We start from the raw sequence: 54,314 nt of genomic DNA, 5'->3' as shown, positions 1-54,314 counted from the left end.
CGAGCGGTCCGGCGACCTCGTGCAGGAGCGCGGCGCGCCGGCCGGCCTCCAGCAGCGGCGCCTTGCCGGGATGGACACCGATCGCCAGGACGAGGCGATCGCACAGGCGCAGCGCACCGGCGATGACATCGGCGTGGCCGTAGGTCACCGGATCGAAGGAGCCGGTGTAGAAGGCGGTTCGGGCGGTGGTGCGCGTCATGGCTCAAGGGTTAGTCGCTGCGCCCGCGCCCGACAAGCGGGCCGCGCAACCGACGCAGCCTCTCAGGCGGCCCTGACCTGGACAATGAAGCCCGCGACGCGCGATTTGAGCTGATGGGCGAGATCGGTCAGCTCGGCCGAGGCGCGCGAGACGGCCGCGGCCGCCTCCGATGTCTGTTGCGAGGCAGCCGACACCAGGCTGGTGGCCTCGCCGATGCGGGAGAACTCGTTGGTGGCGAGGCCGACATCCGCGACGATGGCATGGGTGACGCCGTGCTGGTGGCGCATCGTTTCGGCGGCGCGCCGCACCACGTCGCTGAGCCCGCCGATCATGTCCTGGATGGCGCCGATCGATTCGACCGTTGCCGTCGTAGCCTGGTTCATGCTGTCGATCTGCCGGGAGATGTCGTCGATCGCGCGCGTGGTCTGGCCAGACAGGCCCTTCACCTCCGAGGCGACGACCGCAAAGCCGCGCCCGGCCTCGCCGGCGCGGGCCGCCTCGATGGTCGCGTTGAGCGCGAGCAAATTGGTCTGGGACGCGATGTCGGAGATCAGCCCGATGACGTCGGAGACACGCGCCGCACCGGCGGCGAGCTGCTCGACGACGCTGCCCATCGCTTCGGCATGGTCTCTCGCCGTGCGCGCGGAACGGTCGGAGGACTGGATATCGTCGTCGAGCCGGTCGACCGCCTGACGCAGATCCTGCGCCGCACCCTCGATCGAGCGGATGCTGGCCACCGCACGCGAGGCGGCTCCGTGCATGGTGACGGCGTTTTCCTGGGTCCGGTTGGCGCCGCCCGAAAGCTCCTGGGCCGTGACGTTGAGCTGCTCGGCCGCGGCCGACACCGAGGAGGTGACGCCGAGGACCGAACGCTCCAGGTCGCACGCGAGATCGGCCAGCAGGGTCGAGCGCTGCTGGGCTGCCTCGCGCTCCCGCTCCTCGCGCTCCATCAGCCGCCGGCTCTCGTCACGCAGCATGTTCTCACGAATCGTGGCGACGGCGGCCGCGATGGCGCCGATCTCGTCGCGCCGCTTCTCGCCGGGGATGCGCAGATCGGTGCGGCCGGCGGCGATGCCGGCCAGCGCCTCGGCCAGACCCGCGATCGGCCGCGTCACCGAGAGCCCCATCACCAGCGCCAAAAGCAGCAGCGGCCCGATGACGACGAGCGCCCCCTGGACGAGGGCCCGGTCCAGCTGGCTCATCACGGCGAACGCCCTGCCTTCGGGTTTGGTCAGCCACAGCAACCAGGACCCGCCGGCGATGTTGACCTCGTGCCCGACGGCGACCAGCGCCTCGCCGTCGCGGCTGACCAGCCGCAGGACACCATCGCCCGAACGGCGGCTGCGATCGAGCGTCTCGCTCGGCGCGCGTGCCGCCAGGCGCGCTGCGGGATCGGAGCGCAGGAAGCCGTCGGAGCCGACCACATACGTCTGGATATCGTGGGACTCGCCCGCCACCGCCAGCAGCGCGGCATCGACGAAGGCCGGGCCGACCGAGAGCACGACCGTGCCGACCGGCTGATGCGAGGCGGGATTGTGGAAGCGCTGGGCGACGAAAGCCCGGGGCGCGCCGCCGACCACATCATAGGGGGCGAAGTCCATCGACACCGGCTCGTCGATCCGGGCGGCGGCTGCCGCCGCCACGGCCTTCGCAAGCCCGGTCTCCGCCAGATCCGGCTCGCTCAGCAGCCGACCGAATTCCGCACCCTTGGTGACGCTGTAGACGACGCGGCCATTCGGGGCGACCAAATAGATGTCGGCATAGTCGAACTGCCGAACCGCGGCGAGATAGGTGCCGTGGAACTCGAGATGGCGCTTCAGGTAGCCGTGTTTCTGCCCGAGTCCGGCACGGGTCATGCGCTCCTGCGCATCGAACGCCCCGCCCTGCTGAAAATAGTCGATGATGACGGCGCGCTGCTCGGGGATTTCCATCCAGCCCCGGATCTCGTCGAGCGACGAAACCTGATGCGCGCTGTGCGCCTGGACCGAAAGCTCCGAGATGAAGCGGTTCCAGCGGCGCTCGAGCGCCTTCGCCCGCCCTTCCGCCAGCACGGTCAGCCGCTCACGCACGGCCTCCTCGGCCCAGACCGAGACGGCGCGATAGCCCGACAGCCCGACCGCGACGACCGCGAGGCAGGCCAGCAGGAGCATGGCCGCAGGAAGTCTGATTCTCAGGCTCGACAACGTCCGGGGCTCCGGATTCCGCAGCGGAAACGCGCAGCCAGGACAAGAACAGATTTCGGTTAACGGCGACTGAAAATCAGGCGATCAAGACGACGGCACGATCGCGAGCAACGTCATGGCGCTCGCGATCGTGACCGACAGCAACACCAGCAGGGAGGCGGACACCGAACTCCGGCGCCGGCCGAAACCATTCAGATCAAAGTGCATATCCCCTCCCCTGCGAATCGGTCGACTGCCCCTTCCCCTTGGTGATGACCGCGCCGGGCTCGCGAATGGCGAGATCGTGGCTGAAACGTGACGGCCCGTTTCCTGTCGTTTTCGTGATTGCCTTCGCCTGACCTTCGCGCCACAAGCCGGGCCATGCTCACGATCAACGACATCACCTATCGTCTCGGCGAGCGGCTCCTGCTCGACCATGCCAGCGCCTCGCTGCCGGACGGCTCGCGCGTCGGCCTCGTCGGCCGCAACGGCACCGGCAAGACCACCCTGTTCCGGATGATCACGGGCGATCTCTCGCCCGAGGGCGGCAGCATCAGCCTGCCCAAGGGACGGCGCATCGGCGGCGTCGCGCAGGAGGCGCCGGGCGGGCCGGAATCGCTGATCGAGGTCGTTCTCGCCGCCGATACCGAGCGGGCCGCCCTGCTGGCCGAATCCGAGACCGCGACTGATCCCCACCGCATCGCCGAGATCGGCACGCGTCTGGCCGATATCGACGCCCATTCGGCGCCGGCACGGGCCGCGACCGTGCTCTACGGGCTCGGCTTCGACGAGGCGGCCCAGCAGCGACCGTGCTCGGATTTCTCCGGTGGCTGGCGCATGCGGGTGGCGCTCGCCGCCGTGCTGTTTTCCGAGCCCGACCTGCTGCTGCTCGACGAGCCGACCAACTATCTCGACCTCGAGGGCACGCTCTGGCTCTACGACTATCTCGAGCGCTATCCGCACACCGTGCTGGTCGTCAGCCATGACCGCGAGCTGCTCGACACCTGCGTCGACCACATCCTGCATCTCGACCAGGGCAAGCTGACGATCTATCGCGGCGGCTATACCTCCTTCGCCAAGCAGCGCGCCGAGAAGCAGATGCAACTCGCCAAGGCCAAGGAGAAGCAGGACGCGGAGCGCAAGCACCTGCAGTCCTTCGTCGACCGCTTCAAGGCCAAGGCCACCAAGGCGCGCCAGGCGCAGTCCCGCGTCAAGCGGCTGGAGAAGATGGAGACGATCGCGACGATCGTCGACCGCGACGTCCAGCCCTTCAGCCTGCCCGGTCCGGAGCGGCCGCTGGCGCCGCCGATGATCGTGCTCGACGACGCCAGCGCCGGCTATGGCGAGCGCAAGGTGCTGTCGAAGCTGAACCTGACCCTGCTGCCGGACGACCGCATCGCCCTGCTCGGCTCAAACGGCAACGGCAAGTCGACCTTCTGCAAGCTGATCGGCGGACGGCTCGCGCCGCTGTCGGGCACGATGCGCAAGTCGTCGAAGCTGGAGACGGCCTATTTCGCCCAGCACCAGCTCGACGAGCTGCGCCTGGAGGACACGCCGGTCGGCCATCTGCGCGACCTGATGCCGGATGCGCCGGAGGCGAAGGTCCGCTCCAAGGCGGCGCAGATCGGCTTTCCCGCCTCCAAGGCCGACACGCCGGTGAAGAACCTCTCGGGCGGCGAAAAGGCGCGCCTGATGCTGGGGCTCGCGGCCTTCGCGGGGCCGCATCTGCTGATCCTCGACGAGCCGACCAACCATCTCGACATCGACAGCCGCACCGCGCTGGTCAACGCCATCAACGACTATCCCGGCGCCGTGATCCTCGTCAGCCACGACCGCTTCCTGATCGAATCCTGCGCCGACCGGCTCTGGATCGTCGGCGACGGCACGGTGAAGAATTTCGACGGCGACATGGAGGACTACCGCGCGCTCGTGCTCGGTGGCGCCAAGGCGGCGCGGCGCGAGAAGGCGGCCGAGGCGTCAGGCACCAAGCCGAAGACCGAGGAGCGCAAGGAGGCGGCGACCAAGCGCATGGCGCAGGGGCCGCTGCGCCAGAAGCTGAACCTGGCGGAAGCCAAGATCGCCAAGCTCACCGGGCTGATCGAGAAGGTCGACGGCGTGCTCGGCAATGGCGCAGCCTTCGCCCGCGATCCGGAGAAGGCACTGACGCTGTCACGTCAGCGCGCCGACCTCGCCGCGGCGCTGGAGGCGGCGGAGGAGGAATGGCTGGAGCTGAGCGCGGAGCTGGAGAGCGCGTAGGCGGCGCCTTACCGAAGCTTCGCGATCCCGATGCCGTCGAGCTTGGCGCGGTCCTTGATCGATTCCTCGCTGCGGGTCAGCGCCTTGGCGATCGCCTTCAGCGCCATGCCCTTTCTGGCGAGCGTTTTCAGCTTGTCGAGTTCCTCGCCCGTCCAGGGCTGGCGGTGACGTTCAAAGCGCTCGGCCACGATGGGCTCCTGCTGTGCCGGATGAGGGCGGATGGGATGAGCGGCTCAGGAGGTCTTCCTGATGCCGACCTGCCATCTCACCCCTGCCCCGGCCTGACAATGCGGCTCAGGCGGTTGTCGGTGAACATGTAGATCTCGCGGCCGCCGGGCTCGGAATAGAGCACCTGGACCTCGCGCTGGCCCTTGCCGCTGTCGCCGATCAGGACATCGGTGGGCTTCGTGCCCTTGATCTTCACCAGCTCACATTCGGTGATGCCCTCGGCGATCGCCGGCGGCAATGAGCGGGTCGAGGCGCCGGCGCCGCATTCGCCGTCGGGCGTCAGGGTCGCCTCCTGAGTCGCGGCGCTCGCCGTGACGCTGCTCGTCGTCGTCGTGGTCACCCGCCCGGCGGGGCCCTCGCGGGTTTCCGAGGTGAAGGCGAAGCCGCCCATATCGACGGAACACCCGCCCAGCGCGGCGGCACAGAGCAGCAAGACGGACAATTTCACGCTTTTTTCTCCCAGCGGCCGGTCTCGTCCTGCTGCCAGTAGCTGGCGGCATGGCCGGAGGACCTCGCCTTCTTCCAATCCTCGCGCGCCGCGGTCAGCGCATCGGGATCGTCACCATCGAAAACCAATAGCACCCGCTCATAATCGCCCATTGCGTCGGGAATGCGGACCCCCTCGGCGCAGATGCGGACCTGAGCCGCGTTGGGATTGTGGTCGAGGGTCGTCAGCACCACGGGATTGGCGGCGGCATCGGCTTCCATCGCGGTGACATGGGGAAGGAAGCTGTCGTCGGCATAGGTCCAGAGATGGTCGTCGACCGCGCCCAGCCGCTCTTGGCTGGAGAGCTGGACGACGACCTTCTGTCCCCGCGCCAAGGCGCGCTCCAGCACCGTCGGCAGCACCTGCTCGAGCGGCCGCGACTGGAGGTGGAAGAACAGGATCTCGGCCATCAAGAGCCTTTGCGCGACAGCGGGTTGAGCGGCGACGCTGCCAAATCGATTCAGGCTTCGTAATGCTCCGCCACCAGCCGGTCGAGCAGGCGCACGCCCCAGCCCGGGCCCCAGGAGCGGTTGATCTCGCTGTCCTTGGCGCCCATGCCGGTGCCGGCGATGTCGAGATGCGCCCAGGGCGTGTCGTTAACGTGGCGCTGCAGGAATTGCGCGGCCGTGATCGAGCCGCCATGGCGTCCGGCGGCGTTCTTCATGTCGGCGAATTTAGAATCGATCATCTTGTCGTAGGCCTTGCCGAGCGGCATGCGCCAGACTGTCTCGCCGGTGGCCTTGCCGGCGGCCGAAAGCCGGTCGGCCAGCTCGTCGCTGTTGGTGAAGAGACCGGCATGCTCCTGCGCCAGCGCGACCAGGATCGCGCCCGTGAGCGTCGCCAGATCGATCATGAAGCGCGGCTTGAAGCGCTCCTGCGTGTACCAGAGCACGTCCGCCAGAACGAGGCGGCCTTCGGCGTCGGTGTTGATGATCTCGATGGTCTGGCCCGAGAGCGAGGTGACGATGTCGCCGGGGCGCTGGGCGTTGCCGTCGGGCATGTTCTCGACGAGGCCGATGATGCCGATGGCATTGACCTTGGCCTTGCGCGCCGCGAGCGCGTGCATCAGCCCGACGACGCAGGCCGCGCCGGCCATGTCGCCCTTCATGTCCTCCATGCCGGCGCCGGGCTTCAGCGAGATGCCGCCGGTGTCGAAGGTGACGCCCTTGCCGACGAAGGCGACCGGCTGACCACCGGACTTGGCGCCGTTCCAGCGCATGATCGCGACGCGGCTCTCGCGGCGCGAGCCCTGGCCGACGCCGAGCAGCGCGCGCATGCCGATCTTCTTCAGCTGCTTCTCGTCGAGGATCTCGATCTCGACGCCGAGCTTGGCGAGCTTGGCGGCGCGGTCGGCGAACGCCTCCGGATGGAGCACGTTGGGCGGCTCGTTGACGAGGTTGCGCGCGATCTCGACACCGGCGGCGACCGCATCGGCCGCCTTCAGCGCCTTCTTCGCCACCGCCGGATCGGGTAGGCGCAGCGTCACCGCGATCGGCTCGGCCTCCTCGGGCTTGCGGCTCTTGGTCTTGTACTCGTCGAAGACATAGGAGCGCAGGCGCAGGCCGAGCGCGATGTCGGCGACACGGCCCGCCTCCAGCGCCCCTTCCGGCAGCGCCAGGATCACGTCGGCGCTGCGGCCATGGCCGAGCTTGCCGGCGATCGCGCCGCCGAGCTTGACGAAATCGAGATCGCCGCGCGCGGATTCCGGCCCCACGCCGACGGCGATGAGACGCTCATATCCCGCGCCCTCGGGAGCCAGAAGCGTCAGGCCCGAATAGGCCTTGCCCTTGAAGCGCTCGACGGCGGCCGCCCGGGCCAGCCAATCGCCGGCGCCCCGCCCCAGCCATTCCTCGGCGATCCCGGCCGGAGCCAGCGTGTCCGACAGCAGGATCACCAGGTCCTGCCCCCCGATTCCCTGCAGGGCTTTGATCTCGAGCTTGAGGCGTTGCGACATGGGGGGCTCACGATGTTGCGAGACGAGCGAAACGATGCGGCCGCAAACGATTCCCGTTTGCGCCATGATTGCGCCTATACCATAGGGTGTTCTCCGCGAACCACCAGCGACGGGGCCGCGCCCCATGCCGCCCCATCGGAAAAGCCAAGCGTGCTGCTTCAGCGTCTCGACCGCTACATCCTGAAGATGGCGACGATCGCGGCCATCGTGCTGCTGATCGGGCTGACCAGCGTGATCTGGGTGACACAGGCCCTGCGCGAGGTCGATCTCATCACCGGCAAGGGCCAGACGGTCCTGATCTTCTTCACCGTCACGCTGTTGTCGCTGCCCGCGCTGATCGCCGGCATCGCGCCCGTCGCCCTGTTCATGGCGACGCTCTACACGCTGAACCGGCTCAACAGCGATTCCGAGCTGATCGTGATGAACGCGGCCGGCGTCGCGCCGCAACGGATCACCCGGCCCTTCATCGTGCTGACGATCGCCACCTCGCTGCTGGTCGGCTGGATGACGCTCTCGGTGATGCCGAACGGCTTCCGGATTCTGCGCGACCTGATCACGCTGATCCGTGCGGATTTCGTCGCCAACGTCGTCAAGGAAGGACAGTTCGTGGCGCTCGATTCAGGCGTCACCTTCCACTATCGCGAGCGCTCGGGCGACGCGCTGGTCGGCATCTTCATGCAGGATCGGCGCGACCCCAACCAGCCCTCGATCTACATCGCCGAGCGCGGCCGCACGGTCGATGTCGACGGTAACAGCTTCCTGATGCTCGAGAAGGGCACGATCCAGCGCGAGACGAAGAACACGGATACGAGTTCGATCATTTCCTTCGAGCGCTATGCTCTCAATCTCTCGGCCCTTTCGGGCGACCCGACCGGCGGCCCCGGCGAAGGCGATGGCGACAAGGCGATCTACAAGCCGCGCGAACGAACGACCTGGCAGTTGCTGAACCAGGATCCGAACGAGCCTTATTACAAGATCCAGTCCGGTCGCTTCCGAGCCGAGTTGCACAACCGTCTCTCGGCGCCGCTCTATCCGATGGCCTTCATGCTGATCGCCTTCGCCTGCATCGGCGAGGCGCGTACGACGCGACAGGGCCGGGCCTTCGCGATCCAGTCCGCGATCCTGATCGTCGCGGCGACCCGCATCGGCGCCTATATGGCCTGGACGGCGAGCGTGCGTTCCCCTCTGGCGGCTGCGATGCTGTACATCCTGCCCGTGGCGGCGATCGCCCTGTCGGCCGCTGTCATCCTCTACGGCCAGACGATGCGGCCGCTGCTCGCCCGCGCGACGGCGCCGCTGCTGCTGCCGTTCTCGGCGCTATCGGCCCGTTTCAGGCGCGCCTGATGCTGCTCGCCACCACCTTCGGACGCTATCTCACCAAGCAGTTCACGCGCTCCATCCTGGGCGTGTTCGGGACGTTCTTCTTCCTGATCGGCACGCTCGACTTCGTCGAGCTGATGCGGCGCGCCGGCGACTCGCCCGCCGCGACGACACCGCTCATCGTCCAGCTCGCCCTGTTCCGGGTGCCGAGCGTGGCCGAGCAGATCTTTCCCTTCGCCGTGCTGTTCGGCGGCATGTTCGCCCTGCTGACGCTGAGCCGGAAGCTCGAACTCGTCGTCGCCCGCTCGGTCGGCGTCTCGGCCTGGCAGTTCCTGCAGCCGGCGGCGGTCGTCGCCGGCACGATCGGGCTCGTGTCGATCCTGGTCTACAATCCGGTCGCCGCAGAGCTGAAGCGCAAGGCGACTGCGCTGGAGACACGCCTGTTCGTCCGCGGCGCGCAGACCAGCAACGCCCCCGAGATCTGGCTGCGCCAGCGCAGCGTCGATGGACAGGCGATCATCCGGGCGGCCGGCTCGCTGCCGGACGGCAACGGCCTCGCCCATGTCGCGATCTTCAGCTTCGCGCCCGGCGGCGGCTTCAGCGAGCGCATCGACGCGCGCGAGGCTGTCCTGCGCGGCGGCTACTGGGAGCTGTCGGATGCCCGCGTGATCTCCGCCATGGAAGAGCCACAGAGCTACAAGACCTATCTGTTCGCCACGACGCTGGAGCCCGAGCAGGTGCGGCAGAGCTTCACCCCGCCCGAAGCGGTCGGGTTCTGGTCCATGCCCGCGGTCATCGAGCGGACCCAGCGCGCCGGGCTCGACACGACGCGCTATGAACTGCGCTATCAGTCACTGATGGCGCGGCCGCTGTTGCTGGTCGCCATGGTGCTGGTGGCCGCATCCGTTTCCTTAAGATTTTTCAGGTTTGGTGGGGTGACCAAACTGGTGATAGCTGGTGTCGCTGCCGGCTTCATGCTGTATGTTGCGACGCAGCTGTCGGAGGAATTGGGCTCGTCCGGAATCGTCAATCCCGTGGTCGCAGCCTGGCTGCCCGCCGCGATCGGGGCGATGCTGGGCGCGCTCGCGCTCCTTCACCAGGAAGACGGGTAGATCGTACTGTGCCTATGGTTAATTTAGGATTGAGCGTATGGTTCCGGGCGTGAAACGCATGGCTCGATTTGCCGCGGCGACCGCCCTCGCCACGAGCCTCGCCTTCGTCCTGGCCTCGGCCGGGAGCGCCTTTGCGCAGACCCCGCCCGCCGCGAAGCCGCAGGACCGGATGGTCGTCGATGCGCGCGAACTGGTCTACGACAACGACAAGAAGACCGTCTCCGCCGTCGGCGACGTGCAGATTCTCTATCAGGGCCGGACGATCGAGGCCGACAAGGTCACCTATGACCAGGCCGGCAAGCGCGTCATCGCGACCGGCAACGCGCGCATCACCGAAGCCAACGGCACGGTCATCACCGGCGACCGCTTCAACCTGACCGACGATTTCCGCGACGGCTTCATCGATTCGCTGCGGGTCGTGAACCCGGATCGCACGCGCTTCACCGCGCCGCGCGCGGAGCGCACCGACGGCGAGACCTTCATCTTCGAGAAGGGCATCTACACCGCCTGCGAGCCCTGCAAGGACAATCCCGAGCGGCCGCCGCTCTGGCAGGTCCGCTCGGCGCGCATCATCCACAAGAAGGCCGAGCAGACGATCTATTACGAGGAGGCGCGGCTCGAATTCGCCGGCGTCCCGCTCGCCTATATTCCCTACATGTCGGGGCCGGATTCGACGGTGAAGCGGAAATCCGGCTTCCTGTCGCCGAAGTTCCTGAACACCGGGCCGCTGGGCTATGGCATCGGCCTGCCCTATTTCCTCAATCTCGCCCCCAATTACGATCTCACCCTCACCCCGACCTATCTCAGCCGGCAGGGCCTGCTCGGCCAGGTCGAGTGGCGGCACCGCCTGATGAACGGCTCCTACACGATCCGCGCCTCGGGGATTTTCCAGCAGGAGAAGGAAGCCTTCCTCGCTGCGCCGCTGGGCGCGGGCGACGACACCTTCCGCGGATCGGTCCAGACCAACGGCAAGTTCTTCATCAACCCGCGCTGGACCTTCGGCTGGAACGCGTCGATGTCGACGGACCGGTGGTTCTACAAGAACTACCGCATCCTGAACGAGAGCGTGAGTTCGACCACCTATCTGCAGGAAGCGATCTCGACGGCCTATCTCAACGGCCAGACGGCGAGCGGCTGGTTCGACATGCGCGGCTATTATTTCCAGCCGCTGACCTCGACCGACTGGCAGAAGCAGCAGCCCGTCGTGCTGCCGGTGATCGACTACAACAAGCGGGTGCACAAGCCGAGCTTCCTCGGCGGCGAGATCACCTTCAACGCCAATGTCACGCATCTGACGCGCGATGCCGCCGCGTTCTCGCAATTGCCTCGCCAGACGAATTATCTGTTCAGCGGCACGACTAGCACAGGCGTCGGCTATTCGCTTTATGACGGCTGCGCCGTCTACCAGAAGAACACCTGCCTCGTGCGCGGTCTGGCCGGCAACATAGCCCGGGCGACCGCGGAGGTGGCCTGGCGGCGCAACATCATCGATCCGCTGGGCCAGGTCTGGACGCCTTACGCCTCCGTGCGAGCCGACATCTTCTCGGTCAATCCCGACACGACCGGCTACCCGAATTCCAATGTCCGCACGATCGTCGATACCTCCGACGAGGTCTTCGGCCGGGCGATGCCGGCAATCGGCCTGATGTACCGCTACCCGTTCGTCGCCAAGACGAACTGGGGCACGCACATCATCGAGCCGGTGGCGCAGATCGTGGCGCGCCCGAACGAGACCAACAGCCTGCGCGTCGCCAACGAGGACTCGCAGAGCCTGGTCTTCGACGCCAACAACCTGTTCGAGTGGAGCGGCAAGTTCTCCGGCTATGACCGCGTCGAAGGCGGGACACGCGCCAATGTCGGCGCGCTCTATACCGGCCGCTTCGGCAAGGAGGCCTTCGCCAACCTGCTGCTCGGCCAGTCCTACCATCTGGGCGGGCGCAACTCCTTCGCCACCGGCGACCTCGTCAATACGGGCCTCGATTCGGGCCTGCAGACCGACACCTCCGACATCGTCGCGCGCGCCCAGCTCTCGCCCATGGCCGGCCTGTTCTTCACCGGCGCGGCGCGGTTGAACTCGACCACCTTCGAGGCGCAGCGCATCGACGCGGCGGCGACCTATGCGACGAGCGTGATCACGGCCTCCGTCGGCTATGGCCGCTACGAGCCGCAGCCCGAACTCGGCGTCTTCCGGCGTCGCGAGGGCCTCTCGCTCAACGGTTCGCTGCTGGTCACGCCGAACTGGCGCCTGCGGGCGGGGGTGCTGTTCGATCTCGACAAGTACAAATACGACCGCGAGGTCCGTCTGGCGCAATACACATCCTGGATGGCGTCGCCGACGACGATCGCGCAGCCGCGCTATGTCGATTCCCGCCTGATGCAGACCGCGTCGACCTCCTTCGGCATCAACTACACCGACGAGTGCACGGTGTTCGACGTCAGCTATTCGCAGAGCTATGCGGACCGCCAGTCGGGCGCGACCAAGGACACCCGGACGGTGATGTTCCGCCTCGAACTGCGCACGCTGGGCGAAATCAGCTACTCGCAGAACCTCGACGGCTCCTCCGTCGGCGACGGCGTGACCTCCTCCAGCCGCTGATCTCGCGATCGACAGCGGCGCAGCGGCGACAGGGAAGCCCGATGCGCCCGCAGGCCTCCACGCCTCTGCCGCCTCTCGCCCTGACCCAGGGCGATCCGGCGGGAATCGGCCCCGAACTGGCATTGTCGGCCTGGCTGAGGCGCGATGTCGACGCGCTACCGGCCTTCGCCTGCATCGCCGATCTCGACCATCTCGGACGGCTGGCGCGGCGGCTTGCCCTCGACGTCCGCCTCATCGCCAGCAACTGGCAGCGGGCGGCGAGCGATTTCGCGGATGGGCTGCCGGTGATCCCGCTGGATGGGGCACCGGCGATCGAGCCCGGCCGTCCCGACCCCGCCACGGCCTCGGGAACGATCGCCTCGATCACCCGCGCCGTCACGGCGGTCCGTGCGGGCCAGGCCGCGGCCGTGGTCACCAACCCGATCGCGAAGTCGGTCCTCTATGCCGCCGGCTTCGCCCATCCCGGACATACCGAGTTCCTGGCCCATCTCGCGGCGGATGGCGGGCCCGTGCCGCTGCCGGTGATGATGCTGTGGTGCGAGGACCTCGCCGTCGTCCCGGTGACGATCCACATCCCGCTGCGGCGCGTCCCGGACCTGCTGACCACGGAATTGATCGTGCAGACGGCGCGCATCGTGGCGAATGGGCTGCGCCGCAGCTTCGGCATCGAAGCACCGAGGCTGGCGCTCAGCGGCCTCAACCCCCATGCCGGCGAAAGCGGCGCGCTCGGCAGCGAGGATGACGCCGTGGTGCGCCCAGCCATCGAGGCGCTTCGGGCCGAAGGCATCGAGGCCAGCGGCCCTTACCCGGCCGACACGATGTTCCATGCCCGGGCGCGGGCCGGCTATGACTGCGCGCTGGCGATGTATCACGACCAGGCGCTGATCCCGATCAAGACGATCGCCTTCGACGAGGGCGTCAACGTCACGCTCGGCCTGCCCTTCATCCGCACCTCGCCCGACCACGGCACCGCCTTCGACATCGCCGGCCGGGGCATCGCGCGGCCCGACAGCCTGATCGCGGCGCTGCGGCTCGCCGCGCGGATGGCCACGCAGCATCGACGGGTACCGGCATGAGCCAGATCGACACGCTGCCGCCGCTGCGCGAGGTGGTGGAGCGCCACGGGCTGATGGCGCAGAAGTCGCTCGGCCAGAACTTCCTCTACGATCTGAACCTGACCTCGCGGATCGCGCGCTCCGCCGGATCGCTCGAGGGCGAGACCGTGGTCGAGATCGGGCCCGGGCCCGGCGGGCTGACCCGCGCGCTGCTGGCGGCCGGGGCCGGCCGCGTCATCGCGATCGAGCGCGACCGGCGCTGCCTGCCGGCGCTGGAGGAGATCGGCGCGCATTACCCCGGCCGTCTCGAGGTCGTCGACGGCGACGCGCTGGCGGTCGACCTGTCGGAGCGGCTCGGCGGCGGCCCGGCGCGGATCGTCGCCAACCTGCCCTACAACATCGGCACGCCGCTGCTGGTCGGCTGGCTCAGCCCCGAGGCCTGGCCACCCTGGTGGACTTCGCTGACGCTGATGTTCCAGCGCGAGGTGGCCGAGCGCATCGTCGCCACGCCCGAGCAGCGCGCCGACTATGGCCGCCTCGCCGTGCTGTGCAACTGGCGCTGCGAGACCAAGATCCTGTTCGACGTGCCGCGCAGCGCCTTCGTGCCGCCGCCCAAGATCACTTCGGCGATCGTGCAGTTGATCCCTCGTGAGCAGCCCGAGCCCTGCGACAGACGTCTGCTGGAGCGGATCACGCTCGCCGCCTTCGGGCAGCGCCGCAAGATGCTGCGCCAGAGCCTGAAGGCGGTTCTTCCTGAACCCGGAGACTGGATCGAGGAGGCCGGGCTCCTGCCGACGGCCCGCGCCGAGGAGGTGCCGGTCAGCGGGTTCGTGCGTCTGGCGCAGACCCTGGCGACGCGGCTCTGACGGCCGTGTTCAGGGCAGCTTTTCCGACAGCAGGCTGTTGACGAACTCCGACAGGCCGGTCGCGCGCTCACGCTTCAGGCGTTCGGCGGTCAGGATCGCCTTGACCGATTCATAGGCCGCCTGGAGATCGTCGTTGATGATCACGTAGTCGTACTTGTTCCAGCGGGCGATCTCGTCGCGGGCGTTGCCGAGGCGCTTGGCGATGACGTCCGGCGCATCCTCGGCACGCCGCACGAGGCGCGAGCGCAACTCGGCCATGGATGGCGGCAGGATGAAGATGGTCACGACGTCGGCCCGCGCCTTCGCCACGATCTGCTGCGTGCCCTGCCAGTCGATGTCGAAGAGCACGTCGCGGCCGGCTGCCAGCGAGGCCTCGACCTCCTTGCGCGGCGTGCCATAGCCGTTGCCGTGGACCTCGGCCCATTCGAGCAGATCGTTGTGCTGCTTCATCTGGTCGAAACTCGCCCGATCGATGAAGCGGTAGTGGACGCCGTCGATCTCCGAGGGGCGCTTGGCACGGGTCGTCACCGAGACCGAGAGATCGAGATTGTTCTCCGTCTTGAGGTTGCGCGTGAGGGTCGATTTGCCCGCGCCCGATGGCGAGGACAGGATCAGCATAAGCCCGCGACGGGCCGGGCGCGCGATGTCGGCCATCAGCACTCACTCCACATTCTGTACCTGCTCGCGCATCTGGTCGACGACGGTGCGCAGTTCGAGGCCGATGCGCGACAGGGCGGCATCGCCTGCCTTGGCGCAGAGCGTCGAGGCTTCGCGGCCGAACTCCTGCGACAGGAAATCGAGCTTGCGGCCGATCGGGCCGCCCTGCTCGAGCAGCAGACGCAGCGCCGCGACATGGGCGTGCAGGCGATCGATCTCCTCGCGAATGTCGGCCTTGACCGCGATCAGCGCGGCCTCCTGGTGCAGGCGCTGCGGATCGAGCGCCTGGCTCGCCTCCAGCAGCAGCGCGACCTGGGCGGCGATGCGCTCGCGGATCGCGTCGACGCCACGCGCCGGATGGGTCTCGGCCTCCGTCGTCAACCGAGCAATGCTGTCGAGATGGCCGCGCAGGACCGCCTCCAAAGCCCGCCCCTCGCTGGCGCGGGCTTCCTTCAGGCCCGCCACGACCTCGTCGAGCCCGGCGAGGACCGGCTTCTCGACCGCGGCGAGCGTATCCTGCCCCTCCTCCGCGAGCTCGACGACGCCGCGGATGCCGAGCAGCCCGTCATAGGAGGGCGGGGTCACGACGGCCGAGGCCGGCAGGCGCTCGACGGCCTGGAGCAGCGCCGCCAGCGCTGCCTCATTGATACGAGGGCGCGGGGGGCCGGCATCGCTGGTGACCTGCAGATTGACGTGCAGCGTGCCGCGCGAGAAGGCGCCGGTCAGGCGCTTGCGCGCCGCTTCGGCCAGCACCTCGAGGCCCGGGGGCACGCGGACGCGAATGTCCAGGCCGCGTCCATTGACGCTGCGGATTTCCCACGCCCAGGCATGGATGCCCACCGTCCCGGCTGCCCGGGCGAAGCCCGTCATGCTCTCGATCGCCACGCTGTCCTGCCTTCCGCCCCTCGACGCGGCGGGACCGTAGTGGCGGGGGCGCCGGGGGGCAAGCGCGGTCGGAAGCGCTCTCGTCAGGAAGCTGGGGACGGGCCCGGCTTCGCCGACCGCGGGCCTCAGGGCCGGAGCACCGGCACCTGTTTGGGCGAGTTGAGGTCGAAGGTCTTGTTCAGCAGCGGGTCGCGCGCCGTGCCTTCCGAGGCATCGAAGGCGCGCACGCGACCGCCGGCCATCGCCGCGCCCTGGGGAAGCTGGCCGGCTGCCGCGCGGCGGTTGCCCGGCACGGGCCAGGTCTCGATCGCCTCGCCGTCTGCCGGCTGCTGCGCGGGCGCCTCGGAGCGCGTATCGGGCGACGGCGTCGGCTCGACCTTGTCAACCGACGCTTCGGCCGGCGGCTTGCCCGGATCGCGCCGCGCGGCCTCGATCTGGCGCCAGCGCCCGACATTGCGGTTGTGCTGCTCGAGCGTCTCGGCAAAGGCGTGTCCGCCGCTGCCGTCGGCGACGAAATAGAGGTCCTTGGTCCGCGAGTGGCTGACCACCGCCTCCATGGCCGCACGGCCGGGATTGGCGATCGGCCCCGGCGGCAGGCCGTCTATGACATAAGTGTTGTAGGGCGTCGCCTGGGTGATCTCGCTGCGCAGGATCGAGCGGCCGAGCGTGCCCTTGCCGCCGACGATGCCGTAGACGATCGTCGGGTCCGACTGCAGCTTCATGCGGCGGTTCAGCCGGTTGATGAAGACGCCGGCGACGCGCGGCCGCTCATCGGCGCGACCGGTCTCCTTCTCGACGATCGACGCCAGGACGACGAGTTCCTGTGGCGTCTTGATCGGCAGGTCGGCCGGCCGGCGTTCCCAGATCCGGGCCAGGACCGCGCGCTGGTCGCGGGCCATGCGGTCGATGATGGCCTGGCGGCTGAACCCGCGCGGGATGCGGTAGGTGTCTGGCAGGATCGAGCCTTCGCGCGGAACCTGGATGATGTCGCCGGTGAGAAGCTCGTTGTCGCGCAGCCGCGCGACGATCTGCTCGCTCGTCAGCCCCTCGGGGATGGTGACCGAGTGCTCGACGACCTTGCCCTCGGCGATGATGTCGAGGATGTCGGCCTGGCTCGCCCGCGACTTGAACAGATATTCGCCGGCCTTGAGCTTGGTCCAGTTGCCGCTGACGAGCGCGGAGACGCGGAACGCCCAGGGATGCTCGATCAGCCCTTCCCGTTGCAGCAGGTCGGCGATGTCGGCAAGGCCGCTATCCTTGGGGATGATCAGCACGCGGTCGCTGGCGAGCGGGCCTGGTGCGCGGCTCTGGCTGCTGACCATCGCAATGCCGGCACCGACAAGCCCGCCGGCCACCAGCAGGGCCGTGAAGAGCCCGCTCATCATCGCGATGAAAGGACTCCGGCGACGACGACGCGTCTTGGGCGGCGGCGCCGGCGGGGCCACCGGCTTCAACGCCTCGCTGGGACTCTTGGGGGCAACGCGGGGCGAATGATTCACAGCTGTCGTGCTCGCACTTTGAACTTCATCACTGCACGCCACCCCGCCCGTCGCGGCGACCGGTTGGACCGGACGCCTCCCCTGGCCAGCGCACGCCATCAAACCGGATTCACGTCGGCCGCGAAAGCAAATTCACAGTCCCGCCGCTGCGGGGCACTCTACGCAAGAATATGGCGAAAGCGCGCAGGCCGCGCCCGTCACGCGCCGTCGACGTAGCGCCGCATGACCAGCGACGCGTTGGTGCCGCCGAAGCCGAAGGAGTTCGACAGCACGACGTCGATCTTCCGCTTCTGCGCGACATGGGGCACGAGGTCGAGATCGGTCTCGACGGAGGGATTGTCGAGGTTGATCGTCGGGGGGGCGATCTGGTCCCGAATGGCAAGGATGGCGAAGATCGCCTCGACGGCCCCAGCCGCGCCCAGAAGATGGCCGGTCGCCGACTTGGTCGAGGACATCGCCGGCTTGCGCGGCGCGTTGGCGAGCAGGCGCTCTGCCGCCCGCAGCTCGATCTCGTCACCCAGCGGCGTCGAGGTGCCATGGGCGTTGATGTAGTCGAGATCGGCGGCGGAGATGCCGGCGCGATCGAGAGCGGCGCGCATGCAGCGATAGGCGCCGTCGCCGTCCTCGGCCGGCGAGGTGATGTGATAGGCGTCGCCCGACATGCCGTAGCCGACGACCTCGGCATAGATCCTGGCACCGCGCGTCAGCGCGTGCTCGAGATCCTCCAGCACGACGACGCCGGCGCCCTCGCCCATGACGAAGCCGTCACGGTCGCGATCATAGGGACGGGAGGCCTTCTCGGGCGTCTCGTTGAAATCGGTCGAGAGCGCGCGGCAGGCACAGAAGCCGGCGATCCCGAGCCGGTTGATCGCCGATTCGGCGCCGCCCGCGACCATGACCTTGGCATCGCCCAGCGCGATCATGCGGGCGGCGTCGCCGATCGAATGCGCGCCGGTCGAGCAGGCGGTGACGACGGAATGGTTGGGACCCTTCAGCCCATGCTCGATCGAGACATAGCCGGCGGCGAGATTGCTCAGCCGGCCGGGGATGAAGAAGGGCGAAAGCCGGCGCGGGCCGCGCTCCTTGAGCAGGATGGACGCCTCGTAGATTCCGCCGAGCCCGCCGATACCCGAGCCGATGGCGACGCCGGTCGCGATCTGGTCGTCGTAACTCTCGGGAGCCCAGTTCGCATCCGCCAGGGCCTGCTTGGCGGCCGCCATGGCGAACACGATGAAGTCGTCGACCTTGCGCTGCTCCTTGGGCTCCATCCACTGATCGGGATCGAAGCTGCCGTCGGAGCCGTCGCCGCGCGGGATGCTGCAGGCGATCCGCGCCGGAAGATCGCTGCAGTCGAAGGTGGTGATGGGGCCGGCGCCACTGGCGCCGGCGAGTATGCGAGTCCAGGTCTGTTCGACGCCGCAGGCGAGCGGGCTCACCATGCCGAGGCCGGTCACGACAACGCGTCGCATCGGAAGACTGCGTGAAACCATGGCTCTTTCAGCGACGATCGACCGATCGGCCGATCAGGCGGACTTCGACAGGAACTTGACGGCGTCGCCGACGGTCACGATCGTCTCGGCGGCATCGTCCGGGATCTCGACGCCGAATTCCTCCTCGAAGGCCATCACGAGCTCGACCGTGTCGAGGCTGTCCGCGCCCAGATCCTCGATGAAGTTGGCGCCTTCCACGACCTTCTCAGGCTCGACGCCGAGATGCTCGACCACGATCTTCTTCACGCGCTCGGCGACATCGCTCATGGGTCTTTTCCTTAAAGCTTAAAACACGCAGCGCCGAACCGCGCCGCGTAGAGGGGCTGTCACTCCTGGCTCCCGCAGCACCGAAGGGTGCCGACGGGCCGGAACTCGAAGCCTGCACAAACGCAACAACCGGGTTCCCGTCAAGTCCCCCGGATCCCGCATCGCGGCCCGACGGCGCTAGTTAACACAGCCGATCTTGGCTGGCGAGTATGTCGACGGCACTCGCGAATTCTTTCAAAAATCGCGGCAACCGCTTCAGATCATTGTCATTCCGCCGTTGACATGAAGGGTCTGTCCGGTGACGTAACCGGCTTCGCTGCTGGCGAGGTACGCCACGGCCGCCGCCACGTCCTCGCCGGAACCCAGGCGCCCCATCGGCACGTCGGAGAGGATGCCCTCGCGCTGCTTGTCGTTCAGGGCCTGCGTCATCGGTGACTCGATGAAGCCCGGCGCGACGACGTTGACGGTGATGTTGCGGCTGGCGACTTCGGCGGCGAGCGCCTTGGACATTCCGATCAGCCCGGCCTTTGAGGCGGCGTAGTTGCCCTGCCCCGGATTTCCGGTGGTGCCGACGACCGAGCCGATCGAGATGATGCGGCCATAGCGGCGGCGCATCATCGACTTGACGGCCGCGCGCGAGAGCCGGAAGGCCGCCGTCAGGTTGATGGCGATGACGCTGTCCCAATCCTCGTCCTTGAGCCGCAGGAAGAGGTTGTCCTTGGTGACGCCGGCATTGTTGACGAGAATGTCGAGGCCACCGAGCTTCTCCTCGGCGGCGGGCACCAGAGCCTCCACCGACTCCCTGTCCGCCAGATTGCAGGGCGTGACGACCGCCCGCTCGCCGAGTTCGGCGGCAAGCGCCTCGAGCGCCTCGGCCCGCGTCCCCGACAGCGCGATGGTGGCGCCCTGCGCATGCAGCCTGCGTGCGATGGCGCCGCCCAGCCCCCCGGTGGCGCCGGTGACCAGCGCCTTCTTGCCCGTCAGATCAAGCATCGTCTCTCCCTTTTCGGCGTTCTGCCGTTCTCGCGCGCCCTTTCAGGGCTTGTAGGCCGACACGTCGTCCGCCGTGCCGACCGATAGCGGCGTGGCACCGGGCGCGATGCGCTTCACCAGCCCGGCCAGGACCTTGCCGCTGCCGAGCTCGACGAAGCGATCGACGCCGGCGGCCGCCATCGCCTCGACGCACTCACGCCAGCGCACCGTGCCAGTGACCTGCGCCACGAGCGAGGCGCGAATGGCCTCGACATCGCTCAGCGGCGCGGCGCCGACATTGGCCATCACGGGCACGACCGGGGGCCGCATCGCGACGTTGGCGAGCGCAGCCCGCATCGCCTCCGCCGCCGGCTGCATCAGGGAGCAATGAAAGGGCGCCGAAACCGGCAGCAGCATGGAGCGGCGGACACCGCGCTCGCCGGCGAGGACGATGGCGCGATCGATCGCCGCCTTCGCGCCCGACAGCACGACCTGCCCGCCGCCATTGTCATTGGCCGCCTCGCAGACCTCCCCCTGCGCTGCATCGGCCGCGATCGCGCATGCGAGATCGAGATCGGCCCCCAGCAGCGCCGCCATGGCACCCTGCCCCGCCGGAACCGCCTTCTGCATGGCGTCGCCGCGAATGCGCAGCAGGCGCGCGGCATCGGCGATGCCGAAAGTGCCAGCGGCCGCGAGGGCCGAATACTCGCCCAGCGAATGGCCGGCGACGAAGGCGGCGTCCCGCTTCAGATCCAGTCCCGCCTCGGCCTCCAACACGCGCAGCACCGCGAGGCTGACCGCCATCAGGGCGGGCTGGGCATTGGCGGTCAGGGTCAGTTCCTCGGTCGGGCCTTCCCACATCAGCGTCGAGAGCTTCTGCGACAGCGCCGCATCGACCTCCTCGAAGACCGCGCGCGCGGTGGCGAAGGAATCGGCCAGGTTCTTGCCCATGCCGACGGCCTGCGAGCCCTGGCCCGGAAATATGAAGGCGGTCGTCATGACGGTCGGTCCCGGATTTCAAACGTTTTGAGCGATTTCACGGCGCTGTCACACTGCCTTGGACGCCAAGTCAAGCGCCGAAAGACTTCAAAGGCCGTCCCGACCACGCCGATGCCGCGATTTCGGTTGCATATTGCGGCGCCGCACTGTAACGACCGCCTCCTGTTTGTTCGGCCGGAGGCTGAACGGATGGCAGCGCTCGCGCTGCAGATTCCGGTGGAATCGTCATCCCGTGTCTCCGCCTTCGATGAAATCCTGTCGGGCCTGTTCCAGGGCTCGAAGGGCTCCGCGCCGGGCGAAGCAGTGTGAAACGGAAAGGCCAACCATGGCATTGTACGAGCATGTCCTGCTCGCGCGGCAAGACGTCAGCGCGCAGCAGGTCGAAACCCTTGTCGAGACGTTCAAGGGCATCATCGAGGCGAATGGCGGCTCGGTCCCCAAGGTCGAGTACTGGGGCGTGAAGTCCCTGGGCTATCGCATCAAGAAAAACCGCAAGGCGCATTATTCGCTGCTGAACATCGACGCCCCGGCTGCCGCCGTCGCCGAGATGGAGCGCCAGATGCGCATCAACGAAGACGTGCTGCGCTTCCTGACCATCCGGGTCGAGGAACTCGAGGAGGGCCAGTCGGCCATGCTCCAGAAGCGCGACCGCGACGACCGTGGTGATCGCGGCGATCGCTTCGACCGTCCCGGCGGCGGCGACCGCTTCGACCGCGGCCCGCGTCGTGACCGTCCGCGTCGCGACGACGAAGCTGCTCCCGAAACGACCGGCGCGGAGGCCTGAGCCATGTCGACTGCATCTGCCGGCGCCCGCCGCCCCTTCTTCCGCCGCCGCAAGTCCTGCCCCTTCTCGGGCGAGGGCGCTCCGAAGATCGACTACAAGGATGTGCGCCTGCTCTCGCGCTACATCTCCGAGCGCGGCAAGATCGTGCCGTCGCGCATCACGGCCGTCTCGGCCAAGAAGCAGCGCGAGCTCGCCCAGGCGATCAAGCGCGCCCGCTTCCTCGGCCTGCTGCCCTACGTCATCCGCTGAGCGGACGCGAACGCCCCGGCGGCGAGCGATCGCCGCCGGGTTTCCTTCACTAAAGCCAGTCGCCCCGTGGTGAAACCCCACCGGGTTCGTTGAGGCGGAAGCCTCTCACCCTGCCCGGCCCCAGCGGCCCGGGAGCAGCGGGACAGCAGGACGAAGAATGACCCAGGCCGTCGGAATCGGCGCAGGCCTCGTAGCGGCGCTGCTCTTCTCCGTGGTGATCACCGGATCGCCGCTGGCGGTGCTGTTGTATTCGGCCGCCCCCCTCCCGATCCTGATCGCCGCCCTCGGCTGGAACCACCGCGCCGGTCTCTACGCCGCCGGCACCGGCGCGCTCGCCGTGTCGGTCGCGTTGACCCTGCCGGCCGGACTGGCCTTTGCCGCCATCATTGCGCTGCCGGCCTGGTGGATCGCCTATCTCGCCCTGCTCGCACGGTCGGACGAGACCGGCGCGGTCGAATGGTACCCGCTGGGCAACCTGATGATCTGGATCGCCGGCACCGCGACCCTGGCGAGCGTCGCCAGTGCGCTGGTGATGACGACCGATTACGAAACCTACCGGGCCGTGATCGCGCGCATGGTCGAGAATCTCCTCGCCGAGATGGTTCGCAGCAAGATGCTGACCCTGCCGGCGGGCGTGACCCAGGCCGAGATGGCCGCCAATGTGACGCCGCTGCTGGTTCGCGCCGTGCCGCTCGGCATCGGGGCCTCGGTCGTCACCACGATCACCGCCAATCTCTGGCTGGCCGCCAAGGCCGTGCAGCTCTCGGGGCGGCTGCCGCGTCCCTGGCCGTTCATTCCCTCGACGACTCTGCCGCGCTCGGCGCTGGTCCTGCTCCTGGCCGGCCTCGTCACAGCGGCGCTGGGCGGCTTCGTCGGGCTGGCGGGCGTTGCGCTGGTCGGCGCGCTGTTCGCCGCCTTCATGTTCTCCGGCCTGTGCATGCTGCACGACCTGTCGCGCGGACAGGCCTGGCGCACCCCCATGCTCGTCAGCGTCTATGTCGCGCTGGTCGTGATGCAGGCCGTGCTGACGCCGCTGCTGGCGCTCGCCGGCATGGTCGACACCCTTCTCGGACTGCGCAAGCGGGCCGCGATGCCTCCCCCGCCACCTCCCGGAAGCTGAGGGCCCTCGCCCCGGTTTCAAGAGATCTCGAAGACCTCAACCCTCGAAGGAACGACACCATGGAAGTGATCCTGCTCGAACGCGTCGCCAAGCTCGGCCAGATGGGCGACGTCGTGCGCGTCCGCGACGGCTTCGGCCGCAACTACCTGCTCGCCCGCGGCAAGGCGCTGCGCGCCACCGAGGAGAACCGCAAGCGCTTCGAGAGCCAGAAGATCGAGCTCGAGACCCGCAATCTCGAGCTGAAGTCGGAGGCCGAAGCGGTCGCCGAGACGCTCGACGGCCTGAGTGTCGTGATGCTGCGCCAGTCGGGCGAGTCCGGCGTGCTCTACGGGTCGGTCTCGACCCGCGACATCGCCGACGCGCTGACCGGCGAAGGCTTCAACGTCGCCCGCAGCCAGATCACCCTGAACGCGCCGATCAAGACGCTCGGCCTGCACACGGTCCCGGTCGTGCTGCATCCGGAAGTGGCGGTGAAGGTCACGGTCAACGTCGCCCGCTCCGCCGAGGAAGCCGAGCGCCAGGTGCGCGGCGAGAACGTCACGGCCCGCGAGGAGTTCGATCTCGACGATCTGGGCCTCGAGGTCGGCGCGGCACTGGCGGAAGCCGGCGAGGACGACCGCTGAGATCAGGACTTACTTGATCGAGTCAAGGGCGCCGCGGCAACGCGGCGCCTTTCTTTTGGCAAGCTGTGAAATGCGGGGAAGACTGCTGGCACAAATGGGCGGCGTGGTAGATTACACCTATCTCGACTCAGCTCTGCGACATTCCGTTGCCTGTGCTAGCGGGTCGAGCCAGCATTTAAAATCGATCGCACCCGATTGGCCATGGCCACAGCAACCGCCCTCGTCACCCGTCTCGAGACCCGCGAGGCCGAATATCGCGTCCAGCCGCACAACATCGAGGCGGAGCAGGCTCTGCTGGGCGCCATCCTTGTGAACAACGACGCGTTCTACCGCGTCTCCGATTTCCTGCTGCCGGACCACTTCTTCGAGCCCATCCACCAGCGCGTCTTCGAGCTGACGGCCAGCCTGATCCGGGCCGGCAAGATCGCGACGCCGATCACGCTCAAGACCTTCGTCGGCGAGATCGACCTCGGCGGGCTGACGGCGTCGCAATATCTGGCGCGGCTCGCCGCCGAGGCGACCACCGTGATCAATGCGGGCGATTACGGCCGCACGATCTACGAGCTGGCGATCCGGCGGCAATTGATCGGCGTCGGCGAGGAACTGGTCAATGTCGCCTATGATGCGCCGGTCGACATGCCGCCGCGCGAGCAGATCGAGGAGGCCGAGCGCAAGCTCTACGAGCTGGCGGAAAAGGGCCGTTACGAAGGCGGCTTCCAGAAGTTCGACGCCGCGCTCTACACCGCCATCGACATGGCCGCGAACGCCTATCAGCGCGCAGGCGGGCTGTCGGGCATCTCGTCGGGCCTGCGCGATCTCGACCAGCGCATGGGCGGCCTGCAGCCCTCCGACCTGATCGTGCTTGCCGGCCGCCCGGCCATGGGCAAGACGTCGCTCGCCACCAACATCGCTTTCAACATCGCAAAGGCCTGGCGCGGCGAGCGCCAGACCGACGGCACGATCAAGACGGTCGATGGCGGAATCGTCGCCTTCTTCTCGCTCGAAATGTCGGCGGACCAGCTCGCGACGCGTATCGTCGCCGAGCAGTCGGGCATCTCCTCCTATAAGATCCGGCAGGGCCGCATCACCGAGGCCGAGTTCGCGCGGCTGACCGACGTCGCCGCCCAGATCGAGAAGCTGCCGCTCTATATCGACCAGACCGGCGGCATCTCGATCGCCCAGCTCGTCGCCCGGGCGCGCCGCCTCAAGCGCCAGAAGGGGCTCGACGTCCTGTTCATCGACTACCTCCAGCTTCTCTCCGGCTCGGCCAAGAACGGCCAGAACCGCGTGCAGGAGCTGACCGAGATCACGACCAGCCTGAAGGCGCTCGCCAAGGAGCTGGCGGTGCCGATCGTGGCGCTCTCGCAGCTCTCGCGCCAGGTCGAGAGCCGCGACGACAAGCGCCCGCAGCTCTCGGACCTGCGTGAATCCGGCTCGATCGAGCAGGACGCCGACGTGGTGATGTTCGTCTATCGCGACGAGTACTACCTCAAGGGCAAGGAGCCGCGCCCCGGCACCGAAGAACACAACAAGTGGCAGATCGAGATGGAGGCCGCCCATGGCGTGGCCGAGCTCATCATCGGCAAGCAGCGCCACGGCCCGACAGGGGCGATCGCGCTGCAGTTCGACGCCGAGGTGACACGCTTCTCCGACCGGGCCGACGAAATGCGCCTCCCGGACCGCGAATGAGCCCCTTCGACACACCCGATGCCGAAACCTGCGGCACCATCCTGACGATCGACCTCGGCGCGCTCGTCGCCAACTGGCGCGCGCTCCAGGCCCAGGCTGGCACGGAAGCCGCTGCCGTCGTCAAGGCCAATGCCTATGGCATCGGGATCGAGCCCGCGGTGACCGCGCTCGCCGCCGCCGGCTGCCGGAGCTTCTTCGTCGCCCATCTCTCCGAAGGCGTCCGTGCCCGCGCGGTGGCGCCGGACGCCACGATCTACATCCTCAACGGATTGCTGCCCGGCAGTTGCGGCCGCTATGCCGAGCATGACCTCTCGCCCGTTCTCGGCTCGCCCGAGGAGCTGCGGGAATGGGCAGGCTTCCGCGCCGGCGGGGCGCGCGGCAGGCCTGCAGCCCTGCATCTCGACACCGGCATGAACCGGCTCGGCTTTCCCGCGGGCGACGGCGCTGACGTCGTCTCAGCCTTCCGGACCGAGATCGACGCGGCGGGGATCGGGCTGGTGATGAGCCATTTCGCCTCCTCGGAAGACGAGGCGGACCCGGCCAATGCGCGCCAGATGGCCGCCTTCGCCGCCATCGCCAACGCACTGCCCGGCATCCCGGCCTCGCTGAAGAACTCCTCGGGGCATTTCCTGAAGGATTGCCCCTCCTATCAGCTGACGCGTCCCGGCTATGCGCTCTATGGCGGCAATCCGACGCCGGGCCGGCCCAATCCAATGCGGGCCGTGGTCGGCCTCACCTCGCGCATCCTGCAGCTGCGCGACGTCCGGGCCGGCACGCAGGTCGGCTATAACGGGCGCTGGACGGCCAAGCGCGACAGCCGGCTCGCCACGATCTGCCTCGGCTATGCCGACGGCTATCCGCGCAATGCGAGCGGGACCGATATCAGTCCGGGTGGCAGCGCGATCGTCGATGGTGTGGTGTGCCCCTTCGTCGGCACGGTCTCGATGGATCTGGTCATCATCGACGTGACGGATCTGCCCTCGGCGTCGGTGAAGCGGGGCGATCCGGTGACGCTGATCGGCGGCGCGCTCGATCTCGATGCGGTCGGCGCCGGTGCAAAGACCATCGGCTACGAGATCCTGACCAGTCTCGGACGGCGCCATGCGCGGCGCTATGTCGGCGTTTGAGATGAGCGGCTGCGCTGTCATTCCGGGGCACGGCGCGGCCGTGAACCCGGAACCCACAACGGGCCTCGACCTTTGCCGAGCCCGGTGGCGAGCGCACGCCCGGTCGTGGGTTCCGGGTTCTTCGCTGAAGCGAAGCCCCGGAATGACAGTTTAGCGATGGCCAAGCGCGGTCCCACCTATACCTGCCAGGCCTGCGGGGCGGTCTATCACCGCTGGCAGGGCAAGTGCGACGCCTGCGGCACCTGGTCGTCGCTGTCGGAGGAGGCGCAGGCCGCGCCGGTTCCCGGCGCGCGCGGCGCCTCGGGGGGCCGGCCTCGCGGGCGCGTCTTCGCGCTGGAAGGGCTGAAGGGTGAGACCCAGGACGCGCCGCGCATCGTCTCCGGCATCGGTGAACTCGACCGCGTCACGGGTGGCGGCTTCGTGCCGGGCTCGGTGCTGCTGATCGGCGGCGATCCGGGCATCGGCAAGTCGACTCTGCTGATGCAGGCCTGCGCGGCGCTGGCCTCTGCCGGACGACGCGTCGTCTATGTCTCGGGCGAGGAATCGACCGGGCAGGTCCGGCTGCGTGCCGAGCGCATGGGGCTGTCCGACGCGCCGGTCGAGCTGGCGGCCGAAACCAATGTCGAGGACATCGTCGCCACCCTCGGCCAGGGACCGCGGCCGGCGCTGGTGGTGATCGATTCGATCCAGACGATGTGGTCGGGCGAGGTCGAGAGCGCGCCGGGAACGGTGACGCAGGTGCGCGGCTCGGCCCAGGCGCTGATCCGCTACGCCAAGACGAGCGGTGCCTGCATGATCCTGGTCGGCCACGTCACCAAGGACGGCCAGATCGCAGGCCCACGCGTGGTCGAGCACATGGTCGATGCCGTCCTGTCCTTCGAGGGCGAAGGGGCGCACGCGTTCCGCATCCTGCGCGGCCAGAAGAACCGCTTCGGCGCCACCGACGAGATCGGCGTCTTCGAGATGACCGGCAAGGGCCTCTCCGAGGTCTCGAACCCCTCCGCCCTGTTCCTGGCCGGGCGCGATCAGGCTGCGCCGGGAGCCGCCGTCTTCGCCGGCATGGAGGGCACGCGCCCGGTTCTGGTCGAGATCCAGGCGCTGGTAGCGCCGACCTCGCTCGGCACGCCGCGGCGCGCGGTCGTCGGCTGGGAGAACAGCCGCCTGTCGATGGTGCTGGCCGTGCTCGAGACGCATGGCGGGCTGCGGCTGGGGCAGCACGACGTCTATCTCAACGTCGCCGGCGGATTGCGGGTCAACGAGCCGGCCGCCGATCTCGCCGTGGCCGCCGCGCTGGTGTCCTCGCTGACAGGGGCGATCCTGCCGCCCGAATCGGTCTATTTCGGCGAAATCGCGCTTTCCGGTGCGATCCGGCCGGTTTCCGTCGCGGCGGCGCGGCTGCGCGAAGCCTCCAAGCTTGGTTTCGAGGCCGCCCTGATGCCCTCCGGCGGCGCCGAGGCCGGCGACGGCGACGGCCTGTCGCTGCGGCGCTTCGGCCATGTCACGGAACTCGTTGCCGATATCGCAGCGCGGGCGCCCCGCCGCGATGCGAAATGACGGTGTCGCAATAGTGACGCAACGGGCGCGAGCGCGTATAGCAAACCCGATGCGGCCAGCCCATCTGTTGCAGGCCATTCCGAGACCATAACGAAGCGGCTCATCCATGCCTGTGACCATTCTCGATCTCGTCGTCATCGGCGTGATTCTGATCTCGGCTTTGCTGGCGGCGGTGCGCGGGCTCACCCGCGAGGTGCTCGCGATCGCCTCCTGGGCGGCCGCCGCGGCCGTCGCCTGGGTGTTCCACCCGCAGCTGCTGCCGATCCTGAAGCAGTACATCCCCAACGACATGATCGCGCTCATCGCCTCGATCGCCTCGCTGTTCCTGGTGACGCTGATCGTGGTCTCGCTGGTGACGGCACGGATCTCGGATTTCGTGCTCGATTCCCGGATCGGCGCCCTCGACCGGACGCTGGGCTTCGTCTTCGGCGCCGGCCGCGGCCTGCTGCTGGCGGTGATCGGCTATCTCTTCTTCGCCGCGCTGATGGGCGACAAGAACATGCCGCCCTGGGCCCGCGACGCCAAGGCCAAGCCGATGCTCGAGGAGACCGGTCGCTCGCTGCTGGCGATGCTGCCGCAGGACGTGAACGCCGACTTCATCAAGAAGCTGCTGAAGCCCAAGGGCGAGGGCGAACCGACGGAAGCCCCCGCAGAGGAGCCGCGCCAGCCCACGGCTCCTGGAACCGAGCCGCAGCGCCGGACCGAGGCGCCCAACGCCACGGACCGCCAGGCGCTGCAGCGCGCCATCGACGGCACGCGCCCGGCCACCCCCGCCCCAACTCGCCCGTAATTCGCACGTAGAAGCCTGTCGTCCCGCTTTCAGGAGCCCCGTGATGGTCGCAGAATCCTCGACGAAGGCCAGCGCCAGCGACGCCCCCTTCGATCCCTATGCCGACCGGCTGCGCGAGGAATGCGGCGTCTTCGGCATTTTCGGCCATGCCGATGCGGCAGCGCTGACGGCGCTGGGCCTGCATGCGCTCCAGCATCGCGGCCAGGAAGCGGCGGGCATCGTCACCTTCGACGGCGGTCGCTTCCATTCCGAGCGCCGGCTGGGCCTCGTCGGCGACGCCTTTTCCGAGGCCTCGGTGATCGACAAGCTGAAGGGTTCGCAGGCCGTCGGCCATGTCCGCTATTCGACGACCGGCGAAACGATCCTGCGCAATGTCCAGCCGCTCTTCGCGGAGCTGCATGGCGGCGGCTTCGCGGTCGCCCATAACGGCAACCTGACCAACGGGCTGACCCTGCGGCGCAATCTCGTGCGGGACGGGGCGATCTACCAGTCGACCTCCGACACCGAGGTGCTGCTGCATCTCGTGGCGCGCAGCCGCAAGCCGCGCTTCATCGAGCGCTTCGTCGAGGCGATCCGCCAGATCGAGGGCGCCTATGCCTTCGTCGGCATCACCAACAAGAAGCTGATCGGCGCGCGCGATCCGCTCGGCATCCGCCCGCTGGTGCTGGGCGAGCTCGACGGCGCGCCGATCCTGACCTCGGAGACCTGCGCGCTCGACATCATCGGCGCGCGCTTCATCCGCGAGATCGAAAACGGCGAGGTCGTCGTCATCTCGGAGAGCGGCATCGAGAGCCACAAGCCCTTCCCGGCGGTGCCGGAGCGGCCCTGCATCTTCGAATACATCTATTTCGCCCGTCCCGATTCGATCGTGAAGGGCCGCAGCATCTATGAACGCCGCAAGGCGATGGGGGCGCAGCTCGCCCTCGAATCGCCCGCCAATGCCGACGTGATCGTGCCGGTGCCCGATTCCGGCGTGCCGGCGGCTCTGGGCTACGCGCAGGCGAGCGGCATTCCCTTCGAGCTCGGCATCATCCGCAACCATTATGTCGGCCGGACCTTCATCGAGCCGACGCAGAAGGTGCGCGAGCTCGGCGTCAAGCTGAAGCATTCCGCCAATCGCTCGGTGGTCGAGGGCAAGAGCATCGTGCTCGTCGACGATTCGATCGTGCGCGGGACGACCTCGTTCAAGATCGTGAAGATGATGCGCGAGGCCGGGGCGCGCGAGGTGCATTTCCGCATCTCCTCGCCGCCGATCACCCATCCCGACTATTATGGCATCGACACGCCCGACCGCGAGAAGCTGCTCGCGGCGACACATTCGCTCGAAGAGATGCGGGAGTTCGTCGGCGCGGATTCGCTCGCCTTCATCTCGGTCGACGGTCTCTACCGCGCCATGGGCCATGAACGTCGCGACCCGGCCCGGCCGCAGTTCACCGATCACTGCTTCACCGGCGACTATCCGACCTCGCTGACCGACGTGATCGGCGAGAGTGCCAAGCAGCAGATCTCGCTGCTGGCGGAAGCGGGCTGATCGAGAGGCCGTCCTCTCCGCAGCCCTCATCCTGAGGAGCCGCGGAACGCGGCGTCTCGAAGGATGATCCAGATTTCTCTGGAGCCCATTTGAGCATCCTTCGAGACGCGCCTTTGGCGCTCCTCAGGATGAGGGCTGCGGATGTGGGCATGGGGGACCAGGAATGACCCAACCTCTCTCCGGGCGCGTTGCGCTCGTCACCGGCGCCTCTCGCGGCATCGGTCGGGCCGCTGCGCTCGCCTTCGCCAAAGCCGGCGCCCATGTCGTCGCGCTGGCGCGCACCAGCGGTGCGCTGGAGGAACTCGACGACGAGATCCGAGCCGAGGGCGGAAACGCCACGCTGGTGCCGCTTGATCTCGGCGACGCTGCTGCGGTCGAGAAGCTCGGCCCGGCCCTGCTGCAGCGCTGGGGCAAGCTCGACATCCTCTTGGCCAATGCCGGCATCCTCGGCCCGCTGTCGCCGCTGACCCATGCCTCGCCCAAGGAATGGGCCAAGGTGTTCGACACGAACGTTACGGCCAATTGGCGACTGCTGAAGTCGGTCGAGCCCGCGCTGCAGGCTTCCGATGCCGGGCGCGTCATCCTGATGTCCTCGGGCGCGGCGCATAAATGTCTCGCCTATTGGGGCCCCTATTCGATCTCCAAGGCCGCGGTCGAGGCGATGGGACGCACCTATGCGGCCGAGACGGCGACGACGCCGCTCAAGGTCATGATGGTCAATCCGGGGCCACTGCGCACGCGCATGCGGGCGGAAGCCATGCCGGGCGAGGACCCGCTGACGCTGAAGACGCCGGAGGAGCTGGCGCCACACCTCGTCGCCATAGCCTCGCCCGACTGGAGCGAGAGCGGCAAGATTTTCGACTTCCCGCAGGGCAAGGTGCTCAGCCCGCAGATGCCGGCTTGACAGCCGTCATGGTCGGCTTTGAGCCGACCATCTCCGGACGAGAATGCCCCCGCAAGAGATGCTCGGGTCAAGCCCGAGCATGACGGCGTGGCTCACCCCGCGCGCTTGTTCTTGTCGTAGGGGTTCTCGCCGCCACGGGTGTGCAGGCGGATCGGCGTACCCGGCAGGTCGAACGCCTCGCGCAGGTTGTTGACCAGATAGCGGGTGTAGGACACCGGCAGATGGTCGAGCTGGTTGCCAAACAGCGCGAAGGTCGGCGGGCGCGCCTTGGCCTGCGTCATGTAGCGGATCTTGATGCGCCGCCCGGCCACGGCCGGGGGCGGATGGGCCGAGAGCACGCCTTCGAGCCAGCGGTTGATCTTCGCCGTCGAGACGCGGCGGTTCCAGACCTCATAAGCGGTGAAGACGGCCTGCATCAGCCGGTCGATGCCCTCGCCGGCGAGCCCCGAGAGCGGGATGATCGGGACGCCACGGACCTGCGCCAGGAGATGGCTCGCCTTCTCCTTGAGCTCGGCCAGGAGGCCGTTCTTGTCGGCGACGAGGTCCCACTTGTTCAGCCCGATGACGACGCAGCGGCCTTCGCGCTCGGTCAGGTCGACGAGCGTCAGGTCCTGCTTCTCGAAGGGGATGGTGGCGTCGAGCAGCACGACGACGACCTCGGCGAAGCGGATCGCGCGGAGCGAATCCTGCACCGACATCTTCTCGAGCTTTTCCTCGATCCGGGCGCGCTTGCGCATGCCGGCGGTGTCGAACAGCTTCACCGGCCGGCCGCGCCATTCATAATCGACCGAGATGGTGTCGCGGGTGATGCCGGCCTCGGGGCCGACGAGCAGGCGCTCCTCGCCGATCATCTTGTTGACCAGCGTCGACTTGCCGGCGTTGGGGCGGCCGATGATCGTGACCCGCAGCGGCTTGTTGGGGTCGTTGTACTCCGCCTCCTCATCGACAAAGGCGGCCGGCGCCTCGACCCATTTCTTGTCGCCATAGCTCTCGTCGAAGGGCTCTTCCTCCTCCGGCTCGACGTCCACATAAGGCGCCAGCGCCTCCAGCAGGTCGGAGGTGCCCTCGCCATGCTCGGCCGAGAACGGCACGGGGTCGCCCAGGCCCAGAGCGTAGGATTCGAAGATGCCGTCCAGCCCCTTCTTGCCTTCCGCCTTGTTGGCCAGGAGGATGACGGGCTTGCCGGATTTGCGGACGAGATCGGCGAAGGGCTGGTCCATCGGCGTGAGGCCGAGCCGGGCGTCGATCATGAACAGGATGACGTCCGCCTGGGCGATCGCCACCTCGGTCTGGGCGCGCATGCGCCCGGCGAGCGAGCCGGGATCGGCCTCTTCGAGCCCTGCCGTATCGACGATGTTGAAGCGCAGATGGCCGAGCGCAGCCTCGCCCTCGCGCCGGTCACGCGTCACGCCGGGCCGGTCGTCGACCAGCGCGAGCTTCTTGCCGACGAGCCGGTTGAACAGCGTCGACTTGCCGACATTGGGGCGGCCGATGATGGCGACGGTGGCGGTCATTCGGTTTTTCTTATCCTGTTACGCCGTCATCCCGGACGAGCCGCGAAGCGGCGCAGATCCGGGATCCATGCCGGAGCGCAGCATGGAGAGGCTCAGGCATGGATCCCGGGTCTCCCTGCGGTCGCCCGGGATGACGGCGTCGGTTCTTCCGGGCGTCAGTTCTTCGTCTCGACCGGCCCACCGCGCACCAGAGCGAGATAGAGCTCGGTGCGCTGGCGCAGGACGGCGGGCGATTGCGGATCGGTCACGATGGCGTCGAACCAGCGGCCGGCATCGTCAAACAGATTTGCCTTGAGCGCGGCGATGCCGAGGAATTCGCGGGCCGAATGGCGCCAGGCTCCCTGCGCCGTCGCCAGCGGCTCCAGCGCCGTCCGCAGCTCCGGATAGGGCACGAGGTCGACGCGCAGCATGCCGGCCCGCAGCCGGGCGAGATCCCGGTAGAGCTGGCCGAGCGATCCGTCCGCGGCGATCTGGTCGAAGGCGGCCGCCCCGGCGGCGGCATCGCGCTTGGCCGTCTCGGCCGCAAGGCGGAAGCGGGCGATCTGCCGGTAGCCCGCCGGCGCGCTCGCAGCGAGTTCGCCAAGGATGGTTTCGGCTTCCGAACCGTTGCCGTCGCGCGAGGCCTTCAGGGCCGCTTCGAGACGGGCGCCGACCACCTGCGAGGCCTGCTGCTCGCGATAGAGCCAGAACTGCCAGCCGGCCACGGCTGCGACCGCCAGCACGGCCAGGCCTGTGATCAGCCAGCCATATTTCTTCCAGAGCTCCGCCGCCTTGTCGCGGCGGACTTCCTCGTCGATCTCGCGGAAAATATCGGCCATGGTCCGTCAGATATCCTGTGTGGTGCTGCCCGGTAGCATTTCCGCCCGGCGAAGGCGAGCCGGAACAGGATTTTCTCGACCGCGTAGCGCAGCGTCCCGCTCATCATCATTGCGAGCGTCAGCGAAGCAATCCAGCGGGACGTCGAGCACTGCCGCTCTGGATTGCTTCGCTGACGCTCGCAATGACCGCTACGGCTGGTTCCCACGGTGCAGCAAGCTGCCATCACCATAGGAGTAGAAGCGGTATCCCCCCGCGATCGCGTGCGCATAGGCGCGCTTCATCACGTCCAGGCCGCAGAAGGCGGAGACGAGCATGAAGAGTGTCGAGCGCGGCAGGTGGAAATTGGTCAGCAGCAGATCGACCGCGCGGAAGCGGTAGCCCGGCGTGATGAAGATCGCGGTGTCGCCTGAGAACGGCAGGATGACGCCATCCTCGCCCGTGGCGCTTTCGAGCAGGCGCAGCGAGGTGGTGCCGACCGCGATGATGCGCCCGCCTGTCGCCCGCACGGCGTTGAGGGCCGCGGCCGTCTCGGGCGCGATCGTCCCCCATTCGGCGTGCATGCGATGGCCTTCCGTATCCTCCGCCTTCACCGGCAGGAAGGTGCCGGCGCCGACATGGAGCGTGACGAGGTGGCGGGTCACACCCCTCGCCTCCAGCGCCGCGACGAGGTCCGGCGTGAAATGCAGCCCGGCGGTCGGCGCCGCGACGGCGCCGTCCTTGCTGGCGTGCATGGTCTGGTAGTCCTGCGCATCGGCAGCATCGGTCGCGCGCTTGCCGGCGATATAGGGCGGCAGCGGCAGCTCGCCGAGGCGGGCGATGGCCTCGTCGAGATGCGGCCCGGTGAGCGCGAAGCGCAGCTCGACCTCCCCTCCCTCGGCCTTGGCGACGATCTCGGCCTGGAGGCGCCCGAGTTCGCAGGCGCTGCTCTCGGCCTCGTCGCCGAAGGTGACGGTCTCGCCCAGCGCCAGCTTCTTGGCCGGCCGCGCGAAGGCGCGCCAGCGATCGGCCGCCTCGCGCTTGTGCAGCATGATCTCGATGCGGGCGGAGGCCTCGCCCCGCCGGCGGCGGCCATAGAGCCGCGAGGGGATGACGCGCGTGTCGTTAAGGACGAGCGCGTCACCGGGTTGCAGCAGCTCGACGAGATCGCGGATGCCGCGATCCTCGAAGGGCTGCAGGGCATCGGGCCTGACGACGAGCAACCGCGCCGCATCGCGCGGGCTGACAGGCCTCAGCGCGATCCGGTCTTCGGGCAGGTCGAAGTCGAAGAGCCCGACATCCACGGTGGCGTCAGGCCGCGTCGGCCATGACCTTCAGCGAGACGATGGAGTCGGGATCGCGCACGGGCTCGCCGCGCTTGATGTTGTCGACATTCTCCATGCCTTCCACGACCTGGCCCCAGACCGTGTACTGCTTGTCGAGGAAGCGGGCATCCTCGAAGACGATGAAGAACTGGCTGTTGGCCGAGTTCGGGTTCTGGGCGCGGGCCATCGAGCAGATGCCACGGACATGCGGCTCGGCGTTGAACTCCTGCGCGAGGTCCGGGTGCTTCGAGCCGCCGGTGCCGGTGCCATGCGGGCAGCCGACCTGGGCCATGAAGCCGTCGATGACGCGGTGGAAGACGATGCCGTCATAGAATCCCTCGCGGGCGAGCAGCTTGATGCGCTCGACATGCTTGGGCGCGAGGTCGGGGCGCAGCTTGATCACCACCTTGCCCTTGGTGGTTTCCATGACGAGGGTGTTCTCGGGATCGAGCGACATCAGATCGGCCTTTCATTGGACGGCGCGCGGCCGTGGAAGCGGATGGACAAGGGTCGCCCCGCGATAGCGGCTCCAAGCTGCGGCGACAACCTCATAGGTGTGCAGCTGCGAACGGCTGCGACGACGGAGTCGGTGAAGCGGCGGCGCAGATCGGGCTCGGATTGCCGCGTCTGCCAGGTCACGCGCGGCTCACCGAAGAGCGAGCCGTCGCGGCGCAGGCTGAAGCGCACGGTCGCCATCGCGCCGCTCGCCGGACCGTCCATCGCCGGTGGCGTCCAGCAGCGGCGCAGCGCAGGAGCGATGTCGGCGAGGCTGTCGAGCGCGCCGCCGTCGGGCGTCTTCGTCGCCGGCTCGACCGTGCCGACCACGCCGATCTCGCCGCTGCCCGTGCGTGGCGCCGGCGGGATCGGCCGTGTCGCGGCGCCCGGCAGGTCGGCGTCGCCGCCGAAGCGGCCGCCGACGCCGGGCGCGTAACGTTGGCCCGACGCAGGCGGCAGGACGGGGTTCTGGGAGCCCGAGGGCGGCGGGAGGACCGGGTTCTGCGATCCGGATGCCGGCGGCAGGCCCAGATCGGTCGTTCCCTGCGCCGCAGCCGCGCCCACCGTGACGGCGGACAGCGCGCAGAAGAACAGGCCGTTCAGGGCGCGCCGCGCCCTGCCCGCCATCGGCTTACTTCGCGTCGGACTGAAGCCGCATGCGGATGATCTTGTCGGGGCCGGTGACCATGCCGCTGCCGGCGGCGCCCTTCTTGATCTTGCGGACGGCCTCCATGCCCGAGACGACCTCGCCGAAGAGCGTGTACTGGCCGGTCAGCGAGCCGCAGCCCTCATAGCAGATGAAGAACTGCGAATTCGCCGAGTCGGGCGACTGCGAACGCGCCATGCCGACCGAGCCGACCTTGTAGGGGGTGGGCGTGAACTCGGCCTTGATATTGGGCAGGTCGGAGCTGCCGGTGCCGGTGCCCGTCGGGTCGCCGGTCTGCGCCATGAAGCCGTCGATGACACGGTGGAAGACGATGCCGTCATAGAAGCCGCGCTTGGTCAGCGTCTTGATCTGCTCGACATGCCTGGGCGCGAGGTCCGGCCGCAGGCGGATCGTCACCGGCCCGTCCTTGGTCTCGAGGATCAGCGTGTTGGCGGGATCGGGCGCCTGAGCGCGGGCCGGCGCGGTCGCAAGGCCGAGGCAGGCGAAAAGAGCGAGAGTGGCGAGCGAGTGGCGCAGCATGATCGTCTCCTTGGCCGCCGAGATGCCGGCGGGCGTGTCGTCGCGGGCGTCGTAGCGGCATCCTTTGGCCGGAACAAGGCGCCGCAGGACGACGAATCGCACGATGTTGCACCGCACAAGTGCAGCGGAGAATAATTTTGCAAAAAGTTGAGGCTGGACCTGCTCAAAGTGATGACAGACGTGTGGCAATCGGTTATCAAACCCTTGCTGGACACGCTTTGTTGATCGAAGCGCCGCGGACCAGGTCTCGGGAGGACAAACGCCCGTTCAGTATACGAGTCGCACGCGAACAGATGTGTGCCGTTACTGCGGTAAAAACAGACTAAGAAGGCAAGGCACCGGCCTTGCCTTTTTCTTTGTCTGCTGTCCGGCGAGCCGATGTCCGGCCAATGTCCGATCGCGCGAGGGCGTGCCGCAGCTTGCGGCGGCTCAGATGTCGAGCGCCGCCCAGCCATACCAGACGAAGACGAAGACCACCGCCGCGATCAGCGAGGTGATCACCACCTTGCGGCGAAGACCCGGCAGGGCCGGCGCGCCGGGCTCGGTGCCCTCGACGACGTCCCCCGTTTCGACCTGGCTGCGGACGCCGAAGGGCAGAACGGCGAAGAGCACCGTCCACCAGATCACGAAATAGACGGCGAGCGCACTCGCGATCGTCATGGCTGGGGATCCTTGTTGGCCGATTCGGCCAGCGCGATGCAGGCGAACGCGACGCGGGCCTGCGTCGGCACGCCGAAGCGGGCGGTGTGGCGCGCCGGCAGGCCGGCGGGGAAGTGCTTCACATATTCGGCGTTGCAGGCGGCATAATCCGCCGGGTCGGTGATCAGCATGGTCATCTGCACGACTTGCGCGAGGGAACTGCCGGCCTCGGCCAGGATGCCGGAAATATGGGCCAGCGCATTGCGGACTTCCTCGGCCGGCGTCTCGCCGCGGTGGATGCCGCGGGCAGGGTCATGCGGCGCCGAATGGCCGGAGACGAAGACGAGGCCACCCGCACGCGTCGCCGCACTGAAGGGGCGGGCCGAGCCCGGCTCCGGCTGGCCGAAGAAGCTGATCGCGGATGCGTCCATCGCCTCAGGCCTGCTCGAGCTCGACGAGCGTGCCGGTGAAGTCCTTCGGATGCAGGAAGAGCACCGGCTTGCCATGGGCACCGATGCGCGGCTCGCCCGAGCCCAGTACCCGCGCGCCCGCCGCCTTCAGCCGGTCGCGCGCGGCGAGGATGTCCTCGACCTCGTAGCAGATGTGGTGGATGCCGCCGTCGGCGTTGCGCTCGAGGAACTTCATGATCGGGGAATCGGCGCCCAGCGGCTCGAGCAGCTCGATTTTGGTGTTCGGCAATTCGACGAAGACGACCGTGACGCCGTGCTCCGGCTGCGGCAGCGGCTGCGAGACGCGGGCACCGAGCGTGTCGCGATAGAGCGCGGTCGCGGCCGCGAGATCCTTCACGGCGATGGCGACGTGGTTGAGGCGTCCGATCATGATGTCTTGCTCCACTCCTCGCAGATCAGGCTTCGGTTCGGAAACACCCGTCATCCTGGACAAGCCGCGAAGCGGCGCAGCTTCGTCCCGGGATGACGCCGCCCCCGGATTTCGGACGCCACTTAAACCTCGATCACCAGCGCATGCACCAGCGGCTTCTTGCCCCACTCCTCATTGACGGCGCTGCGCAGGCCGCGCTCCAGCGCATTGCGCAGCGCTTCCGGGTCGCGGCGACGAGCCTTGGGAATGCCGTCGATCAGTTCGGACACGGCATCGGCGACGTATTCGTCGAAGCCCGTGCCGTCGCGCGTATAGGGCGGCAGGCCGAGCACGGCGATCTCCGGATCGCCGGCGAGCCCGCCTTTCTCGTCGATGGCGACGGCGACCGAGATCATGCCGACGAAGGACAGGCGGCGACGCTCAGGAATCGTCTTCTCCAGCGCGTTCACCAGGAGATCGCCATCCTGGTAGAGCCGGCCGTGGGTGACCTCGTCGATCTTGCTGGCGCCCTCGGGGGTGATCGCGACGACGTCGCCATTGCCGGCGCGCACCACGATCTTGACGCCGAGCCCGCGCGCGAAGGTCGCGTGCTCCGAGAGGTGGAGGTCCTCGCCATGGGCGGGAATCACGATCTTCGGCTTCAGCCAGCCATAGAGCCTGGCCATTTCCTCGCGGCGCGGATGGCCGGAGACATGGACCAGATGGGTCCGGTCGGTGATGATCTCGATGTTGTCGCGCGCGAGCGCGTTCTGGATCGCGCCGACCGCCTTCTCGTTGCCGGGAATCGTGCGCGAGGAGAAGATCACCCGGTCGCCGGGCGAGAGCGCGATCTCGGGGTGGTCGTCGGAGGCGATGCGGGAGAGCGCGGCGCGCGGCTCGCCCTGGCTGCCGGTCAGCAGGCAGACGACCTTGTCGCGCGGCAGGTAGCCATAGGTGTCGGCCGAGCGGAAGGCCGGAATCCCGTCGAGATAGCCGCATTCGCGGGCGACATCGATGACGCGGTCCATGGCGCGGCCGACGACGACGACCTCGCGCTGGTCGGCCATCGCCGCTTCCGCCACCGCGCGTAAGCGGGCGACGTTGGAGGCGAAGGTGGTGACGGCGACGCGACCGGTGGCCGAGTGCACCAGCTCCTTGATCTTGGCGGCGACGTCAGCCTCGCTCGGCGAGGTGCCGTCGCGCATGACATTGGTCGAGTCGCAGACCAGGGCCAATACGCCCTCTTCGCCGAGCTCGCGCAGGCGCTTCTCGTCGGTCGGCAGGCCGACCTGGGGCGTCACGTCGATCTTCCAGTCGCCGGTATGGACGACGAGGCCCACAGGGGTGCGGATCGCGAGCGCGTTCGATTCGGGAATCGAATGCGCCACGGGCACGAATTCGATGTCGAAGGGGCCCAGCGTAATGCGGCCGCCCTGGGCGACGGTGTGCATCGGCACCTTGGGGGCGCCCGGCTCCGAGAGGCGGCGCGTGGCGAGGAGCCCGGCGGCGAACTGCGTACAGTAGACCGGGGCACGCAGAGACGGCCACAGCGCGGCGAGCGCGCCGATATGGTCCTCATGGGCATGGGTGATCACGATGCCGAGCAGGTTCGCCCGCTCCTCGATGATGTAGCGCAGGTCCGGCAGCACGATGTCGACGCCCGGAACCTCCGGGCCGGCAAAGGACAGGCCGCAATCGACGAGGATCCATTTCCGCCTGCCCTCAGGCCCATAGCCGTAGAGAGCGGCATTCATGCCGATCTCGCCGAGGCCACCGAGAGGAACGAAAACGAGCTGGTCTTTGGAACGGGTCACGAAAAATCCTGACTGATCGACAGCCGGCGGCGCCGGGATGGTGCGGGAGCCCTAACACGCGGCGCCGCAGGGCTCCATAGCGGCGCGGCGTCACCCATCCGACGGAGCGGACGCCGCCGTCAGCGCGGCGCGTCCGCGGGGATGGCGGCGCCGAAGAAGAGATCGCCCGCATCGAAGGCGCGAATCCCGTCCGGCGTTTCGAGCAGCAGCCGGCCGCTCGCGTCGAGGCCGGAGAAGACACCGGTGACGGCCCCCGAGGGCGGGCGGATGGTGATGGTCTCGCCCAGGAACGCGGCCCGCTCCAGCCAGGCCTCGCGAATGGGGCCGAAGCCGCCCGGCTGACGCCAGATCGAGAAGCGCTGCGCGAAGGCCTCGGCCAGTGCCGCCAGCGTCGCCTCGATGGTGACACCCGGCGCATGGGCGCGCAGGAAGCTCGCCGGATAGGGCGTGCCTTGCGCGCAGGAGGCGATGTTGACGCCGAGGCCGGCGATGACGGCGAAGCGCCCTGCCCCGCTCTCGCCCTCGAGCAGCAGGCCGGAACATTTGGCGCCGTCGATCAGGAGATCGTTCGGCCATTTCAGCGCCAGCCGCGGCGCCGCCAGGCCCGTCACCTGCGCGGCGGCATCGTGCAGGGCGAGCCCCGCGACGAAGCCGAGCTGCGGCGCCAGCGCCGGCTCGCAAGGGTCCACCAGAAGCAGGCTCGCATAGAGATTGCCCGGCGGAGAGGTCCATTGCCGGCCATGGCGGCCGCGCCCGGCATTCTGGCTGCGCGCCACGATCCAGAGCTGGCCGGGGTCGCCCTGCTGGAGCGCGCGACGCGCCTCCTCCATGGTCGAGCCGACCTCGTCGCGGACGATCAGCCGGTAGCCGGCGGCACGGGCGGCCTCACCGAGCATTGGACAGGTCCGACAACCTCACCGTCATCCCGGGCGAAGCGAAGCGGAGACCCGGGATCCATTCCGGACCCTTCCGCGGCAGCGCTCCGGAATGGATCCCGGATCGGCGCCGCTTTGCGGCTTGTCCGGGATGACGATCGCGGTTCAAGAGAACCCCAATAAGCCGACCTGCCTCAAAACAGCGACTTCGCCGCCACGCCGGCCGAGTTCAGCAGCGGGGCCGGCAGCAGCGAGAGCGCCAGCACGAAGAGCGCCGAGACCAGCAGCACGGCGCGCACGCCGAAGTCACCCTTCTCGAAGGCGGGCTTGGCGTCGTCGAAATAGATCACCTTGACGAGGCGCAGATAGTAATAGGCGCCGACGACGCTGGTGACGACGCCGACCACGGCGAGCACATAGAGCTTGGCTTCGATGGCGGCGAGGAAGACGTAGAACTTCGCCCAGAAACCGGCGAGCGGCGGAATGCCGGCGAGCGAGAACATCATCATGGAGAGCGCGAAGGCCATCCAGGGATTGGTCCGCGACAGGCCGGCGAGTTCGCCGATCTCCTCGACCGGCTTGCCGTCGCGGCGCATCAGCAGCACGCAGGCGAAGGCGCCGAGCGTCGTCGCCAGATAGATCGCCATGTAGACCAGCACGCCCTGGACGCCATTGGCGGTGCCGGCGGCGAGGCCGACCAGCGCATAGCCCATATTGGCGATCGAGGAGTAGGCGAGCAGGCGCTTGATGTTGGTCTGGCCGATCGCGGCGAAGGCGCCGAGCGCCATCGAGGCGATGGCGATGAAGATGACGATCTGCTGCCATTCGTGCAGCGCGCCGGGGAAGGCGCCGACGAAGATGCGCACGACCATCGCCATCGCCGCCATTTTGGGCGCGGAGGCGAAGAAGGCAGCGACCGGGGTCGGTGCGCCCTCATAGACGTCGGGCGTCCACATATGGAAGGGCACGGCCGAGATCTTGAAGGCGACGCCGGCCGCGATGAAGACGATGCCGAAGATCAGGCCGATGCCGGGATGGCCGCCCTGAACCGCCGCGGCGATGCCGGCATAGTTGACCGTGCCGGTGAAGCCATAGACCAGCGAGGCGCCGTAGAGCAGCATGCCCGAGGAGAGCGCGCCGAGGACGAAGTATTTCAGGCCCGCTTCGGTCGATTTCGGGTTGTCGCGGTCGAAGGCGGCGACGACATAGAGCGCCAGCGACTGCAGCTCGAGGCCGACATAGAGGCTGATGAGGTCGTTGGCCGAGATCATCATCATCATGCCGACCGTCGACAGGACGATCAGAATCGGGAACTCGAAGCGCATCGAACCGTCTCGGCGAAGCGAGTCCGAGGAGAGCAGGATGGCCGCGGCGGCCCCCAGCAGCGTCAGCACCTTGAAGAAGCGGGCGAAGCTGTCGACGACGAAACCGCCGTTGAAGGTCAGCGCCCGGCCCTCGCCAGCCAGGACCAGGACGAGCGCCAGCGCAAACAGCGCCAGGGCCGCGCCCTCGAGCAGGCGTGTCGACCTCTCGCCGCGGATCGCGCCGACCAGCACCATGGCGATGGCGCCGATCGCGAGGATGATTTCCGGAAGCGCCGGGCCGAGAGCGGGCAGAGCCATCCTGCGAGACCTTACTGAACGACCAGCATCGCCGTTTTCGCGGCGGTGAGTGCGGCCTGATAATTCTTGATGAGGGCTTCGGTCGGCGCCGCAAAAGCGTCGAGGATCGTGCCCGGACGGATGCCGTACCAGACCGTGAGCACGACCAGCGGGATCAGGATCGCCATTTCGCGGCGGTCGAGATCGGCGATGTCCTTGAGCTCAGGCTTCACCAGCTCGCCGAAGACGACGCGGCGATAGAGCCAGAGTGCATAGGCGGCCGAGAGGATGACGCCCGAGCAGGCGATGAAGGCGACCCAGGGATTGGCGCGGAAGGCGCCCATCAGCGTCAGGAACTCGCCGACGAAGCCGGCGGTGCCGGGCAGGCCGACATTGGCCATGGTGAAGACCATGAAGATGACGGCATAGACCGGCATCCGGTTCACCAGCCCGCCATAGGCGGAGATCTCCCGGGTGTGCATGCGGTCATAGATCACGCCGACGCAAAGGAAGAGCGCGCCCGAGACCAGCCCGTGGCTGACCATCTGGAACATCGCACCCTGGATGCCCTGCGGCGTCAGGGTGAAAAGGCCCATGGTGACGAAGCCCATATGGGCCACCGAGGAGTAGGCGATCAGCTTCTTGATGTCCTCCTGCATCAGCGCCACCAGCGAGGTGTAGACGATGGCGATGACGGACAGCGCGAAGACGAAGGAGGCGAAATAGGCCGAGGCCTCCGGGAACATCGGGATCGAGAAGCGGATGAAGCCGTAGCCGCCCATCTTCAGCATGATCGCGGCGAGCACGACGGAGCCGGCGGTCGGCGCTTCGACGTGCGCGTCGGGCAGCCAGGTGTGGACCGGCCACATCGGCATCTTAACCGCAAAGGAGGCGAAAAAGGCGAGCCAGAGCCAGGTCTGCATGTTCGCCGGGAACTTGTGCGCCAGCAGCGTCGGGATGTCGGTGGTGCCGGCGTGCCAGTACATCGCCATCAGGGCGAGCAGCAGCAGCACCGAGCCCAGCAGCGTGTAGAGGAAGAACTTGTAGGAGGCGTAGACGCGCCGCTTGCCGCCCCAGATGCCGATGATCAGAAACATCGGGATCAGGCCGCCCTCGAAGAAGAGGTAGAACAGCACGAGGTCGAGCGCCACGAAGACGCCGATCATCAGCGTCTCGAGGATCAGGAACGCGACCATGTATTCGCGCACCCGCTTCGTGATCGCATGCCAGGACGCCAGGATGCAGAACGGCATCAGGAAGGCGGTCAGCACCACGAAGGGGAAGGAGAAGCCGTCGACGCCGAGCTTGAACTGGATCGCGTCGGAGACCCAGGCATGGGTCTCGACCATCTGGAAGCCGGGATTGGCGGGGTCGAACTTCGCCCAGGCGACGCAGGCCAGGACGAAGGTCGCGACCGTGGCGGCGAGCGCCGCATAGCGCGCATTGGACTCGACCGAGGCCTCGTCGCCGCGCTGCGCCAGGATGAAGGCCGCGCCGACCAGCGGCAGGATCAGAAGACCGGTGAGGATACCGAAGCCGAACATCATCTCACCCGCGCGCCACGAGATACCAGGTCACCAGGCCCGCAACGCCCATCAGCATGGCGAAGGCATAGTGGTAGAGATAGCCGGTCTGCAGCCGCACGACCCGGTTGGTCACGTCGACGACGCGGGCGGAGATGCCGTCCGGGCCCATGCCGTCGATGACGAAGCCGTCGCCCTTCTTCCAGAGGAACTTGCCGATCCACATCGACGGCTTCACGAATAGGAAGTCGTAGATCTCGTCGAAATACCACTTGTTGAGCAGGAAGCGGTACAGGACCGGGTTGGCGGCGGCGAGCTTGCCCGGCACGTCGGGCCTCAGCAGATACATGTAGAGCGCCAGCACGAAGCCGATCAGCATGGCGACGAAGGGCGACCAGATCACCCATTTCGGCACCTCGTGCATCTCGTGCAGGATGTGATTGTCCTTAGCCGTGAAGAGCGAGGACTTCCAGAAGGCGTCGTAGCCATCGCCGATGAAGGCGCCCTTGAAGGCGAAGCCGGCCGCCACCGCGCCGAGCGAGAGCAGGGCGAGCGGGATCAGCATCACCAGCGGGCTCTCATGCGGCTTGTGGTCATGACCATGGCCATGGTGGTCGTCATGCGCATGAGCGGCGTGAGCGTGGTCATCATGGCCATGGGCGGCGTGGGCGTGGTCGTCATGACCATGCGACGCATGGGCGCCCGCCCCCCAGCGCGGCTTGCCCTCGAAGGTCATGAAGTAGAGCCGCCAGGAGTAGAAGGAGGTGAAGCAGGCGGCGACGACCAGCAGGACGAAGGCATAGGAGGCGGCGAAGCCCTTATGCGCGACCGCGGCATAGGCGCTCTCGATGATCGCGTCCTTGGAGAAGTAGCCGGCGAAGAGCGGGAAGCCGGTGAGCGCCAGCGTGCCGACGGTCATGGCCGCCGCCGTCAGCGGGATGTGCTTCCGCAGGCCCCCCATGTTCCGCATGTCCTGCTCGTGATGCATCGCATGGATGACCGAGCCGGCGCCCAGGAACAGCAGCGCCTTGAAGAAGGCGTGGGTGAAGAGGTGGAAGACGCCGGCGGAATAGGCGCCGACGCCCAGCGCGACGAACATGTAGCCGAGCTGCGAGCAGGTCGAGTAGGCGATGACGCGCTTAATGTCGTTCTGCACCAGACCGACGGTGGCGGCGAAGAAGGCGGTCGTCGCGCCGATGACGATGACGACCGTGAGCGCGACAGGCGCGTATTCGAAGATCGGCGACAGGCGCGCGACCATGAAGACGCCGGCGGTGACCATGGTTGCGGCGTGGATCAGGGCCGAGACCGGGGTCGGGCCCTCCATCGCGTCGGGCAACCAAGTGTGCAGCAGGAACTGGGCCGACTTGCCCATCGCGCCCATGAACAAAAGCAGCGCCGTCAGCGTCAGCGCGTTCCAGTCATAGCCGAGGAAGCGGAAGCTCCTCTCGGTCAGGCCGGCGATCTGCGGGAAGATGGTGTCGAAGGCGACCGAGCCGGTCAGAACGAAGACCAGGAAGATGCCGAGCAGGAAGCCGAAATCGCCGACACGGTTGACGATGAAGGCCTTCATCGCCGCGGCGCAGGCGGAGGGCTTCTGATACCAGAAGCCGATCAGCAGATAGGAGGCGAGACCGACGCCCTCCCAGCCGAAGAACATCTGCAGCAGGTTGTCGGCCGTCACCAGCATCAGCATGGCGAAGGTGAAGAGCGACAGATAGGCGAAGAAGCGCGGCCGGTGCGGATCCTCGTGCATGTACCCGATCGAGTAGAGGTGCACGAGCGAGGAGACGGTGTTGACGACGACCAGCATCACCACGGTGAGCGTGTCGACACGGAAGGCCCAGTCGACCTGAAGCCCGCCCGAGGACATCCAGGTCGCGACCTGGATCCGCGTCGTGCCGGCGCCGAATCCAACATTGAAGAAGGCGATCCAGGAGAGGACGGCCGAGACGATCAGCAGCGAGGTGGTGACGATCTCCGAGCCGCGCGCGCCGATCAGCCGGCCAAAGAGGCCGGCGATCAGGAAACCGATCAGGGGGAGGAAGACGATCGCGTGATACATGGGGCGGATCCGGGCGCGTGCGCCTCAGCCTTTCATCATGTTGATGTCTTCCACCGCGATCGTGCCGCGGTTGCGGAAGTAGACGACGAGAATGGCGAGCCCGATGGCGGCTTCCGCCGCCGCGACCGTCAGCACCAGCAGCGCGAAGATCTGCCCGACAATGTCGTTCAGGAAGCTCGAGAAGGCGACGAAGTTCAGGTTCACCGCCAGCAGGATCAGCTCGACCGACATCAGGATGACGATGACGTTCTTGCGGTTCAGGAAGATGCCGAGCACGCCCAGCGTGAACAGGATCGCCCCGACGGCGAGATAGTGGCCAAGCCCGATCATCAGACCGTCTCCTCCGGCAGGGCAGCGCCCGGCTGCACCTTCTTGACGTCCATGGCGGTCGCCTTGGTGCGCGCATTCTGTTGCGCGATGTCCTGGCGCTTGATGCCGGGGCGGTCGCGCAGGGTCAGCACGATGGCGCCGATCATGGCGACGAGCAGGACGAGGCCGGCGGCCTGGAAGTAGTAGACATACTGCGTGTAGAGGACCCGCCCGATCGCCTCGGTGTTGGTGATGCCGGCGGGGATGGCGGCGACCGGCGCGCGCACGATCTGCGGGTCGATGACCCAGGCGCCGACGACGAGCAGCAGTTCGACCGCGAAGATCAGGCCGATCAGCGCGCCGATCGGCAGGTAGTTCAGGAAGCCCTGGCGGAACTCGGCGAAATCGACATCGAGCATCATCACCACGAAGAGGAAGAGCACCGCGACCGCGCCGACATAGACGACGATCAACAGCATCGCGAGGAATTCGGCGCCCAGCAGCAGGAACAACCCGGCCGCGTTGACGAAGGCCAGGATCAGGAAGAGCACCGAGTGAACGGGGTTGCGCGATGTCACCACCATGAACGCCGAAGCGACGGTGATGCCTGCGAACAGATAGAAGAAAGCCGCTGCGGCATTCATCTCGGTCAGCCTTTCCGCCCAGGCGGGCGGCTCTCGTGTTCACCTGCGCCCGACTCTCGCCGGACGCCGTTTGGAGCGTCTATAGTCAGGCCCGTCCGCGGTCACAACCGCAGGAAGGGTCTGGCAGAGCCTCAGCGGTAGGGAGCGTCCATCGCGATGTTGCGCGCGATCTCGCGTTCCCAGCGGGCGCCGTTCGCGAGCAACCGATCCTTGTCGTAGAAAAGCTCCTCGCGGGTCTCGGTGGCGAACTCGAAGTTCGGCCCTTCCACGATCGCATCCACCGGGCAGGCTTCCTGGCAGAAGCCGCAATAGATGCACTTGGTCATGTCGATGTCGTAGCGCGTGGTGCGGCGCGTGCCGTCGTTGCGGCGCGGGCCGGCCTCGATGGTGATGGCCTGCGCCGGACAGATCGCCTCGCAGAGCTTGCAGGCAATGCAGCGCTCCTCGCCATTGGGATAACGGCGCAGCGCATGCTCGCCACGAAAGCGCGGGCTCTGCGGATTCTTCTCGAAGGGATAGTTGATGGTGGCCTTCGGCTTGAAGAAATAGCGCATCGACAGCGCGAAAGCGCCGACGAACTCCTTCAGCAGCAGGCCCTTTGCGGCTTGTGCGAGCGACATAGCCTTCGTCCTTCCCTCTCAGCCGAACAGCGTCCGGCCGATCACGTAACCCAGCACCGGCGTGACGCCGACCATCAGAACGGCCAGCGCCAGCTTCAGCATGCGGATGCGGCGCTCGTAGTCGTCGCGCTCCGCCTGCGTCGTCGATCGATCGGTCCGGCGCAGCGCCGCGATGACGACGCCCGACACGATCCTGTATTCCAGCAGCCCCAACACGAAGCCGATGACGGCTCCGATCGCGCCTGCCTGACTCATGCCGGCACCAGCTCCAGCCAGTGCATCACGCGGTTCCCGAGGAGGCCCCCGAAGAACACCGCGAATACCCAGCCATTCCAGGCGATGTCGAGCACCACATCGCCCGCGCCGAACCACTGGCCGCGCCAGGCGAGGTAGCACCCCGCGAAGAACAGCCCGCCGCCCGCGATCATCCCCGCCATCGCTCCGAGGACGGCGGCCAGCATCAACGCACCGGCCCCCAGCCGGTGAGCTGCAGCACGAAGGCGACGACCACGACGGAGACCAGCGAAAGCGGCAGGAAGACCTTCCAGCCCAGCCGCATCAGCTGGTCGTAGCGGTAGCGCGGCACGAAGGCCTTCACCATCGCGAACATGAAGAAGACGCCGCAGACCTTGATCATGAACCAGACGACGCCCGGCACCCAGGTGAAGGGCGCGACCGGGAACGGCGGCAGCCAGCCGCCGAGAAACAGGATCACCATCATGGCGCACATGGTCATGATCGCCACGTATTCGCCGAGCATGAACAGCAGATACGGGGTCGAGGAGTATTCGACCATGTAGCCGGCGACGAGTTCCGATTCCGCCTCGGGCAGGTCGAAGGGCGGCCGGTTCGTCTCGGCCAGCGCCGAGATGAAGAAGATCACGAACATCGGGAACAGCGGCAGCCAGTACCAGCCGAACATCCCCAGACGCCCGTTCTGCGCCTCGACGATGGCCGAGAGGTTCAGCGAGCCGACGCAGAGCAGGACGGTGATGATGACGAAGCCGATCGAGACCTCGTAGGAGACCATCTGCGCGGCCGAGCGGAGCGCGCCCATGAAGGGATATTTCGAGTTCGAGGCCCAGCCAGCCATGATGATGCCGTAGATGCCGAGCGACGAGATCGCCAGCACATAGAGGATACCGACATTGATGTCGGCGATCGCCCAGCCCTCGGCGACCGGGATCACCGCCCAGGCCGACAGGGCCAGCAGGCAGGTCACCAGCGGCGCCAGCAGGAAGACGCCCTTGTTGGCGCCCGACGGGATGATCGGCTCCTTGAAGGCGAATTTCAGCAGGTCGGCGAAGCTCTGGAACAGGCCGAAGGGCCCGACCACATTGGGGCCGCGCCGCAACTGCACCGCCGCCCAGATCTTGCGGTCGGCCAGCAGGATATAGGCGATGAAGACCAGCAGGCAGGCGATGAGCAGGAAGCTCTTGCCCAGCATGATCGCGAGATCGAGAACGAGGTCCCAGGTCATGGCCGCTTACTCCGCCGCCTGCCGCAACCGGCCCGAAGCCAGTGCCGAACATTCGGCCATCACGGCGGAAGCGCGCGCGATCGGGTTGGTCTGGTAGAAATCGGCGACCGTCGAGACGAAGCCGTTCTTCTCGGCCTTGCCGCCGAGATCGGCGAGCGTGCCGAGCCCCGAGGCGTCCGCCGGATCGAGCCGGTCGAGCGCGGCGAAATGCGGGTGGGCCGCATAGAGAGCCTTGCGCAGGCCGGCCAGCGAGTCGAAGGGCAGCGTCTTGCCGAGCGCCGCCGACAGTGCGCGCAGGACCGCCCAGTCCTCGCGGGCGTCGCCCGGCGGGAAGGTGGCGCGGTCGGTCATCTGCACGCGGCCTTCGGTGTTGACGTAGGTGCCGGATTTTTCGGTGTAGGCCGAGCCCGGCAGGATGACGTCGGCGCGATGCGCGCCCTTGTCGCCATGCGTGCCCTGATAGACCACGAAGGCACCGGCCGGCACCTCGATCTCGTCGGCGCCGAGCAGGAACAGAACGTCGAGCGCGCCCGGAGCGAGCATGCCGGCGACGTCGAGACCACCCTCGCCCGGCACGAAGCCGAGATCAAGCGCGCCGACCCGCGAGGCCGCCGTGTGCAGCACGCCGAAGCCGTTCCAGCCGTCCTTGACGACGCCGAGTGCACGGGCCGCCTTGGCCGCCATCGCCAGGATCGCTTCGCCATCGGGACGGGCCAAGGCGCCCTGCCCGATCAGCAGCATCGGCTTTTGCCGATCGGCCGGGGCATGATCGACGAAACCGGCAAGCGTGTCCGGCCCTGCGCCAAGATGAGCGTAGTCATAGGTCAGGTCGACCTTCTCGCCGACCAGGCCGAGGGTGAAATCGCCGCGCAGCCAGCGCTTGCGGATGCGCGCGTTCAGGATCGGCGCTTCCTTGCGGGGGTTGGCGCCGATGATCATCAGCGCATCCGCCTCCTCGATCCCGGCGATGCCGGCATTGAGGATGTAGCTGGCGCGGCCGAATTTCGGATGCAGCTTGGTGCCGTCCTGGCGGCAATCGAGATTGGCGCTGCCGAGCGATGCCATCAGGCTCTGGAGCGCGAACATCTCCTCGACCGCCGCGAGATCGCCGGCGATGGCGCCGATCTTCGCAGGGCTCGTCGCCTTCACCTTCGTCGCGATCAACGCGAAGGCCTCACTCCAGGAGGCGGGGCGCAGTGCGCCGTTCTGCCGGATATAGGGCCGATCGAGACGCTGCGTGCGCAGCCCGTCGACGACGTGGCGGGTCTTGTCGGAGATCCACTCCTCGTTCACCGCCTCGTTGAGGCGAGGCAGGATGCGCATGACCTCCTTGCCGCGGGAATCGACGCGGATGGCCGAGCCGACGGCGTCCATCACGTCGATCGACTGGGTCTTGGTCAGCTCCCAGGGCCGGGCCTTGTTCTGATAGGGCTTGGAGGTCAGCGCGCCGACCGGGCAGAGATCGACGACGTTGCCCTGGAGCTCCGACGTCATCGCCTGTTCGAGATAGGTCGTGATCTCCATGTCCTCGCCGCGGCCGATCGCGCCGAGATCGGAGCCGCCCGCCACTTCGGTGGTGAAGCGGACGCAGCGCGTGCACTGGATGCAGCGCGTCATCGAGGTCTTGACCAGCGGGCCGATATACTTGTCCTCGACCGCACGCTTGTTCTCGGCATAGCGCGAGGTGTCGACGCCATAGGCCATCGCCTGGTCCTGCAGGTCGCACTCTCCACCCTGGTCGCAGATCGGGCAATCCAGCGGGTGGTTGATGAGGAGGAACTCCATCACCCCCTCGCGCGCCTTCTTGACCATGGGCGACTTGGTCGAGACGACCGGCGGCTCGCCATTGGGGCCGGGGCGCAGGTCGCGCACGCCGATGGCGCAGGAGGCCTGGGGCTTGGGCGGGCCGCCCTTCACCTCGACGAGGCACATGCGGCAGTTGCCGGCGATCGAGAGCCGCTCGTGGAAGCAGAAGCGCGGCACCTCGGCACCCGCCGCCTCGCAGGCCTGCAGGACCGTGTATTCGGCGGGTACGTCGACCTCGATGCCGTCGATGATGAGTTTGGTCATCCGCTTGCCTTCACCGAACTTCCGTCAGATCGAGCCTGTGCTCGATCCGATCCAGCCGCTCCTCGATCCGATCGACACGCCGGTTCATCGCCGCCATGCCTTCCTCGACCGAGGTCATGCGCACCTTCAAATTATGAACGTCCTCACCCACGCGATCGAGCTTGGCTTCGATACGCCGAAGCATCACCAGCACGATGTTGTCGGGCTCTTCGCTCATCGTCGTCACTCCGCCGCCATCATCCGCACGGGCTCGCTGTGCGGATTGGCGGCATAGTCGTCGATGCGCTGCTCGATCTCGTGACGGAAATGCGCGATCAGGCCCTGGATCGGCCAGGCGGCGGCGTCGCCGAGCGCGCAGATGGTGTGGCCCTCGATCTGCTTGGTGACGTCGAGCAGCATGTCGATCTCGCGCTTCTGGGCGCGGCCCTCGACCATGCGCTCCATGACGCGCCACATCCAGCCCGTGCCCTCGCGGCAGGGCGTGCACTGGCCGCAGCTCTCATGCTTGTAGAAATGGCTGAGGCGGGCGATGGCGCGGATCACATCGGTGGACTTGTCCATGACGATCACGGCTGCGGTGCCGAGGCCCGATTTCAGCTTCGAGAGCGAGTCGAAATCCATCGGCGTGTCGATGATCTGCTCGGCCGGAACCATCCGCACCGAGGAGCCACCGGGGATGACCGCCTTGAGATTGTCCCAGCCGCCACGGACGCCACCGCAATGCCGGTCGATCAGCTCGCGGAAGGTGATGCCCATCACCTCCTCGACATTGCAGGGCTTGTTCACATGGCCCGAGATGCAGAACAGCTTGGTGCCGACATTGTTGGGGTTGCCGAGCGAGGAGAACCAGCTCGCGCCGCGGCGCAGGATGGTCGGCGCGACCGCGATCGACTCGACGTTGTTCACCGTGGTCGGGCAGCCATACAAGCCCACATTGGCCGGGAATGGCGGCTTCATCCGCGGCATGCCCTTCTTGCCCTCGAGGCTTTCGAGCAGGGCCGTCTCCTCGCCGCAGATATAGGCGCCGGCGCCGTGATGGACATAAAGATCAAAGGGATAGCCGTGGACGTTGTCCTTGCCGATGAGCTTGGCCTCATAGGCCTCGTCAACGGCCCGCTGCAGCGCCTCGCGCTCACGGATGTATTCGCCGCGGATGTAGATGTAGGCCGCATGCGCGCCCATGGCGAAGGAGGCGATCAGGCAGCCCTCGACCAGCGTATGCGGGTCGTTGCGCATGATCTCGCGATCCTTGCAGGTGCCGGGCTCCGACTCGTCGGCGTTGACGACGAGATAGTGCGGGCGCCCGTCGTTCTGCTTGGGCATGAAGGACCATTTCAGCCCGGTCGGAAAGCCGGCGCCGCCGCGGCCGCGGAGGCCCGACTTCTTCATCTCGTCGATGATCCAGTCGCGGCCCTGCTCGAGCAGGAACTTGGTGCCGTCCCAGGCGCCGCGCGCGATGGCACCCTTCAGCGACAGGTCGTGAAGGCCGTAGAGATTGGTGAAAATACGATCGCGATCGGCGAGCATCGTTCTGACCTCACTTCACCGGCTTGTCGGCGGGGCCGCCGGCCGGCTTGGCAGCTTCCGCCGCCGATTTCGCATCGACCTTGCCGCCGGCGGCAGGGGTGTCGCTGGCGGCGCTGGTGGGCTGGCCCGGCTCGGACGGCTTCGGGCGCCCGGGAGCGGCCGTCTCGGTGGCGGGTTTGGTCGCCGCAGCCGGCGTTGCATCGGCCTTGGCGGCGTCGGCCTTGGCCGTTTCAGCCGTCTTGGCCTCGGCCTCGGCGGCAGCCTTGGCGGCGGCGGCTTCCGCGGCGGCCTTGCGCTGCTCGGTGACGCGCCTCTGCCAATCGCCGGCGCCGATCACCGTGCCGTCATAAAGGGCTGGGTCCTTCAAGGTCTCGCCGCCACCGAGCGGCTCCGAGCCGGAGCGGCCGTTCTGCGGGCCGGGCTTCGTCGGCCGGCCGTGACGGAGATCCTCCAGGAGCGCCTTGAAGTTCTCCGGCGTCAGATCCTCGTAGTAATCGAAATTGATCTGCGCCATCGGGGCGTTGCAGCAGGCGCCGAGGCACTCGACCTCGAGCCAGGAGAGCTTGCCGTCGGCGGTCACGGTCGATTGCGGGCCGATGACGTCCTGGCAGACCTTCTTCAGCGCCTCGGCGCCGCGCAAGGCGCAGGGCGTGGTGCCGCAGAGCTGGATGAAATGCTCGCCGACCGGCTGCAGGTTGAACATGGTGTAGAAGGTCGCGACCTCCATCACCCGCATCGGCGCCATGCCGAGCTTCCGCGCGACAGCCTCGATCGCGGCACGCGGCAGCCAGCCGTCATGCTGCTCCTGCGCCTTCCACAACAGCGGGATCACGGCCGAGGCCTGGCGACCTTCCGGATATTTGGCGATCTGCTGGTCGGCCCAGTTCTCGTTCGCCGCGTCGAAGGCGAAGGAAGCGGGCTGGACGGCATCGGGGGCGAGACGACGGACGGACATCAGCGGTCAACTTCACCAAAGACGATATCGAGGGAGCCGAGGATGGCGGAGACGTCCGCCAGCATGTGCTTGCGGCACATGAAATCCATGGCCTGGAGATGGGCGAAACCCGGCGCCTTGATCTTGACCCGGTAGGGCTTGTTGGTGCCGTCGGCGACGAGATAGACGCCGAATTCGCCCTTGGGCGCCTCGACGGCGGCGTAGACCTCGCCCTCGGGCACCTTGAAGCCCTCAGTGTAGAGCTTGAAATGGTGGATAAGCGCTTCCATCGAGCGCTTCATCTCGCCGCGCTTGGGCGGCACCATCTTGCCGTCGAGCGCCGAGATCGGCCCGCCGCCATCGGCCGAGAGCAGCTTCTCGCAGCACTGCTTCATGATGCGCACCGACTGGCGCATCTCTTCCATGCGGATACAGTAACGATCGTAGCAGTCGCCGTTCTTGCCGATGGGAATATCGAAATCCATCTCGGCGTAGCACTCGTAAGGCTGCGACTTGCGCAGATCCCACGCAGCACCCGAGCCGCGCACCAACACGCCGGAGAAGCCCCACTCCCACGCCTGCTCGAGCGTCACCACGCCGATGTCGACGTTGCGCTGCTTGAAGATGCGGTTGCCGGTCAGCAGGGTTTCGAGATCGTCGCAGACCGTGAGGAACGGATCGCACCAGTTCCAGATGTCCTCGAT

General features: G+C 67.6%; 56 protein-coding genes. 17 read left to right on the top strand and 39 right to left on the bottom strand.

Features of this window, described 5'->3' with window-relative positions:
• The 3 genes from Q8M82_RS23275 to Q8M82_RS23265 form a co-directional block, all read right to left on the bottom strand.
• Positions 1 to 199, bottom strand: a 199-nt coding sequence (locus Q8M82_RS23275; RefSeq protein ID WP_305693667.1) for an adenylyltransferase/cytidyltransferase family protein, incomplete at its 3' end; no start/stop codon positions are given.
• A 62-nt stretch (positions 200 to 261) separates the two neighbouring features.
• Entirely contained in the window at positions 262 to 2,349 is a 2,088-nt protein-coding gene (locus Q8M82_RS23270) for a methyl-accepting chemotaxis protein (protein WP_305693666.1), read from the bottom strand.
• Positions 2,350 to 2,466: 117 nt separating this feature from the next.
• A complete protein-coding gene (locus Q8M82_RS23265) occupies positions 2,467 to 2,589 on the bottom strand; it encodes a hypothetical protein (RefSeq protein ID WP_305693665.1) in 123 nt (40 codons plus the stop codon).
• Positions 2,590 to 2,742: 153 nt separating this feature from the next.
• On the opposite strand from Q8M82_RS23265, the gene Q8M82_RS23260 reads away from it, so the two are divergent.
• On the top strand, positions 2,743 to 4,617 hold the full coding sequence (locus Q8M82_RS23260; RefSeq protein WP_305693664.1) for an ABC-F family ATP-binding cassette domain-containing protein: 1,875 nt from the start codon (positions 2,743 to 2,745) through the stop codon (positions 4,615 to 4,617).
• An 8-nt stretch (positions 4,618 to 4,625) separates the two neighbouring features.
• On the opposite strand, the gene Q8M82_RS23255 is transcribed toward Q8M82_RS23260, so the two are convergent.
• The 4 genes from Q8M82_RS23255 to Q8M82_RS23240 form a co-directional block, all read right to left on the bottom strand.
• Positions 4,626 to 4,805, bottom strand: coding sequence for a hypothetical protein (locus Q8M82_RS23255; RefSeq protein WP_069055022.1), 180 nt, complete (start codon positions 4,803 to 4,805; stop codon positions 4,626 to 4,628).
• A 77-nt stretch (positions 4,806 to 4,882) separates the two neighbouring features.
• Positions 4,883 to 5,293 carry a hypothetical protein gene (locus tag Q8M82_RS23250; protein WP_305693663.1) on the bottom strand — a complete coding sequence of 137 codons (411 nt, stop codon included), beginning with the start codon at positions 5,291 to 5,293 and terminating at the stop codon, positions 4,883 to 4,885.
• Complete coding sequence (locus Q8M82_RS23245) at positions 5,290 to 5,742, bottom strand: DNA polymerase III subunit chi (RefSeq protein ID WP_305693662.1); 453 nt, start codon at positions 5,740 to 5,742, stop codon at positions 5,290 to 5,292. Before Q8M82_RS23245 ends, Q8M82_RS23250 begins: the two co-directional genes overlap by 4 nt.
• Positions 5,743 to 5,792: 50 nt before the next feature.
• Positions 5,793 to 7,286 carry a leucyl aminopeptidase gene (locus Q8M82_RS23240; RefSeq protein ID WP_305693661.1) on the bottom strand — a complete coding sequence of 498 codons (1,494 nt, stop codon included), beginning with the start codon at positions 7,284 to 7,286 and terminating at the stop codon, positions 5,793 to 5,795.
• A gap of 150 nt (positions 7,287 to 7,436) precedes the next feature.
• On the opposite strand from Q8M82_RS23240, the gene lptF reads away from it, so the two are divergent.
• Genes lptF through rsmA form a run of 5 tightly spaced genes read left to right on the top strand, consistent with a single transcriptional unit; the run spans position 7,437 to position 14,235 of the window.
• Positions 7,437 to 8,630, top strand: coding sequence for an LPS export ABC transporter permease LptF (gene lptF, locus Q8M82_RS23235; RefSeq protein WP_305693660.1), 1,194 nt, complete (start codon positions 7,437 to 7,439; stop codon positions 8,628 to 8,630).
• Entirely contained in the window at positions 8,630 to 9,718 is a 1,089-nt protein-coding gene (lptG, locus tag Q8M82_RS23230) for an LPS export ABC transporter permease LptG (RefSeq protein ID WP_305693659.1), read from the top strand. Before lptF ends, lptG begins: the two co-directional genes overlap by 1 nt.
• Positions 9,719 to 9,776: 58 nt before the next feature.
• A complete protein-coding gene (locus Q8M82_RS23225) occupies positions 9,777 to 12,314 on the top strand; it encodes an LPS-assembly protein LptD (protein ID WP_305693658.1) in 2,538 nt (845 codons plus the stop codon).
• A 41-nt stretch (positions 12,315 to 12,355) separates the two neighbouring features.
• A complete protein-coding gene (pdxA, locus tag Q8M82_RS23220; RefSeq protein ID WP_305693657.1) occupies positions 12,356 to 13,390 on the top strand; it encodes a 4-hydroxythreonine-4-phosphate dehydrogenase PdxA in 1,035 nt (344 codons plus the stop codon).
• Positions 13,387 to 14,235 carry a 16S rRNA (adenine(1518)-N(6)/adenine(1519)-N(6))-dimethyltransferase RsmA gene (rsmA, locus tag Q8M82_RS23215; protein WP_305693656.1) on the top strand — a complete coding sequence of 283 codons (849 nt, stop codon included), beginning with the start codon at positions 13,387 to 13,389 and terminating at the stop codon, positions 14,233 to 14,235. Before pdxA ends, rsmA begins: the two co-directional genes overlap by 4 nt.
• Before the next feature lie 9 nt (positions 14,236 to 14,244).
• Here the strand turns inward: rsmA and gmk are convergent, their stop codons facing one another.
• From gmk to fabD, 7 genes are all read right to left on the bottom strand, one after another.
• On the bottom strand, positions 14,245 to 14,889 hold the full coding sequence (gmk, locus tag Q8M82_RS23210) for a guanylate kinase (protein WP_305693655.1): 645 nt from the start codon (positions 14,887 to 14,889) through the stop codon (positions 14,245 to 14,247).
• A gap of 6 nt (positions 14,890 to 14,895) precedes the next feature.
• Positions 14,896 to 15,777: a YicC/YloC family endoribonuclease gene (locus tag Q8M82_RS23205; RefSeq protein ID WP_305693654.1), complete on the bottom strand. Its 882-nt coding sequence runs from the start codon at positions 15,775 to 15,777 to the stop codon at positions 14,896 to 14,898.
• Positions 15,778 to 15,902: 125 nt separating this feature from the next.
• The gene (gene mltG, locus Q8M82_RS23200; protein WP_465248092.1) at positions 15,903 to 17,318 is read right to left on the bottom strand and encodes an endolytic transglycosylase MltG; all 1,416 of its coding nucleotides are present in this window, start codon (positions 17,316 to 17,318) and stop codon (positions 15,903 to 15,905) included.
• Between the two features lie 155 nt (positions 17,319 to 17,473).
• Positions 17,474 to 18,745 (bottom strand): beta-ketoacyl-ACP synthase II, encoded by a 1,272-nt coding sequence (fabF, locus tag Q8M82_RS23195; RefSeq protein WP_305693652.1) that lies wholly within the window; start codon positions 18,743 to 18,745, stop codon positions 17,474 to 17,476.
• 54 nt (positions 18,746 to 18,799) lie between these two features.
• Entirely contained in the window at positions 18,800 to 19,033 is a 234-nt protein-coding gene (locus Q8M82_RS23190; protein WP_056797969.1) for an acyl carrier protein, read from the bottom strand.
• A 255-nt stretch (positions 19,034 to 19,288) separates the two neighbouring features.
• A complete protein-coding gene (gene fabG, locus Q8M82_RS23185) occupies positions 19,289 to 20,026 on the bottom strand; it encodes a 3-oxoacyl-[acyl-carrier-protein] reductase (protein ID WP_305693651.1) in 738 nt (245 codons plus the stop codon).
• Positions 20,027 to 20,068: 42 nt separating this feature from the next.
• A complete protein-coding gene (gene fabD, locus Q8M82_RS23180) occupies positions 20,069 to 21,004 on the bottom strand; it encodes an ACP S-malonyltransferase (RefSeq protein ID WP_305693650.1) in 936 nt (311 codons plus the stop codon).
• A 27-nt stretch (positions 21,005 to 21,031) separates the two neighbouring features.
• Between fabD and Q8M82_RS23175 the strand changes: the two genes are divergently transcribed.
• The 11 genes from Q8M82_RS23175 to Q8M82_RS23125 all read left to right on the top strand — a co-directional run bounded on the left by Q8M82_RS23175 (position 21,032) and on the right by Q8M82_RS23125 (position 31,375).
• A complete protein-coding gene (locus tag Q8M82_RS23175; RefSeq protein ID WP_305693649.1) occupies positions 21,032 to 21,313 on the top strand; it encodes a hypothetical protein in 282 nt (93 codons plus the stop codon).
• A 16-nt stretch (positions 21,314 to 21,329) separates the two neighbouring features.
• The gene (gene rpsF, locus Q8M82_RS23170) at positions 21,330 to 21,788 is read left to right on the top strand and encodes a 30S ribosomal protein S6 (RefSeq protein ID WP_305693648.1); all 459 of its coding nucleotides are present in this window, start codon (positions 21,330 to 21,332) and stop codon (positions 21,786 to 21,788) included.
• Positions 21,789 to 21,791: 3 nt separating this feature from the next.
• The gene (rpsR, locus tag Q8M82_RS23165; RefSeq protein WP_038367644.1) at positions 21,792 to 22,037 is read left to right on the top strand and encodes a 30S ribosomal protein S18; all 246 of its coding nucleotides are present in this window, start codon (positions 21,792 to 21,794) and stop codon (positions 22,035 to 22,037) included.
• A 157-nt stretch (positions 22,038 to 22,194) separates the two neighbouring features.
• Positions 22,195 to 23,157, top strand: coding sequence for a hypothetical protein (locus tag Q8M82_RS23160; protein ID WP_305693647.1), 963 nt, complete (start codon positions 22,195 to 22,197; stop codon positions 23,155 to 23,157).
• Between the two features lie 59 nt (positions 23,158 to 23,216).
• Positions 23,217 to 23,780, top strand: a complete 564-nt coding sequence (gene rplI, locus Q8M82_RS23155; protein ID WP_305693646.1) for a 50S ribosomal protein L9 — start codon at positions 23,217 to 23,219, stop codon at positions 23,778 to 23,780.
• 201 nt (positions 23,781 to 23,981) lie between these two features.
• Positions 23,982 to 25,469 carry a replicative DNA helicase gene (locus tag Q8M82_RS23150; RefSeq protein WP_305693645.1) on the top strand — a complete coding sequence of 496 codons (1,488 nt, stop codon included), beginning with the start codon at positions 23,982 to 23,984 and terminating at the stop codon, positions 25,467 to 25,469.
• Positions 25,466 to 26,596, top strand: a complete 1,131-nt coding sequence (gene alr, locus Q8M82_RS23145; RefSeq protein WP_305693644.1) for an alanine racemase — start codon at positions 25,466 to 25,468, stop codon at positions 26,594 to 26,596. Before Q8M82_RS23150 ends, alr begins: the two co-directional genes overlap by 4 nt.
• Positions 26,597 to 26,752: 156 nt before the next feature.
• Positions 26,753 to 28,150, top strand: a complete 1,398-nt coding sequence (gene radA / locus Q8M82_RS23140; RefSeq protein ID WP_305693643.1) for a DNA repair protein RadA — start codon at positions 26,753 to 26,755, stop codon at positions 28,148 to 28,150.
• A 106-nt stretch (positions 28,151 to 28,256) separates the two neighbouring features.
• On the top strand, positions 28,257 to 28,940 hold the full coding sequence (locus Q8M82_RS23135) for a CvpA family protein (RefSeq protein WP_305693642.1): 684 nt from the start codon (positions 28,257 to 28,259) through the stop codon (positions 28,938 to 28,940).
• A 43-nt stretch (positions 28,941 to 28,983) separates the two neighbouring features.
• Positions 28,984 to 30,471, top strand: coding sequence for an amidophosphoribosyltransferase (gene purF, locus Q8M82_RS23130; RefSeq protein ID WP_305693641.1), 1,488 nt, complete (start codon positions 28,984 to 28,986; stop codon positions 30,469 to 30,471).
• Between the two features lie 163 nt (positions 30,472 to 30,634).
• Positions 30,635 to 31,375, top strand: a complete 741-nt coding sequence (locus Q8M82_RS23125; protein ID WP_305693640.1) for an SDR family NAD(P)-dependent oxidoreductase — start codon at positions 30,635 to 30,637, stop codon at positions 31,373 to 31,375.
• Between the two features lie 92 nt (positions 31,376 to 31,467).
• On the opposite strand, the gene der is transcribed toward Q8M82_RS23125, so the two are convergent.
• From der to Q8M82_RS23000, 25 genes are all read right to left on the bottom strand, one after another.
• Entirely contained in the window at positions 31,468 to 32,889 is a 1,422-nt protein-coding gene (der, locus tag Q8M82_RS23120; RefSeq protein ID WP_305693639.1) for a ribosome biogenesis GTPase Der, read from the bottom strand.
• Between the two features lie 155 nt (positions 32,890 to 33,044).
• On the bottom strand, positions 33,045 to 33,707 hold the full coding sequence (locus Q8M82_RS23115; protein WP_305693638.1) for a tetratricopeptide repeat protein: 663 nt from the start codon (positions 33,705 to 33,707) through the stop codon (positions 33,045 to 33,047).
• Positions 33,708 to 33,896: 189 nt separating this feature from the next.
• Positions 33,897 to 34,988 carry a tRNA preQ1(34) S-adenosylmethionine ribosyltransferase-isomerase QueA gene (queA, locus tag Q8M82_RS23110; protein ID WP_305693637.1) on the bottom strand — a complete coding sequence of 364 codons (1,092 nt, stop codon included), beginning with the start codon at positions 34,986 to 34,988 and terminating at the stop codon, positions 33,897 to 33,899.
• 7 nt (positions 34,989 to 34,995) lie between these two features.
• Positions 34,996 to 35,466: a peptidylprolyl isomerase gene (locus Q8M82_RS23105; RefSeq protein ID WP_305693636.1), complete on the bottom strand. Its 471-nt coding sequence runs from the start codon at positions 35,464 to 35,466 to the stop codon at positions 34,996 to 34,998.
• Positions 35,466 to 36,131, bottom strand: a complete 666-nt coding sequence (locus Q8M82_RS23100) for a hypothetical protein (protein WP_305693635.1) — start codon at positions 36,129 to 36,131, stop codon at positions 35,466 to 35,468. The genes Q8M82_RS23105 and Q8M82_RS23100 overlap by 1 nt, the downstream gene beginning before the upstream one ends.
• Positions 36,132 to 36,135: 4 nt before the next feature.
• On the bottom strand, positions 36,136 to 36,690 hold the full coding sequence (locus Q8M82_RS23095; protein ID WP_305693668.1) for a peptidylprolyl isomerase: 555 nt from the start codon (positions 36,688 to 36,690) through the stop codon (positions 36,136 to 36,138).
• 429 nt (positions 36,691 to 37,119) lie between these two features.
• The gene (locus tag Q8M82_RS23090) at positions 37,120 to 37,350 is read right to left on the bottom strand and encodes a DUF1467 family protein (protein WP_305693634.1); all 231 of its coding nucleotides are present in this window, start codon (positions 37,348 to 37,350) and stop codon (positions 37,120 to 37,122) included.
• Positions 37,347 to 37,760 (bottom strand): RidA family protein, encoded by a 414-nt coding sequence (locus Q8M82_RS23085; RefSeq protein ID WP_305693633.1) that lies wholly within the window; start codon positions 37,758 to 37,760, stop codon positions 37,347 to 37,349. The genes Q8M82_RS23090 and Q8M82_RS23085 overlap by 4 nt, the downstream gene beginning before the upstream one ends.
• A 4-nt stretch (positions 37,761 to 37,764) precedes the next feature.
• A complete protein-coding gene (gene mce / locus Q8M82_RS23080) occupies positions 37,765 to 38,169 on the bottom strand; it encodes a methylmalonyl-CoA epimerase (RefSeq protein ID WP_305693632.1) in 405 nt (134 codons plus the stop codon).
• A gap of 122 nt (positions 38,170 to 38,291) precedes the next feature.
• Entirely contained in the window at positions 38,292 to 39,962 is a 1,671-nt protein-coding gene (locus tag Q8M82_RS23075; protein WP_305693631.1) for a ribonuclease J, read from the bottom strand.
• Between the two features lie 119 nt (positions 39,963 to 40,081).
• Positions 40,082 to 40,858 carry a biotin--[acetyl-CoA-carboxylase] ligase gene (locus Q8M82_RS23070; RefSeq protein ID WP_305693630.1) on the bottom strand — a complete coding sequence of 259 codons (777 nt, stop codon included), beginning with the start codon at positions 40,856 to 40,858 and terminating at the stop codon, positions 40,082 to 40,084.
• Between the two features lie 173 nt (positions 40,859 to 41,031).
• Positions 41,032 to 42,459, bottom strand: coding sequence for an NADH-quinone oxidoreductase subunit NuoN (nuoN, locus tag Q8M82_RS23065; RefSeq protein WP_305693629.1), 1,428 nt, complete (start codon positions 42,457 to 42,459; stop codon positions 41,032 to 41,034).
• Between the two features lie 11 nt (positions 42,460 to 42,470).
• Positions 42,471 to 43,982: an NADH-quinone oxidoreductase subunit M gene (locus Q8M82_RS23060; RefSeq protein ID WP_305693628.1), complete on the bottom strand. Its 1,512-nt coding sequence runs from the start codon at positions 43,980 to 43,982 to the stop codon at positions 42,471 to 42,473.
• Positions 43,983 to 43,986: 4 nt separating this feature from the next.
• Positions 43,987 to 46,026: an NADH-quinone oxidoreductase subunit L gene (gene nuoL / locus Q8M82_RS23055; protein WP_305693627.1), complete on the bottom strand. Its 2,040-nt coding sequence runs from the start codon at positions 46,024 to 46,026 to the stop codon at positions 43,987 to 43,989.
• A gap of 24 nt (positions 46,027 to 46,050) precedes the next feature.
• On the bottom strand, positions 46,051 to 46,359 hold the full coding sequence (gene nuoK, locus Q8M82_RS23050) for an NADH-quinone oxidoreductase subunit NuoK (RefSeq protein ID WP_054141432.1): 309 nt from the start codon (positions 46,357 to 46,359) through the stop codon (positions 46,051 to 46,053).
• The gene (locus tag Q8M82_RS23045; protein ID WP_069054986.1) at positions 46,356 to 46,979 is read right to left on the bottom strand and encodes an NADH-quinone oxidoreductase subunit J; all 624 of its coding nucleotides are present in this window, start codon (positions 46,977 to 46,979) and stop codon (positions 46,356 to 46,358) included. Before Q8M82_RS23045 ends, nuoK begins: the two co-directional genes overlap by 4 nt.
• A 131-nt stretch (positions 46,980 to 47,110) precedes the next feature.
• A complete protein-coding gene (nuoI, locus tag Q8M82_RS23040) occupies positions 47,111 to 47,599 on the bottom strand; it encodes an NADH-quinone oxidoreductase subunit NuoI (RefSeq protein ID WP_066716373.1) in 489 nt (162 codons plus the stop codon).
• A gap of 18 nt (positions 47,600 to 47,617) precedes the next feature.
• Entirely contained in the window at positions 47,618 to 47,854 is a 237-nt protein-coding gene (locus tag Q8M82_RS23035) for a hypothetical protein (protein WP_305693626.1), read from the bottom strand.
• Positions 47,851 to 48,060 (bottom strand): hypothetical protein, encoded by a 210-nt coding sequence (locus Q8M82_RS23030; RefSeq protein ID WP_305693625.1) that lies wholly within the window; start codon positions 48,058 to 48,060, stop codon positions 47,851 to 47,853. The genes Q8M82_RS23035 and Q8M82_RS23030 overlap by 4 nt, the downstream gene beginning before the upstream one ends.
• Positions 48,060 to 49,079, bottom strand: coding sequence for an NADH-quinone oxidoreductase subunit NuoH (gene nuoH / locus Q8M82_RS23025; protein ID WP_305693624.1), 1,020 nt, complete (start codon positions 49,077 to 49,079; stop codon positions 48,060 to 48,062). Before nuoH ends, Q8M82_RS23030 begins: the two co-directional genes overlap by 1 nt.
• A 6-nt stretch (positions 49,080 to 49,085) precedes the next feature.
• Positions 49,086 to 51,149 carry an NADH-quinone oxidoreductase subunit NuoG gene (gene nuoG, locus Q8M82_RS23020; RefSeq protein WP_305693623.1) on the bottom strand — a complete coding sequence of 688 codons (2,064 nt, stop codon included), beginning with the start codon at positions 51,147 to 51,149 and terminating at the stop codon, positions 49,086 to 49,088.
• 10 nt (positions 51,150 to 51,159) lie between these two features.
• Entirely contained in the window at positions 51,160 to 51,366 is a 207-nt protein-coding gene (locus Q8M82_RS23015) for a hypothetical protein (RefSeq protein WP_305693622.1), read from the bottom strand.
• 5 nt (positions 51,367 to 51,371) lie between these two features.
• Positions 51,372 to 52,676, bottom strand: coding sequence for an NADH-quinone oxidoreductase subunit NuoF (nuoF, locus tag Q8M82_RS23010; RefSeq protein ID WP_305693621.1), 1,305 nt, complete (start codon positions 52,674 to 52,676; stop codon positions 51,372 to 51,374).
• A gap of 10 nt (positions 52,677 to 52,686) precedes the next feature.
• Positions 52,687 to 53,631, bottom strand: coding sequence for an NADH-quinone oxidoreductase subunit NuoE (gene nuoE, locus Q8M82_RS23005; RefSeq protein WP_305693620.1), 945 nt, complete (start codon positions 53,629 to 53,631; stop codon positions 52,687 to 52,689).
• Positions 53,631 to 54,314 (bottom strand): NADH-quinone oxidoreductase subunit D-related protein (locus Q8M82_RS23000; RefSeq protein WP_465248091.1); only part of this gene is annotated, 684 nt, incomplete at its 5' end. The genes nuoE and Q8M82_RS23000, both read right to left, overlap by 1 nt.

The sequence above is a fragment of the Allobosea sp. genome, from assembly GCF_030694325.1.
Taxonomy (GTDB): Bacteria; Pseudomonadota; Alphaproteobacteria; order Rhizobiales; family Beijerinckiaceae; genus Allobosea.
This window is presented reverse-complemented; position numbering and strand designations above follow the sequence as displayed.

What these genes read in the sequence shown, in the direction of transcription:
- Q8M82_RS23270 (WP_305693666.1), bottom strand. Translation starts at nt 2,349, where the DNA reads ATGCTCCTGCTGGCCTGCCTCGCGGTCGTCGCGGTCGGGCTGTCGGGC.
- Q8M82_RS23265 (WP_305693665.1), bottom strand. Translation starts at nt 2,589, where the DNA reads ATGCACTTTGATCTGAATGGTTTCGGCCGGCGCCGGAGTTCGGTGTCC.
- Q8M82_RS23260 (WP_305693664.1), top strand. Translation starts at nt 2,743, where the DNA reads ATGCTCACGATCAACGACATCACCTATCGTCTCGGCGAGCGGCTCCTG.
- Q8M82_RS23245 (WP_305693662.1), bottom strand. Translation starts at nt 5,742, where the DNA reads ATGGCCGAGATCCTGTTCTTCCACCTCCAGTCGCGGCCGCTCGAGCAG.
- Q8M82_RS23240 (WP_305693661.1), bottom strand. Translation starts at nt 7,286, where the DNA reads ATGTCGCAACGCCTCAAGCTCGAGATCAAAGCCCTGCAGGGAATCGGG.
- lptG (WP_305693659.1), top strand. Translation starts at nt 8,630, where the DNA reads ATGCTGCTCGCCACCACCTTCGGACGCTATCTCACCAAGCAGTTCACG.
- Q8M82_RS23225 (WP_305693658.1), top strand. Translation starts at nt 9,777, where the DNA reads ATGGCTCGATTTGCCGCGGCGACCGCCCTCGCCACGAGCCTCGCCTTC.
- pdxA (WP_305693657.1), top strand. Translation starts at nt 12,356, where the DNA reads ATGCGCCCGCAGGCCTCCACGCCTCTGCCGCCTCTCGCCCTGACCCAG.
- rsmA (WP_305693656.1), top strand. Translation starts at nt 13,387, where the DNA reads ATGAGCCAGATCGACACGCTGCCGCCGCTGCGCGAGGTGGTGGAGCGC.
- gmk (WP_305693655.1), bottom strand. Translation starts at nt 14,889, where the DNA reads ATGGCCGACATCGCGCGCCCGGCCCGTCGCGGGCTTATGCTGATCCTG.
- fabF (WP_305693652.1), bottom strand. Translation starts at nt 18,745, where the DNA reads ATGCGACGCGTTGTCGTGACCGGCCTCGGCATGGTGAGCCCGCTCGCC.
- Q8M82_RS23190 (WP_056797969.1), bottom strand. Translation starts at nt 19,033, where the DNA reads ATGAGCGATGTCGCCGAGCGCGTGAAGAAGATCGTGGTCGAGCATCTC.
- fabG (WP_305693651.1), bottom strand. Translation starts at nt 20,026, where the DNA reads ATGCTTGATCTGACGGGCAAGAAGGCGCTGGTCACCGGCGCCACCGGG.
- fabD (WP_305693650.1), bottom strand. Translation starts at nt 21,004, where the DNA reads ATGACGACCGCCTTCATATTTCCGGGCCAGGGCTCGCAGGCCGTCGGC.
- rpsF (WP_305693648.1), top strand. Translation starts at nt 21,330, where the DNA reads ATGGCATTGTACGAGCATGTCCTGCTCGCGCGGCAAGACGTCAGCGCG.
- rpsR (WP_038367644.1), top strand. Translation starts at nt 21,792, where the DNA reads ATGTCGACTGCATCTGCCGGCGCCCGCCGCCCCTTCTTCCGCCGCCGC.
- Q8M82_RS23160 (WP_305693647.1), top strand. Translation starts at nt 22,195, where the DNA reads ATGACCCAGGCCGTCGGAATCGGCGCAGGCCTCGTAGCGGCGCTGCTC.
- rplI (WP_305693646.1), top strand. Translation starts at nt 23,217, where the DNA reads ATGGAAGTGATCCTGCTCGAACGCGTCGCCAAGCTCGGCCAGATGGGC.
- Q8M82_RS23150 (WP_305693645.1), top strand. Translation starts at nt 23,982, where the DNA reads ATGGCCACAGCAACCGCCCTCGTCACCCGTCTCGAGACCCGCGAGGCC.
- alr (WP_305693644.1), top strand. Translation starts at nt 25,466, where the DNA reads ATGAGCCCCTTCGACACACCCGATGCCGAAACCTGCGGCACCATCCTG.
- radA (WP_305693643.1), top strand. Translation starts at nt 26,753, where the DNA reads ATGGCCAAGCGCGGTCCCACCTATACCTGCCAGGCCTGCGGGGCGGTC.
- Q8M82_RS23135 (WP_305693642.1), top strand. Translation starts at nt 28,257, where the DNA reads ATGCCTGTGACCATTCTCGATCTCGTCGTCATCGGCGTGATTCTGATC.
- purF (WP_305693641.1), top strand. Translation starts at nt 28,984, where the DNA reads ATGGTCGCAGAATCCTCGACGAAGGCCAGCGCCAGCGACGCCCCCTTC.
- Q8M82_RS23125 (WP_305693640.1), top strand. Translation starts at nt 30,635, where the DNA reads ATGACCCAACCTCTCTCCGGGCGCGTTGCGCTCGTCACCGGCGCCTCT.
- der (WP_305693639.1), bottom strand. Translation starts at nt 32,889, where the DNA reads ATGACCGCCACCGTCGCCATCATCGGCCGCCCCAATGTCGGCAAGTCG.
- Q8M82_RS23115 (WP_305693638.1), bottom strand. Translation starts at nt 33,707, where the DNA reads ATGGCCGATATTTTCCGCGAGATCGACGAGGAAGTCCGCCGCGACAAG.
- Q8M82_RS23105 (WP_305693636.1), bottom strand. Translation starts at nt 35,466, where the DNA reads ATGTCGCTCGATCCCGAGAACACCCTCGTCATGGAAACCACCAAGGGC.
- Q8M82_RS23100 (WP_305693635.1), bottom strand. Translation starts at nt 36,131, where the DNA reads ATGGCGGGCAGGGCGCGGCGCGCCCTGAACGGCCTGTTCTTCTGCGCG.
- Q8M82_RS23095 (WP_305693668.1), bottom strand. Translation starts at nt 36,690, where the DNA reads ATGCTGCGCCACTCGCTCGCCACTCTCGCTCTTTTCGCCTGCCTCGGC.
- Q8M82_RS23090 (WP_305693634.1), bottom strand. Translation starts at nt 37,350, where the DNA reads ATGACGATCGCGAGTGCGCTCGCCGTCTATTTCGTGATCTGGTGGACG.
- Q8M82_RS23085 (WP_305693633.1), bottom strand. Translation starts at nt 37,760, where the DNA reads ATGGACGCATCCGCGATCAGCTTCTTCGGCCAGCCGGAGCCGGGCTCG.
- mce (WP_305693632.1), bottom strand. Translation starts at nt 38,169, where the DNA reads ATGATCGGACGCCTCAACCACGTCGCCATCGCCGTGAAGGATCTCGCG.
- Q8M82_RS23070 (WP_305693630.1), bottom strand. Translation starts at nt 40,858, where the DNA reads ATGCTCGGTGAGGCCGCCCGTGCCGCCGGCTACCGGCTGATCGTCCGC.
- nuoN (WP_305693629.1), bottom strand. Translation starts at nt 42,459, where the DNA reads ATGGCTCTGCCCGCTCTCGGCCCGGCGCTTCCGGAAATCATCCTCGCG.
- Q8M82_RS23060 (WP_305693628.1), bottom strand. Translation starts at nt 43,982, where the DNA reads ATGTTCGGCTTCGGTATCCTCACCGGTCTTCTGATCCTGCCGCTGGTC.
- nuoL (WP_305693627.1), bottom strand. Translation starts at nt 46,026, where the DNA reads ATGTATCACGCGATCGTCTTCCTCCCCCTGATCGGTTTCCTGATCGCC.
- Q8M82_RS23045 (WP_069054986.1), bottom strand. Translation starts at nt 46,979, where the DNA reads ATGAATGCCGCAGCGGCTTTCTTCTATCTGTTCGCAGGCATCACCGTC.
- nuoI (WP_066716373.1), bottom strand. Translation starts at nt 47,599, where the DNA reads ATGTCGCTCGCACAAGCCGCAAAGGGCCTGCTGCTGAAGGAGTTCGTC.
- Q8M82_RS23035 (WP_305693626.1), bottom strand. Translation starts at nt 47,854, where the DNA reads ATGAGTCAGGCAGGCGCGATCGGAGCCGTCATCGGCTTCGTGTTGGGG.
- Q8M82_RS23030 (WP_305693625.1), bottom strand. Translation starts at nt 48,060, where the DNA reads ATGCTGGCCGCCGTCCTCGGAGCGATGGCGGGGATGATCGCGGGCGGC.
- nuoH (WP_305693624.1), bottom strand. Translation starts at nt 49,079, where the DNA reads ATGACCTGGGACCTCGTTCTCGATCTCGCGATCATGCTGGGCAAGAGC.
- nuoG (WP_305693623.1), bottom strand. Translation starts at nt 51,149, where the DNA reads ATGACCAAACTCATCATCGACGGCATCGAGGTCGACGTACCCGCCGAA.
- Q8M82_RS23015 (WP_305693622.1), bottom strand. Translation starts at nt 51,366, where the DNA reads ATGAGCGAAGAGCCCGACAACATCGTGCTGGTGATGCTTCGGCGTATC.
- nuoF (WP_305693621.1), bottom strand. Translation starts at nt 52,676, where the DNA reads ATGCTCGCCGATCGCGATCGTATTTTCACCAATCTCTACGGCCTTCAC.
- nuoE (WP_305693620.1), bottom strand. Translation starts at nt 53,631, where the DNA reads ATGTCCGTCCGTCGTCTCGCCCCCGATGCCGTCCAGCCCGCTTCCTTC.